General features: G+C 71.1%; 44 protein-coding genes, 3 tRNA genes, 1 pseudogene and 1 riboswitch. Of the genes and pseudogenes, 33 read left to right on the top strand and 15 right to left on the bottom strand.

Annotation, left to right across the window (positions count from 1 at the left end; translation table 11 throughout):
- Nucleotides 1-99: 99 nt before the first annotated feature.
- On the bottom strand, nt 100-882 hold the full coding sequence (locus tag VGB75_20165) for a phosphotransferase (protein HEY0169362.1): 783 nt from the start codon (nt 880-882) through the stop codon (nt 100-102).
- A 239-nt stretch (nt 883-1,121) separates the two neighbouring features.
- Between VGB75_20165 and VGB75_20160 the strand changes: the two are divergent.
- The 3 genes and pseudogenes from VGB75_20160 (at nt 1,122) to VGB75_20150 (ending at nt 3,282) form a co-directional block, all read left to right on the top strand.
- Nucleotides 1,122-1,211 (top strand): annotated as a pseudogene (locus VGB75_20160) (LysR family transcriptional regulator).
- Nucleotides 1,212-1,436: 225 nt separating this feature from the next.
- Nucleotides 1,437-1,940, top strand: coding sequence for a hemerythrin domain-containing protein (locus VGB75_20155; GenBank protein HEY0169361.1), 504 nt, complete (start codon nt 1,437-1,439; stop codon nt 1,938-1,940).
- 391 nt (nt 1,941-2,331) lie between these two features.
- Nucleotides 2,332-3,282 carry an alpha/beta hydrolase gene (locus VGB75_20150; protein ID HEY0169360.1) on the top strand — a complete coding sequence of 317 codons (951 nt, stop codon included), beginning with the start codon at nt 2,332-2,334 and terminating at the stop codon, nt 3,280-3,282.
- A gap of 121 nt (nt 3,283-3,403) precedes the next feature.
- Here the strand turns inward: VGB75_20150 and VGB75_20145 are convergent, their stop codons facing one another.
- Nucleotides 3,404-3,685: a hypothetical protein gene (locus VGB75_20145; GenBank protein HEY0169359.1), complete on the bottom strand. Its 282-nt coding sequence runs from the start codon at nt 3,683-3,685 to the stop codon at nt 3,404-3,406.
- Between the two features lie 409 nt (nt 3,686-4,094).
- Nucleotides 4,095-4,167, bottom strand: a tRNA-Lys gene (locus VGB75_20140).
- A 160-nt stretch (nt 4,168-4,327) separates the two neighbouring features.
- A riboswitch (cobalamin riboswitch) is annotated at nt 4,328-4,466 on the top strand.
- 101 nt (nt 4,467-4,567) lie between these two features.
- On the opposite strand from VGB75_20140, the gene VGB75_20135 reads away from it, so the two are divergent.
- The 7 genes from VGB75_20135 to bluB are packed head-to-tail and all read left to right on the top strand — an operon-like array spanning nt 4,568 to nt 14,434.
- Complete coding sequence (locus VGB75_20135) at nt 4,568-5,533, top strand: cobalamin biosynthesis protein (GenBank protein ID HEY0169358.1); 966 nt, start codon at nt 4,568-4,570, stop codon at nt 5,531-5,533.
- Nucleotides 5,530-7,083, top strand: a complete 1,554-nt coding sequence (locus VGB75_20130; protein HEY0169357.1) for a cobyric acid synthase — start codon at nt 5,530-5,532, stop codon at nt 7,081-7,083. The genes VGB75_20135 and VGB75_20130 overlap by 4 nt, the downstream gene beginning before the upstream one ends.
- Nucleotides 7,080-9,248 (top strand): VWA domain-containing protein, encoded by a 2,169-nt coding sequence (locus VGB75_20125; GenBank protein HEY0169356.1) that lies wholly within the window; start codon nt 7,080-7,082, stop codon nt 9,246-9,248. The genes VGB75_20130 and VGB75_20125 overlap by 4 nt, the downstream gene beginning before the upstream one ends.
- Nucleotides 9,248-9,862, top strand: coding sequence for a cob(I)yrinic acid a,c-diamide adenosyltransferase (gene cobO, locus VGB75_20120; protein ID HEY0169355.1), 615 nt, complete (start codon nt 9,248-9,250; stop codon nt 9,860-9,862). The genes VGB75_20125 and cobO overlap by 1 nt, the downstream gene beginning before the upstream one ends.
- Nucleotides 9,859-11,217, top strand: coding sequence for a cobyrinate a,c-diamide synthase (locus tag VGB75_20115; GenBank protein ID HEY0169354.1), 1,359 nt, complete (start codon nt 9,859-9,861; stop codon nt 11,215-11,217). Before cobO ends, VGB75_20115 begins: the two co-directional genes overlap by 4 nt.
- Entirely contained in the window at nt 11,214-12,695 is a 1,482-nt protein-coding gene (gene cobC / locus VGB75_20110) for an Rv2231c family pyridoxal phosphate-dependent protein CobC (protein HEY0169353.1), read from the top strand. Before VGB75_20115 ends, cobC begins: the two co-directional genes overlap by 4 nt.
- Nucleotides 12,692-14,434 (top strand): 5,6-dimethylbenzimidazole synthase, encoded by a 1,743-nt coding sequence (gene bluB / locus VGB75_20105; GenBank protein HEY0169352.1) that lies wholly within the window; start codon nt 12,692-12,694, stop codon nt 14,432-14,434. Before cobC ends, bluB begins: the two co-directional genes overlap by 4 nt.
- 32 nt (nt 14,435-14,466) lie before the next feature.
- On the opposite strand, the gene VGB75_20100 is transcribed toward bluB, so the two are convergent.
- The gene (locus VGB75_20100; protein ID HEY0169351.1) at nt 14,467-15,711 is read right to left on the bottom strand and encodes an ATP-grasp domain-containing protein; all 1,245 of its coding nucleotides are present in this window, start codon (nt 15,709-15,711) and stop codon (nt 14,467-14,469) included.
- Between the two features lie 73 nt (nt 15,712-15,784).
- Nucleotides 15,785-16,387: an XRE family transcriptional regulator gene (locus tag VGB75_20095; GenBank protein ID HEY0169350.1), complete on the bottom strand. Its 603-nt coding sequence runs from the start codon at nt 16,385-16,387 to the stop codon at nt 15,785-15,787.
- Nucleotides 16,388-16,466: 79 nt separating this feature from the next.
- Between VGB75_20095 and VGB75_20090 the strand changes: the two genes are divergently transcribed.
- Both VGB75_20090 and VGB75_20085 read left to right on the top strand, forming a co-directional pair.
- Entirely contained in the window at nt 16,467-17,402 is a 936-nt protein-coding gene (locus VGB75_20090; protein ID HEY0169349.1) for an NAD(P)/FAD-dependent oxidoreductase, read from the top strand.
- A 194-nt stretch (nt 17,403-17,596) separates the two neighbouring features.
- A complete protein-coding gene (locus tag VGB75_20085) occupies nt 17,597-17,794 on the top strand; it encodes a hypothetical protein (GenBank protein ID HEY0169348.1) in 198 nt (65 codons plus the stop codon).
- Between the two features lie 109 nt (nt 17,795-17,903).
- Here the strand turns inward: VGB75_20085 and VGB75_20080 are convergent.
- Together VGB75_20080 and orn are read right to left on the bottom strand one after the other, a co-directional pair.
- Nucleotides 17,904-17,979, bottom strand: a tRNA-His gene (locus VGB75_20080).
- Nucleotides 17,980-18,019: 40 nt separating this feature from the next.
- Nucleotides 18,020-18,901, bottom strand: a complete 882-nt coding sequence (gene orn / locus VGB75_20075) for an oligoribonuclease (GenBank protein ID HEY0169347.1) — start codon at nt 18,899-18,901, stop codon at nt 18,020-18,022.
- Between the two features lie 74 nt (nt 18,902-18,975).
- Between orn and VGB75_20070 the strand changes: the two genes are divergently transcribed.
- The 4 genes from VGB75_20070 to VGB75_20055 all read left to right on the top strand — a co-directional run bounded on the left by VGB75_20070 (nt 18,976) and on the right by VGB75_20055 (nt 34,941).
- Nucleotides 18,976-19,275: a 4a-hydroxytetrahydrobiopterin dehydratase gene (locus VGB75_20070; GenBank protein HEY0169346.1), complete on the top strand. Its 300-nt coding sequence runs from the start codon at nt 18,976-18,978 to the stop codon at nt 19,273-19,275.
- A 205-nt stretch (nt 19,276-19,480) separates the two neighbouring features.
- Complete coding sequence (locus tag VGB75_20065; protein ID HEY0169345.1) at nt 19,481-19,612, top strand: hypothetical protein; 132 nt, start codon at nt 19,481-19,483, stop codon at nt 19,610-19,612.
- Nucleotides 19,613-19,616: 4 nt separating this feature from the next.
- Nucleotides 19,617-20,882: an MFS transporter gene (locus VGB75_20060; GenBank protein ID HEY0169344.1), complete on the top strand. Its 1,266-nt coding sequence runs from the start codon at nt 19,617-19,619 to the stop codon at nt 20,880-20,882.
- Between the two features lie 13 nt (nt 20,883-20,895).
- On the top strand, nt 20,896-34,941 hold the full coding sequence (locus VGB75_20055) for a MupA/Atu3671 family FMN-dependent luciferase-like monooxygenase (protein HEY0169343.1): 14,046 nt from the start codon (nt 20,896-20,898) through the stop codon (nt 34,939-34,941).
- Between the two features lie 142 nt (nt 34,942-35,083).
- On the opposite strand, the gene VGB75_20050 is transcribed toward VGB75_20055, so the two are convergent.
- Nucleotides 35,084-35,156: transfer RNA gene (locus tag VGB75_20050), tRNA-Arg, on the bottom strand.
- Nucleotides 35,157-35,369: 213 nt separating this feature from the next.
- On the opposite strand from VGB75_20050, the gene ssb reads away from it, so the two are divergent.
- From ssb to VGB75_20025, 5 genes are all read left to right on the top strand, one after another.
- Complete coding sequence (gene ssb, locus VGB75_20045) at nt 35,370-35,867, top strand: single-stranded DNA-binding protein (GenBank protein HEY0169342.1); 498 nt, start codon at nt 35,370-35,372, stop codon at nt 35,865-35,867.
- Between the two features lie 97 nt (nt 35,868-35,964).
- A complete protein-coding gene (gene ettA / locus VGB75_20040) occupies nt 35,965-37,647 on the top strand; it encodes an energy-dependent translational throttle protein EttA (GenBank protein ID HEY0169341.1) in 1,683 nt (560 codons plus the stop codon).
- A 41-nt stretch (nt 37,648-37,688) separates the two neighbouring features.
- The gene (locus VGB75_20035) at nt 37,689-38,207 is read left to right on the top strand and encodes a thioesterase family protein (protein ID HEY0169340.1); all 519 of its coding nucleotides are present in this window, start codon (nt 37,689-37,691) and stop codon (nt 38,205-38,207) included.
- Nucleotides 38,208-38,211: 4 nt separating this feature from the next.
- A complete protein-coding gene (locus VGB75_20030; GenBank protein HEY0169339.1) occupies nt 38,212-38,826 on the top strand; it encodes a hypothetical protein in 615 nt (204 codons plus the stop codon).
- A gap of 68 nt (nt 38,827-38,894) precedes the next feature.
- Complete coding sequence (locus VGB75_20025) at nt 38,895-39,632, top strand: SDR family oxidoreductase (protein HEY0169338.1); 738 nt, start codon at nt 38,895-38,897, stop codon at nt 39,630-39,632.
- Between the two features lie 21 nt (nt 39,633-39,653).
- Here the strand turns inward: VGB75_20025 and VGB75_20020 are convergent, their stop codons facing one another.
- The 4 genes from VGB75_20020 to VGB75_20005 all read right to left on the bottom strand — a co-directional run bounded on the left by VGB75_20020 (nt 39,654) and on the right by VGB75_20005 (nt 44,054).
- Nucleotides 39,654-40,724, bottom strand: coding sequence for a DUF2332 domain-containing protein (locus VGB75_20020; protein ID HEY0169337.1), 1,071 nt, complete (start codon nt 40,722-40,724; stop codon nt 39,654-39,656).
- Between the two features lie 44 nt (nt 40,725-40,768).
- The gene (locus tag VGB75_20015) at nt 40,769-42,448 is read right to left on the bottom strand and encodes an alpha-amylase family glycosyl hydrolase (protein HEY0169336.1); all 1,680 of its coding nucleotides are present in this window, start codon (nt 42,446-42,448) and stop codon (nt 40,769-40,771) included.
- 136 nt (nt 42,449-42,584) lie between these two features.
- The gene (locus VGB75_20010) at nt 42,585-42,965 is read right to left on the bottom strand and encodes a globin (GenBank protein HEY0169335.1); all 381 of its coding nucleotides are present in this window, start codon (nt 42,963-42,965) and stop codon (nt 42,585-42,587) included.
- 144 nt (nt 42,966-43,109) lie between these two features.
- Nucleotides 43,110-44,054 carry a mechanosensitive ion channel family protein gene (locus VGB75_20005; protein ID HEY0169334.1) on the bottom strand — a complete coding sequence of 315 codons (945 nt, stop codon included), beginning with the start codon at nt 44,052-44,054 and terminating at the stop codon, nt 43,110-43,112.
- Nucleotides 44,055-44,295: 241 nt separating this feature from the next.
- On the opposite strand from VGB75_20005, the gene VGB75_20000 reads away from it, so the two are divergent.
- The 8 genes from VGB75_20000 (at nt 44,296) to VGB75_19965 (ending at nt 51,398) form a co-directional block, all read left to right on the top strand.
- Complete coding sequence (locus tag VGB75_20000; GenBank protein ID HEY0169333.1) at nt 44,296-44,811, top strand: HNH endonuclease; 516 nt, start codon at nt 44,296-44,298, stop codon at nt 44,809-44,811.
- Between the two features lie 9 nt (nt 44,812-44,820).
- Entirely contained in the window at nt 44,821-46,257 is a 1,437-nt protein-coding gene (locus VGB75_19995; protein ID HEY0169332.1) for an amidase, read from the top strand.
- 103 nt (nt 46,258-46,360) lie between these two features.
- Nucleotides 46,361-47,257 carry a serine protease gene (locus VGB75_19990; GenBank protein HEY0169331.1) on the top strand — a complete coding sequence of 299 codons (897 nt, stop codon included), beginning with the start codon at nt 46,361-46,363 and terminating at the stop codon, nt 47,255-47,257.
- A gap of 180 nt (nt 47,258-47,437) precedes the next feature.
- A complete protein-coding gene (locus tag VGB75_19985; GenBank protein ID HEY0169330.1) occupies nt 47,438-47,611 on the top strand; it encodes a hypothetical protein in 174 nt (57 codons plus the stop codon).
- A gap of 150 nt (nt 47,612-47,761) precedes the next feature.
- Entirely contained in the window at nt 47,762-48,046 is a 285-nt protein-coding gene (locus VGB75_19980; GenBank protein HEY0169329.1) for a hypothetical protein, read from the top strand.
- Nucleotides 48,027-48,599 carry a DUF5130 family protein gene (locus VGB75_19975; GenBank protein HEY0169328.1) on the top strand — a complete coding sequence of 191 codons (573 nt, stop codon included), beginning with the start codon at nt 48,027-48,029 and terminating at the stop codon, nt 48,597-48,599. Before VGB75_19980 ends, VGB75_19975 begins: the two co-directional genes overlap by 20 nt.
- 97 nt (nt 48,600-48,696) lie before the next feature.
- The gene (locus tag VGB75_19970) at nt 48,697-50,136 is read left to right on the top strand and encodes an FAD-binding oxidoreductase (protein HEY0169327.1); all 1,440 of its coding nucleotides are present in this window, start codon (nt 48,697-48,699) and stop codon (nt 50,134-50,136) included.
- A complete protein-coding gene (locus tag VGB75_19965; GenBank protein ID HEY0169326.1) occupies nt 50,133-51,398 on the top strand; it encodes a class I SAM-dependent methyltransferase in 1,266 nt (421 codons plus the stop codon). The genes VGB75_19970 and VGB75_19965 overlap by 4 nt, the downstream gene beginning before the upstream one ends.
- A gap of 3 nt (nt 51,399-51,401) precedes the next feature.
- Here VGB75_19965 and pepN read toward each other — a convergent pair whose 3' ends face one another.
- Nucleotides 51,402-54,071 carry an aminopeptidase N gene (gene pepN, locus VGB75_19960; protein HEY0169325.1) on the bottom strand — a complete coding sequence of 890 codons (2,670 nt, stop codon included), beginning with the start codon at nt 54,069-54,071 and terminating at the stop codon, nt 51,402-51,404.
- 106 nt (nt 54,072-54,177) lie between these two features.
- On the opposite strand from pepN, the gene VGB75_19955 reads away from it, so the two are divergent.
- From VGB75_19955 to VGB75_19945, 3 genes are read left to right on the top strand one after another with little or no spacing between them, the layout of a single operon-like run.
- Nucleotides 54,178-54,801, top strand: coding sequence for a DsbA family protein (locus VGB75_19955; GenBank protein HEY0169324.1), 624 nt, complete (start codon nt 54,178-54,180; stop codon nt 54,799-54,801).
- Between the two features lie 19 nt (nt 54,802-54,820).
- Nucleotides 54,821-55,159 carry a DUF952 domain-containing protein gene (locus tag VGB75_19950; GenBank protein ID HEY0169323.1) on the top strand — a complete coding sequence of 113 codons (339 nt, stop codon included), beginning with the start codon at nt 54,821-54,823 and terminating at the stop codon, nt 55,157-55,159.
- Nucleotides 55,160-55,194: 35 nt separating this feature from the next.
- The gene (locus VGB75_19945) at nt 55,195-55,692 is read left to right on the top strand and encodes a ribose-5-phosphate isomerase (protein ID HEY0169322.1); all 498 of its coding nucleotides are present in this window, start codon (nt 55,195-55,197) and stop codon (nt 55,690-55,692) included.
- A gap of 2 nt (nt 55,693-55,694) precedes the next feature.
- Here the strand turns inward: VGB75_19945 and VGB75_19940 are convergent, their stop codons facing one another.
- Nucleotides 55,695-56,051, bottom strand: a complete 357-nt coding sequence (locus VGB75_19940; GenBank protein ID HEY0169321.1) for a hypothetical protein — start codon at nt 56,049-56,051, stop codon at nt 55,695-55,697.
- Nucleotides 56,052-56,161: 110 nt separating this feature from the next.
- Between VGB75_19940 and VGB75_19935 the strand changes: the two genes are divergently transcribed.
- A complete protein-coding gene (locus tag VGB75_19935) occupies nt 56,162-57,430 on the top strand; it encodes a PP2C family protein-serine/threonine phosphatase (GenBank protein ID HEY0169320.1) in 1,269 nt (422 codons plus the stop codon).
- Between the two features lie 95 nt (nt 57,431-57,525).
- On the opposite strand, the gene VGB75_19930 is transcribed toward VGB75_19935, so the two are convergent.
- On the bottom strand, nt 57,526-57,671 hold a 146-nt coding region (locus VGB75_19930), incomplete at its 5' end, for an integrase core domain-containing protein (protein HEY0169319.1).

Here is a 57,671-nt window from a genome sequence, read left to right as displayed (position 1 = left end):
GAGGCTGAGATCACTGCCCGCGACGAGATCGACGGCGCAGTGAAGCCCGATGACCGTCCGCCCCGAGCGCGGAATCACCGACCGGGACCGGTTTCGTCCTCACGCCGCCAACTGTGCGCGGAAGTCGTCGAGCTCTGTGGCGGCGGTTCTGAGATCGGCGTCGATCCCTCGTTCGATCATCTTCACGTAGACCAGGTCGCCGGTCTGGGCGATGCGGCTGATGCCATCGGCGGCGGCGAGGACCCGAGCTTGAACGGTGGCCACGAAATCGTGCGATGCGCCCGTCCAACCGTAGGTGGCCAGGAACAACTCCAGACGCCGGCGCCGATCATCGAGTGCGGTGAAACCCTCTCGTTCCACCACGTGGCGCGCGTGCAGCGGCACCCAGGCGAAGACGGTGAACGCGAGGTCCCACTCTGCCGTCACGGGGCCGGCAAAGTCCCAATCGAAGAAGCCGACCAGCCGGCCATCGTCATCCCACGCGGCGTTGTACGGCGCCGCATCGTTGTGCCCGACGATCAGACCCGGACGCCAGCACCCGCCCTCCCGCCACACAGCGTCGAACGGAGGAACGAAACTGGCGACGGCTGCATGCAAGGACCGCAACCACGTTGCGACCTGGATGAGCGCGGAGTCGCTGTGCACCCACGGTGGCCACGGCATCTGGGCGCCCACGGTGTGCCCGGGCAGCAGGCTGAGGATTTCTCGTCCGGCCTCGTCGATGCCCAAGGCATGCGGCGCTCCGCTGAACCCGCACGCCGACAGATGGGCCAGCAGCGCGTGCACCGACGGTGTCCACGGTCCGACGGGGCGACGCACCGTATCGCCCACTCGCAGGGCGCCATCGGCATTGCCGCCCGGCAGCCGGCCCTCTTCGTCCACCTGGCGATCGTCTCACCGCAGAGCGTGGCTGCATCTGGCGGCGTCCCCAGCAAAGCCGTCCGGTGGTCGTCCCGGTGACGGGGGCGCTATGGGTTTCGCAGCTGCTACAAGCATGCGCCATGGATGGGCTCGCCGTGACGCGCACGCTCTGGTGGTCCCGGTTCGCGGTGTGGGGCACTGGCCTGTGAGCACGTAGTGTCCGGGACGTGGAACTTCGTTAACTTGAGGCGTTCGTTGCGGTGGCCTCTGAGTTGCACTTCGGGCGTGCGGCGGACCGTCTGCACGTGGCCCAGCCGACGCTGAGTGAGCTCGTGCGGCGATTGGAACGAGAGCTGGGTACTCCGTTGTTCGACCGCACGACGCGGCGGGTTGCCTTGACCGGCGCAGGGGTTGAACTCCTCGGGCCGCCCCGCGGCATGAGGACAGCCGAAAGGGGAGCGAGCCGTCGTTACCGCAGCGGTGCCGGTCAGCCGTCGGTTTCGCGGGGCCATAGAGTCCACAGGCATGGCCCCCAGCTGGCGGGGCGCGCACGAGCAACCGAACGGAGCGCAGGGATGGCGGACATCGTCGATTTGATCTATGCCGATCATGACTGGTTTCGGCGTCAGTTCTTCTACCTGGACTACGCCACCAGCGAGGTGGAGCTGGCGGCCGTGTGGGAGGTGCTGGCGACCAAGTTGGAAACCCACGCTGAGGCCGAGGAGACGGTGTTCTACCCAGCGCTGCTGAAGAAGGGCATAGCCGGCGATCCCGAGGATGAAACTGAGGACGCGATCGAGGATCACAACAAGATCCGCGACGCGGTTGCGGAGGCCCGCAGGCACCGAGTAGGCACCGAAGCCTGGTTCGAGGCGGTCGGCAAGGCCCGTGCCGAGAACGGCGAGCATCTGGACGAGGAGGAGCGTGAGGCGCTTCCGGACCTCATCAAAAGCACCACACCCGAGCTTCGTCACCAATTGGCGATGGCGTGGTTGCAGTTCTATGCCGAGCACCAAGCTGGCGTCGGGGTGAACACCGAGAACAAGGACGCCGAGGAGTACATCGACTCCAACAGCTGACTAGCACGCTTGGGCCGCAGAGAGCGAGAGAGCGATCACGGCAACGCCACCGTGACCGCCTACGTTTGTGCCCCTGAGCCTGAGGACTGACGCGTTCGATCTGCTCGCCATCAGATACTCGTAGCAAGCCCGCAGATCGAGGGATACCACCTTCTCGGTGATTGGCAGCGATATCTCAACCGATGTGCGAAGTCAGAATCACAACGTAGGTGCGCCTCGACCTTCGGGCGATGCTTGACGGAGTTGTGTCGGTTGATCCTTGATAGGCGTCGGTGCCCAGCTCGGCTACGACCAGGGCACCATCTGTAGAAACGTCCCAAAGCCGCTAATCGGTACGATTTATGTCATATCGTGCGGCACGTTATCCAGTAGCTCGGCCCCTGGAGGCACCATGTCGATTCTCGCCCGGCTCCTTCGACTCTCGATCGCCGTTGGCGCGATGTCCGCTGCAGTCACCGCACCGTCCATCGCGTCCGCGCAGACGTACGCCGGCGCGGAGGCTTCGGCGTGCGGGTCCGGAGTGACGTGCCAGTTCGATGTGCGGTACGGCAACGGCGCCGCCCAGACGCTGGACGTTTACCTACCCACCGGTGTGACCGGTGAGCCATCGATCGTCCTGATCCACGGCGGTGGCTGGAAAGCGAACGACAGCCGGACGCTGGCCGCGCAGGCCACCTATTTCGCCCAGAACGGCTTCGCCGTGTTCTCGATCAATTACACGCTCTCCACGCCCACCTTGCCGAGCTGGCCCCAGGTCTACACCGACGTCAAGACCGCGACCCGCTGGGTTGGCCAGCACGCCGCAGACTACGGCGCTGACGGGACCCGGCTCGGCGCGTTCGGCCCTTCCGCGGGCGGACACTTGTCCGCCCTGCTCGACACCTACGGACCCGAACACGGCATCCGCATCAAGACCGCAGTCGCGACGTCCGGACCCATGGACCTCGGGATCACTTACCGCGAAGGCGGCGGTGACGCCGCGACCAACGTCAGGCAATTGCTCGGCTGTATCCCGGGCAACTGCCCGAACCGTGAGGATGTGGTCGCCTCACCGATCTCGCACGTCAGCACCGGCGACGGGCCGCTGCTGTTCTTCAACAGCGACAACGAGGTCATCCCCGTCAACGGCGCGCATGCGATGAACGACGCCCTGCGAGCCGCACAGGTCCCACACTCGCTGGTCGTGATTCAGAACTCCACCCTGCACGCCAACGCCTACCTCTGCAATTTCGAAACCGTCCTCAACCAACAATCGCGAGTCATCGACGGGATCGTCCGCTGGTTCGGCAGATACCTGTCGGGCACCCAGATCACGCCCACCGGCACATACTGCAGCCCGTAACTGCTGAATCGTGACGGCGTGGTTTGCGAGCCTGAGGCGGCATCCTGCGGACGCTTGCCGAGTAGGTGCGAGGTGCTCTAGCCGACTGCAAGCAGCTAACAGCAGAACAACCGCTTCGTGTTCAGCTCGAGCGACGCGTTCCGGGGTGCTCCGGACCGGTGTCGCCTGAGACTGCTTCCTCAGCGGCGGCGTCGTCTAAAGTGACGCCGTCCAGAGGGTCGCCGGCAGCCGTTCCGCTCAGCTGCGGCGCCGAGCCTGCCTTCGGCGCGTCGGTGGGCGGCGGCCCACCGTCAGCTGCCCGGCTGAGGGCATTGGACTGGTTCTGCTCGGTCGCTTCAGTTTCGGCGTTGTGGTGCGGGTCGATGCCGTCGTGCGGCTCGATGTCTCCGGTTGATTGGGTCACGTACGCCACCGTAGCGACCCGGAGCTGATCATGCCCCTGTTGACCACCTGCTCTGATCAACACGGTTCGAGAAATGGCAGCTACAGCTCCCGAGCGAAAGGCGGGGCCCGAGAGTCTCGATGCCGCCGTTCTCGTGCAGGCCGGCTCAGCCGGGTCGAGTTCCCATCCGCGGATTGGCCGTCTCGCCCGGTGGCAGCGGGGTCGTCTCTTCGCTCGCCTGCGCAACTGCGTAGTTCCCGTCGCCTGCGCAACTGCATAGTCCCTGTCGCCTGCGCAACTGCGTAGTCCCTGTCGCCTGCGTAGCTCTCAGATACGGGTATTCGGAGCGATGGCTGGCCATGCGGCAGCGAGAGTCCTAGACGCCCTCTGCTACCAAGCGGGTGGAACTGTTCATGGAATACAACGTATGTGCGCCGCCAGGGACTCGAACCCCGAACCCGCTGATTAAGAGTCAGCTGCTCTGCCAGTTGAGCTAGCGGCGCGTACAACATCCATGCCCCTTGGCGTGGGCACGAGACAGAACCTTAGCAGAGCCCGTCGGAGGCCTTGAAATCCGGCAGGGCACCCAGCGCCCACCTGCCGATGACCCCGCGTTGACCGCCCCGGACCCCTGTGGTTGGGTGGTCGGCAACGACGGCAGTGAAGGAAGTCCGGTGCGAATCCGGCGCGGTCCCGCCACTGTCACCGATGAGCGGACCCCGCTACATCACGGCCTCGCGGCTGGAAGATGGGGCGAGCGTGCCAGGCCTGAGGCCCGGTGGATTCGGGAGCCAGGATACTTCGGCCGTCGGAGCAGCCCCAGGGCGTGGACACCCGACGGAGGTTTTGATGACAACGGCAACCCGGCACGCCCGGCAACGCCTCAGTAGACGCAGGCACTAGATGTCACGGCTCCCGGTCGCGGCTGGGCTGGTTCTCGGCGTGCTGGCCGACGAGCTGCTCGGCGACCCCCGCCGCGGCCACCCAGTCGCCGGCTTCGGCGCCGCCGCCGCAGCCCTGGAACGGCGCCTGTACCGCGACGACCACGGAGCCGGCGCGAGGTACGCGCTGGCCTGTGTGCTGCCGGTGGCCGCCGCGGCTGCCTTGGTCGAACGGCGCGTCGTCCGGCGTCCGGCCCGCAGAACGCTGGCAGTCGCCGCCGCGACGTGGGCCGTGGTCGGCGGCCGCAGCCTGCGCCGGATCGCCACCGACCTGGCCGCCGCGCTGAACCGCGACGACACCGAGGCAGCCCGGGCCCTGATCCCCAGCCTGTGCGGCCGCGACCCCGCCCAGCTGGACAGCGGCGGCATAGCCCGCGCCACCGTGGAGTCGGTCGCCGAGAACACCTCAGACTCGGTCATCGCGCCGCTGTTCTGGGGCGCCGTCGCGGGCCTGCCCGGCCTGCTCGGCTACCGCGCCGTCAACACCCTGGACGCGATGGTCGGGCACCGCTCGCCCCGCTACGCCCGGTTCGGCACCGCCGCCGCCCGGTTGGACGACCTCGCCAACCTCGTCCCGGCCAGGCTGACCGCCGCCCTGACCGTGGCCCTGGCCGGCCAGGTCGGCGGCTCACCTGCTGAGAGCTACCGCGCCTGGCGCTCCGACGCCGCGGCCCACCCGAGCCCGAACGCCGGCCAGTGCGAGGCCGCCGCCGCCGGCGCGCTAGGCCTCACCCTCGGCGGTCCGACCAGCTACCCCAGCCACACCGAGCACCGCCCGATCCTGGGCTCGGGCCGGGCGCCGCAGCCCGAGGACATCCGGCGTGCGACGAGGCTCAGCCACCTGACGCAGTACGCGAGCCTGGCCGTGCTGCTGGCCGCCATGCACCTGCGGGAGATGGCCAGAACCCGGAACGGCGCACCGGCGTGAAGGGCTCGCTGCTGGTCGCCGGCGCCAGCTCCGACGCCGGCAAAAGCCTGCTCACCGCCGGCCTGTGCCGGTTGCTGGCCCGGCGCGGCGTCTCGGTCGCTCCGTTCAAGGCCCAGAACATGTCCAACAACTCCGCGGTGACCGCTGACGGCGGCGAGATCGGCCGGGCCCAGGCGCTGCAGGCCCAGGCCTGCGGCATCCAGGCCAGCGTGCTGATGAACCCGGTGCTGCTCAAGCCCGGCAGCGACCGGCGCTCGCACGTGCTGCTGCACGGCCGCCCCTACGCCGAGGCCAGCGCGCTGGACTACCGGCAGCTCAAGTCCGCGCTGCGCAAAGAGGTGCTGGCCAGCTACGACGAGCTGCGCCAGCGCTATGACGTGGTGATCTGCGAGGGCGCCGGCAGCCCCGCCGAGATCAACCTGCGCGAGAGCGACCTGGCCAACATGTGGCTGGCCGACCAGCGCGACCTGGCCACCCTGGTGGTCGGCGACATCGACCGGGGCGGCGTCTTCGCCTCGCTCTACGGCACCCTGGCGCTGCTCAGCGAACGCGACCAGTCCCTGATCGCCGGCTTCGTGGTGAACAAGTTCCGCGGCGATGACCGGCTGCTGGCTCCGGGCCTGCAGATGCTGACCGAGCTGACCGGACGTCCGGTGTTCGGGGTGCTGCCCTGGCTGCCCGAGCTGCGACTGGACGCCGAGGACTCGCTGTCCACCCCGCTGGCCCTGGACGGCGGGCCGCCGGTCGGCGCCGAACGGCTCACGGTGGCCGCGATCAGGCTGCCACGCACGTCGAACTCCACCGACGTCGACGCGCTCGGCGCCGAGCCCGGCGTCTCGGTGCGCTGGACCGCCTCGCCGGCCGAGGTGCTCGCCGCGGACCTGGTCGTGGTGCCGGGCAGCCGGGCCACCGTCGCCGACCTGGCCTGGCTGCGCGAGCAGGGCCTGGCGACGGCGCTGACCGAGCGCGCCGAGCGCGGCCGCCCGGTGCTCGGCATCTGCGGCGGCTACCAGATGCTGGCCCACACCATCGTCGACGACGTCGAGTCCGGCGCCGGCACGGTGCCGGGGCTCGGGCTGCTGCCGGTGGCGGTGCGCTTCAAGCAGGACAAGATCCTCGGCCGGCCTGCCGGCGAGGCGTTCGGAGCGCCGGTGACCACCGGATACGAGATCCACCACGGCCTCACCTCGCTGCTGCCCGGAGCCGCTGCGGGCGCCGGGGGCGCCGGCAACGCCACCAGCGGCGCCGTGAGCGAGGTCGAGCCGTTTCTGGACGGCTACCGGGTGGGCTCGGTCTGGGGCACCATGTGGCACGGCGCCTTCGACAGCGACGAGTTCCGGCGTCGGTTCCTGAGCCGGGCGGCGGCGCTGGCCGGTCGCGACTTCACCCCCGCGCCCGGCGTCGACATCGCCGCCGGCCGGACCGGCCAGCTGGACCGGCTGGCCGACGCCCTCGAGGCCGGCCTCGACGTCGAGGCGTTGACCGATCTGATCACCACCGGCCCGCCGCGCGGCCTGCCGTCTCTGCCACCAGGAGCACCGACTAGATGACCGAAGATCTGACCATGAGCGTCAACGGCAAGGCTCCCGCCAGCGGTGAGGGACCCGCCGGCGACCAGGGCTATCCCTTCTCCGCGGTGCTCGGCGCGCAGGAGATGCGGCTGGCCCTGCTGCTCAACGCGGTGTCACCGGCCATCGGCGGGGTGCTGGTGCGCGGTGAGAAGGGCACCGCCAAGTCGACGGCGGTCCGCGGCCTGGCCGCGCTGCTGCCGGCCATCGAGGTGGTCGCCGGCTGCCGGTTCGGCTGCGACCCGGCTGCGCCGGAGCCGCACTGCCCGGACGGCCCGCACGCCGCCGGCCTGACTCCAGGCGGCCGGAACTCCGACGAGCTGAACCCCGCCGGCGCGCATCCCACCGTGGAGGCGGTGACCGTGCCGGCCCGGCTGGTGGAGCTGCCGGTCGGCGCCTCGGAGGACCGGGTGGTCGGCTCACTGGACCTGGAACGGGCGCTGGCGCACGGCGTCCGGGCCTTCGAGCCGGGGCTGCTGGCCAGCGCGCATCGGGGCATTCTCTACGTCGACGAGGTCAACCTGCTGGCCGACCACCTGGTGGACGTGCTGCTCGACGCCGCGGCGATGGGCCGCAACCACGTCGAGCGCGACGCCGTCTCGGTCAGCCACCCAGCCCGGTTCGTCCTTATCGGATCGATGAATCCCGAGGAGGGCGAGCTGCGGCCACAGCTGCTGGACCGGTTCGGCCTGACCGTGGACGTCTCGGCCAGCCGGGACCCCGCGGTCCGGGTCGAGGTGGTCCGCCGGCGCCTGGACGCCGACGCCGACCCGGCCGGCTTCGCTCAGCGGTGGTCTGAGGCCGAGGCCGAGCTCGCGGCGCAGATCGTCGCCGCCCGCACGCTGCTGCCTGAGGTCGTGCTCGGTGACGCGGCGCTGCGCCAGATCGCCGAGGTGTGCGCCGCCTTCGACGTCGACGGGATGCGCGCCGACATCGTCACCGCCCGCACCGCCGTCGCGCACGCCGCCTGGCACGGCCGCACCGCGGTCACCGAAGCCGACGTCCGGGCCGCGGCGCTGCTGGCGCTGCCGCACCGCCGCCGGCGCAATCCCTTCGACCAGCCCGGCATGGACGCCGACGCCCTGGACCAGGCGCTGGAACGAGCCCGTGACGCCGAGCCGGAGCCGCCCGAGCCCGGCGGTGGCGGCGCGCCGCCCGAGGACTCCGCCGACGCCGACAGCGCCCGCGACGCCGACAGGACCCCCGACGCCGACAGCGCTCCCGACAGCGCCCCGAGCCGCCAAGGCCAGCAGCCGCAGAACAACCAGCAAGAACCGCAGGGCGACGCCGGAGAGCAAGCCGACGCCCAGAGCAAGAGCCCCGAAGGCGGCGCCGCGACCCCGCCGGCCAGCACCGCCGCCACCGGCCAGGCCGGCCGCGCGAAGGTGCTGCGCGGCAGCGGCGGGTCACTGGCCACCCCCGGCCGCCGGGCCGCTGCCCGGACCGGACGCGGCCGGACCGTGCGCGCGCTGCCGGCCGGCAGCCAGGCCGGCCCGATCCACCTGCGGGCCACGGTGGCCGCCGCCGCCCTGCACCAGGTGGACCGGGGCCGCGACGCCGGTCCGCTCAAGCTGACGGGCCAGGACCTCCGGCGCGCCGACCAGCGCGGCAAAGAGGGCAACCTGGTGCTGTTCGTGGTCGACGCCAGCGCGTCGATGGCCGCCCGGGCCCGGATGGGCGAGGTGAAGGCGGCGATCCTGTCGTTGCTGCTGGACGCCTACCAGCGCCGGGACAAGGTCGGCCTGATCACCTTTCGCGACAAGGGCGCCGAGCTGGTGCTGCCGCCGACCGGTTCGGTCTCCCACGCGGCCCGGCGGCTGGAGGACCTGTCCACCGGCGGGCGCACCCCGCTGGCGGCCGGGGTGGCCAAGGCCGCGCAGGTGGTGCGCACCGAACTGCTGCGCGATCCGCTGCGCCGGCCGCTGATCGTGCTGATCACCGACGGGCGGGCCGACACCCGCGCCGCGGCTCGCGCCGGCGCCGGACTGCGCGATCACGACATGGTGGTCATCGATTGCGAGCGGGGGCTGGTCCGGCTCGGCCTGGCGCAACGGTTGGCCTATGACCTGCACGCGCAGTACCTGCCGCTGGCCGAGGTCACCAGCGAGCCGCTCACCTCCCTAGTCAACGATTGGCAGGCCGCCTGATGCCGCAAGGAAAACCCGAATCCGTCCCGGCGGACGGCCTGACCACCCGGCAGCGGCGCAACCGGCCGCTGACCATGGTGCACACCGGCCCGATGAAGGGTAAGTCGACCGCCGCTTTCGGCATGGCGCTGCGGGCCTGGAACGCTGGCATGAGCGTCGGGGTGTTCCAGTTCGTCAAGAGCGCCAAGTGGAAAGTCGGTGAGGAGTCGGCGTTCACCGCGCTGAACGCCGTCCATCAGAGCACCGGCCAGGGCGCGTCGGTGGCCTGGCACAAGATGGGGGAGGGCTGGTCCTGGATCCAGCGTCCCGGCAGCGAGGCCGACCACGCCGCCGACGCCCAGGAGGGCTGGTGCCAGATCCAGCGTGACCTGGCCGCCGAGACCTACCGCTTCTACGTCCTGGACGAGTTCACCTATCCGATGAAGTGGGGTTGGGTCGACCCGGACGAGGTCGTCGCCACCCTCGCGGCCCGGCCCGGTTCGCAGCACGTGGTGATCACCGGTCGCGACGCCGCGCCGGCGCTGGTGGACTACGCCGACCTGGTCACCGAGATGACGAAGGTGAAGCATCCGATGGACGCCGGCCAGAAGGGGCAGCGGGGGATCGAGTGGTGAGCCCGCCGCTGAGCCTGCCCCGGCTCGTGATCGCCGCTCCGGCCAGCGGCGCCGGCAAGACCATGGTGGCCACCGGGCTGCTGGCAGCCTTTCGCCGCCAGGGACTTCAGGTCAGCTGCCATAAGGTCGGCCCGGACTACATCGACCCCGGCTACCACGCGCTGGCCGCCGGCCGGGTGGGGCGCAACCTCGACGCCTGGCTGGTCGGCGAGGACCGGATAGCGCCGCTGCTGCGGCATGCCGCGATGACCCCGCGGCCGGCCGACATCGCCGTCATCGAGGGCGTGATGGGCCTGCACGACGGCATGGTCGGTCGGGGTGATTTCGCCTCCACCGCCCACATCGCCCAGCTCACCGGCTCGCCTGTCCTGCTGGTGCTCGACACCACCGCCCAAGGCCGGTCCGCGGCTGCGCTCGTGCTCGGAATGCAGTTGTTCGACAAGGGCATCCGGATCGCCGGGGTGATCCTCAACCGGGTCGGCAGCGACCGGCACGAGCTGTTGCTGCGCCAGGCGCTGGCCGAGGTCGGCGTGCCGGTGGTCGGCTCGATCGGCCGGTCCGCGGCGGTGGTCACCCCGTCCCGGCACCTGGGTCTCATCCCGGCCGCCGAACGGCACGCCGAAGCGCAGGCGACGGTGGCCGCGCTCGCCGACCTCATCGAGGCCAGCCTCGACCTGGCCGCGGTGCGGGCCATCGCGGAGTCGGCGCCGCCGCTGACCGCGCCCGCCTGGGACCCGGCCGACGAGGTCGAGCGGGTCGGCGACGGGGTGCCGGTCGCGGTGGCCGCCGGGCCCGCTTTCACCTTCAGCTACGCAGAGACCACCGAGCTGCTGACCGCGGCGGGGGCGCTGGTGCTGCCCTTCGACCCGACCCGCGACGCCGAGCTGCCCAGCGGCAGCCGGGGCGTGGTGATCGGCGGCGGTTTTCCCGAGGTGCACGCCGAGGCGCTGTCGGACAACGCCGGCCTGCGCGCGGACCTGGCCGCCTTCGACGGGCCGATCGTGGCCGAGTGCGCCGGCCTGCTGTACCTGGCTGCCGAGCTGGACGGAAAGCCGATGGTCGGCCGGATCCAGGCCCGGGCCCAGCTGACGGCCAAGCTGACGCTGGGCTACCGGGAGGCGGTCGCCGAAGCCGACTCCGCTGTCGCCCGGGCCGGCGAGCGGGTGCACGGCCATGAGTTCCACCGCACCGTCACCGATCCCGAGCACGGGCCAGTGGCCGCCTGGCGCTACGCCGGCGATCAGGGCGGCCGCCGGCAGGGCTTCAGCGCGGCCGGCGTCCACGCCTCCTACCTGCACACCCACTGGGCCGGCCAGCCCTCGGCCGCCCAGCGTTTCGTCGAGGCCTGCAGGTGAGAGGCTTCGGGCCCCGCCCGCGCCGGCCGGCGGACGCGGGTCCGGCCCTGACCGCCGAACCGATGCTGGTCGCCGGCATGGGCGCCAGCTTCGGGGTGTCGGTCGAGGAGGTGCGGGCGCTGCTCGGCATCGCCCTGGACCAGCTCGGCCTGGACTTCTCGGCGGTGACCGCGATCGCGACGGTGGACAGCAAGGCGCGCGAGCAGGGACTGGTGGAGCTCGCCGCCGAACTCGGCGTTCCGCTGGCGTCGCATTCGGCCCCGGCGCTGGCCAAGGTGCCCGTGCCGCATCCCAGCCCAGTGGTCGAGGCGGCGCTGGCAACCCCCAGCGTGGCCGAGGCGGCCGCCCTGCTGGGCCTGCCGGGCTGGCGGACCGGCAACCCCGCGGCCGCGGTCGAGTTGCTGGTCGGCAAGACCGCCAGCCCGCGAGCCACGGTGGCGATCGCCAGGCACTGGCTGGTCGACCTGCGCCATCACGGTGACGCCGAGCTAGGCCAAGAGCTGCTCGACTTCGCCGTCAACGTCAGCGCCGAGCCGATGCCGGCCTGGCTGAGCGAGCCGATCACGGCGGCCTGCGGGCAGCTGGGCCGCTATCCGGATTCGCGGGCCGCGACCGCCGCCGCCGCAGCCCGGCACCGTCGACCGGCGGATCAGGTGTTGCTGACCGCGGGCGCCGCGGAGGCGTTCACCCTGCTGGCGCAAGGCTTTCCTCCCGGGCTGGCGGTCATCGTCCACCCGCAGTTCACCGAGCCGGAGGTCGCCCTGCGGGCAGCCGGTTGGCGCATCGAGCGGGTGCTGCTGGACTCCTCGGACTGGTTTTGCCTTGATCCGGCTCGGATACCGGACGAGGCCCGCCTGGTGGTGATCGGAAACCCGACCAACCCGACCGGCACGCTGCATCCGAGGCAGGCGCTGCTGGCGTTGCGTCGGCCCGGCCGCCTGGTCGTGGTCGATGAGGCGTTTCTGGACTCGGTGCCCGGTGAGCCGGAAAGCCTTGCCGAGCAGGAGGACCTGAGCGGCATCGTGGTGGTGCGCTCGCTGACCAAGACCTGGGCGCTGGCCGGCCTGCGGATCGGTTACCTGCTCGGTGACGCCGACGCGATAGCCGCCGCCGCCGCGGTGCAACCGCACTGGTCGGTCTCCACCCCGGCGCTGGCCGCCGCCGAGGCCTGCCTGTCGCCCGCGGCGCAGCCCGAGGCGCGCCGCCGGGCAACCGAGGTCACCGCACGCCGTCACGCGCTGGCCGCGGAGCTGGCACGCCGGGGCTTCGACGTCCACCCACGCGGAGTGGGGCCGTTCGTGCTGACCCGGCACCCGGCCCTGACCGCCCTGCACCCCCCGCTGCGGGCACTGGGCATCGCGGTGCGCCGGGCCGACACCTTTCCCGGCCTGGGCCCGGGTTGGATCCGGATCGCGGTGCGCGACGAGGCAGCCACCGAGCCACTGCTGGCTGCCCTGGACCGACTCGGCGCCCGTTGACGAGCTGGCCCCGGCCGACACCGCTGATCGGCGACACCACCGCTGCCGCCGAGCGGGCCGCCGACCCGTCGGGTTGGGCGCTCGGCGCTGAGACCGTCACGGCGCTGCACCGGGTGATCGGCGCCCGCCGTGACATCCGCCGGTACCGCCCCGACCCGGTGCCGGCGGACCTGCTGCGCAGCGTGCTGGCTGCCGGGCACCAGGCCCCGTCGGTCGGTCACTCCCAGCCGTGGCGGTTTCTGGTCGTCACCGAGCAGGCCACCCGGGACCGCGCTGCGCTGCTGTCGGACCGGGAGCGGCTGCGCCAGGCCGAGCTGCTGGAACCGGACCGGCGGGCGCGGCTGCTGGATCTGCAACTGGAAGGCATCCGGGAGGCGCCGGTCGGCATCGTGGTCGCCTGCGACCGGCGGGCCGCCGCCGCCGGGGTGTTGGGCCGAGCCGGTTTCCCCGACGCGGACCTGTGGAGCTGCGCCTGCGCCATCCAGAACATCTGGCTCGCGGCCCGGGCCGCCGGCCTCGGCGTCGGCTGGGTGACGCTGTTCCAGCCGGCTGACCTGGCCCGGTTGACGCGGCTGCCCGACGGCGTCCAGACGCTGGGCTGGCTCTGCCTGGGCTGGCCGGACGAGCGCCCGCCCGAGCCGGGGCTGGAACGAGCCGGCTGGTCACAGCGGCTCACCCTGGACCAGGTGGTGCTCAGCGAGCGCTGGCCGGACGAGGGTCAGCCGCCGCCACCCCCGTCCTATCTGGCGCCGGCCGCCGCCCAGCCGCCGGCCAGGGCAGAGCTTCGCGCGCCCGAGCCCCGGGCGGTGGTGGCCGCCCGGGACACCGGCGACCGGCTGCTGAGCCCGCCGGGCTCGCTCGGAGTCCTGGACGCGGCGGTGAACCGGGTGCTGGCACTGGGGCGTCCAGACCTGGACGGCGGCTCGCTGGTGCTGGTCGCGGCCGAGCACCCGGTGACCGCGCATCAGATCTCGGCGTACCCGCCCAGCGTGAGCGAGGACGTGTTCGCCGCGACCGTGGCGGGTCAGTCACTGGGCGCCAGCGCCGCGCGGGCGGCCGGGCTGTCGGTGCGGGCGGTCCGCGCGAGGGCCCGGGACCGGCAGGGCGACCTGGTCGCCTCCGACGCGCTGTCGAGCGCCGACGTCATGCGGTTGCTGGACGAGGGCAAGAGCCTGGGCCGGGCGGCGGCAGCCACCGGTCTGGTGTGCCTGGGCGAGGTCGCGGTGGGCAACACCACGGTCGCGGCCGCCCTGGCCGCCAGCCTGCTCGGGTTGACCGCTGAGCAGGCGGTGGGCCTCGGGGTCGGCGCCGACGCGGCCATGCTGGAGCGCAAGCGGTCCGTGGTGACAGCGGCGGGCATCCGCGCGGCGGCCCGCCACGGTGACGGCCTGGCCGAGCCGCTGACCCTGCTCGCCGCGCTCGGTGGCCCGGAGTTCGCGATGCTGGCCGGTGTGGTGCTCGGCGCGGCGCAAGCCGGCTCGCCAGTGGTGCTGGACGGCTGCGCCACCAGTGTCGCGGCGCTGCTCGCGATTGGACTCGAACCCGCCGCGCAGGCTTACCTGATCGCCGGCCAGCGCAGCCGCGAGCTCGCGCACTCCGCCGTGCTGACCGGACTCGGCCTGGAGCCGCTGCTGGAACTGCGGCTGCGCGCCGGTGAGGGAGTGGGCGCCTGCCTGGCGGCGGGACTGCTGCTGACCGGACTGCGGGTTCGCCGGACGGCCGGCCAGGTCAGCGGCTGAGCCGACCGGACCGGCCGGGGGCCGCCCGGCGCTCACTCAAGCTGGTAGACCCGGTCCTTGAACTCGGTGATCCGCTGGTAGTCACGTCGCAGGGCCTCGGTCGAGTCCGATGCCAGGAAGACCTTGAGCGTGCTGGACAGCAGGTCGACGGTCGGCCTCATCCGCCAGCCCTCCCGGAGCTTGACGATCACCTCCGACACCGTCTGCAGGCCTTCGATCTCGGCCACCACGTCCCGGTCGACGTGCTTGACGACTCCCTCGCGGTCGGTGGGGGTGTTGTAGACCCAGGCCTGGCAGAGCGCTGTGTAGCACCGGCCGGCGTAGCGATCTCCGAACTCCTGCGGGCGGGCGTAGGCCAGCGCGGTCAGGCCGGCCTGATTGGCCCCGAGGCACAGGTCGTGAAAGGCGGGGCTGAGGTTGCCGGCGGTCCGGGCGCCGACCTCGACCAGCGCCGGGCCGTCCGGCGTGATGATGACCTCGGCGTGGGTCGGCCCGTACTCGATGCCCAGCGCCCGCAGCGCGCTGTCGACGTAGCCGACCAGCTCGCCGACCCTGTTGTCCTCGGCCGGCAGCAGGATCTCGTAGTCATAGATGTTGTGCACGCCGACCTGCCGCTTGCGGTACTCCCAGACGCCGCAGGTGTAACGCCGGCCCTGCCAGGACACCATGTCCACCACGTACTCGATCCCATCGAGGTAGGACTGGACGAGCACCTCGTGATTGACCTCGCCCCAGATCGTCTGGGCGCCCAGGATCGTCTCGGCCGCCTCGCGCACCTGAGCGGCGTCGGCGCAGATGGCGACCTTGTCGGTCGCGGCCGAGGCCAGCGGCTTCACCACCACCGGGTAGCGCCCGGCCGCCTCGGCCCAGGCCACCACGTCCTCGGCGCTGCCGCTCTTGAACTGATCGGCGCACCGGACCCCGGCCCGGCGCAGCGCCTCGGCCATGTCGAACTTGTCCCGGCGGGCCGAGGACAGCGCCGTTCCATTGCTGGGCAGCCCCAACCGCTCGGAGAGGGCGTCGGCCAGCAGCACATCGGTCTCCTGCCCGGCGACCACGGCGATCGGGGAGTACGGCACGAGCTGGTCGGCCAGCTCAGCCGGGTCGTCACCGGACACAGTCGCCAGGTAGGCCATCTCCGCTCCGAACGCGGGCAGCTCCGGATCGCTCTTGACCTGCACCACGTCGATGCCGAGCGCGGTGAAGGCGTCCAGCAGGAAGTGGCTACAGGTGTACAAGTCGACGACCACCGCGACCGGCCGGCGCTGTTCGGGCATGGCTGGGCTACCTCGTCACGGGTCGGCGCTGTGTCATCGGTGCCACGCTAGCCGGTGCTGGCCGGCCACGAGCTCAGCTCGTGTCACCTCGCTTGGAGACGGACCTGGCTCGGGTGTGCATCCGTTCGCCCTGCGGCCCGAACAGGCTCAGGATCTCCACCGGCTGCTCGCCGGCGCTGCCGAACCAGTGCGGCACTCGGGTGTCGAACTCAGCGACCTCGCCGGCGCCGAGGACCAGGTCATGCTCGCCCAGGATGAGGCGCATCCGCCCGGACAGGACGTACAGCCACTCGTGGCCCTCGTGCGTCTTGGGCTGCGGCTCGCCGCTGCTCACCGGGATGATGATCTTCCACGCTTGCATGCCGCCGGGCTGACGGGTCAGCGGCAGGACGGTGCGGCCGTTGACCCTGCTGGGCTTGAGCCGGATCCGGGGATCGCCCACCTCCGGGGCTCCCACCAGGTCCTCCAGCGGGACCCGGTACGCCTGCGCGAGCGGGAGCAGCAGTTCCAGGCTGGCCCGTCGCTGCCCGGACTCCAGCCGGGACAGGGTGCTCTTGGAGATGCCGGTCGCCTCGGCCAGAGCCGTCAGCGTCACACCGCGCTGGGTGCGCAGCTGCTTCAACCGGGGGCCGACCTGGTCGATCGCGGCCGCGATCGCTGTCGTGGTGTCGCGCATCGCCCCATTCTGCGCCGGGTTTCCCATAAACAGCAACGTTTGTTGTCGGATTGGGAATCGCGGGGCCACCCTTGGCGACATGAGCGAATACGACGTGGTGATCATCGGCGGCGGCGCCGCCGGACTGTCAGCGGCATTGGTGCTGGCCCGGGCCCGACGCGAGGTTCTGGTGGTGGACGCGGGCGCCCCGCGCAACGCCCCGGCCGCGCACATGCACGGGTTCCTCTCGCGGGACGGCATGCCGCCCGGGCAGTTCTTGGCCGCCGGCCGGAAGGAGGTGAGGGGCTACGGCGGCGTGATCCGGGACGGCTCGGTCACGCAGGTCCTTCGGCGCGACCGGTCCGGTTTCCAGGTCCTGCTCTCCGACGGCCAGCGCGTGTCGGCGCGGCGGTTGCTCGTGGCGACCGGCCTGCGCGACGGGCTGCCCGACCTCCCGGGCCTGCGTGAGCGGTGGGCGCGGGATGTGCTGCACTGCCCGTACTGCCACGGTCACGAGGTGCGAGAGCAGAGGCTGGGCGTTCTCGGCGGTGCGCTCGGCGCCGTCCACTACGCCCAGATAGTCCGGCAGTGGTCACACGACGTGGTGTTCTTCGCACCGTCGGGCACGCTGACCGACGACCAGCGCTCGCAGTTGACGGCCAGGGCCATCGGGATCGTCGAAGGGACCGTCACCCGGGTCCTGGCCGCTGAGGACCGCCTGCGCGGTGTCGAGATGGAGGACGGCCGGAGCATCCACCGGGACGCGCTGTTCGTGCCACCGCGCTTCGCCGCGAACGACGACGTCCTCGTCAGCCTCGGTTGCGCTCTGGACTCCGACGGCTGGGTGGTGGCCGGTCCCCAGGGACAGACCAGCGTCTGCGGCGTGTGGGTGGCCGGCAACGTCGCCAACCCGCGAGCCCAGGTCATCACCGCCGCCGGCGAAGGGTCCGCGGCCGCCATCGCCATCAACGCCGACCTGGTCGAAGAAGACGTCCGCGACGCCGTTCACGACGTCACTCAGGGCGTCCTGCTCTGAGGCGCCCTCATCGAGGAGGATCAATGTCCCACCGAACAACCCCGAACGGCCCCAACCCAAACCCAAACCCAAACCCGGGCCCGGGCCCAAGTCCGAGCCTGGGCCCGAGCCCGAGCCCGAGCCCGAGCCCGGGCCCGAGCCCGAGCCCGAGCCCGCAGAGGGTCTCCCCGCCCAGCAAGCATCAACTGGCGCTGATGATCTGGTTGTGCGTCTTCCCGACCCTGGCCATCCTCAACCTCGCGCTGGGTGACTGGCTCAAGGCGATGCCTGCCATCCCGCGGACCTTCGTGCTGAGCACGGTCGCGGTCCCGATCGTCATCTACGGCCTGATGCCGCACCTGCACCGGCTGCGTGTCCGGCTGCTGGCCCGCTCCGCTGGCAGCGCCGCCTAGCGGGAGCAGCCCGGCCGCCACCCGGTTGACACCCGATTGACACCCGGCGCCTGGGAGGCGGGACGACAGAGCCCCTGGCCGCATCCGCGGGCCAGGGGCTCGATCGCATTGGGGTGAGTGACGGGACTCGAACCCGCGACATCCGCGACCACAACGCGGCGCTCTACCAGCTGAGCTACACCCACCATCACCTTGCCGGCCGCGGCGGCGACCGGCAAAGCTCGATCAGTCTAGCGGCTGACCGGTCTCTGGCACGACCGGGTCGGCGGGCTCCTGCGGCGCCTGCGCAGGCGGCTGGGAGCCGGTGTCAGCGACGATCGCGGCGACGGCCCCGGCCGCCAGGCTCGGCCCGGCCGCCGAAGCCGCGCCCGCGGCGGCGCCCAGGGCGGCGGCGGCCGCGACCGGGTCGGTGGCAGCCGTCGAGTGCGGATCGACCGCCAGCCCGGGATGGGCTGCCGAGCCAGGGTCAGGCGCCTGCCTGGCGTCCGCGGCGGCGCCCAGCACGGCGGCGGCGGCGGCGGCGGCCTCCTCGGTGGTCGGCCCGGGCGGCGGGACGAAGATCGTCGCCCGGTAGTAGCGCAGTTCCTGCACGCTCTCGTAGATGTCGGCCAGCGCCCGGTGCGCCAGGCCCTTGGCCGGTTGGCCGAAGTAGACCCGGCGGTACCAGCGCCGGGCCAGCTCCTTGATGGAGGAGACGTCGATCATCCGGTAGTGCAGGTGCGCGTCGAGGTCTGGCATGTCCCGAACGATGAAGCCGCGGTCGGTGGCGATGGAGTTGCCGCACAACGGGGCGCTGCGGGCCTCGGGCACGAACCGCTTGATGTAGTCAAGCACCTGCTGCTCGGCCTGGCCCAGGGTCACCGTGGACTGCCGGACGAGCTGGGTGAGGCCCGAGCTCTCGTGCATCTGACGCACGAAGGGCACCATCGTCTCCAGCACGTCGTCGGCGCAGCCGATCACGATGTCCAGGCCCTCGTCCAGCACGTTCAGCTCGGAGTCGGTCACCAGCACGGCGATCTCGATCAACGCGTCCCGGCCGAGTTCCAGCCCGGTCATCTCGCAGTCGATCCAGACCAGCTTGTCGTCCTTCACTTCCTTTTCGGTCACGAGGGCGAAGCGTAGAGCAGAATCGCACGCCTGGAACCTGCGAACCGTGTTTGAGCGAGCCAGAGGAGGCCAAGATGAGCCGGACGCTGTTGAGCGCCGAGGAACTGGAGGACGGCCTGCGGGGGCGGGCGCCGGACTGGTCGGTGGCCGGCGACGCCCTGATCCGGACCGTCGAGTTCAGCTCGTTCCTGACCGCCGTGCGGTTCATCACCGAGCTGGCCCCGGTCGCCGAGCGGCTGGATCACCATCCGGACCTGAGGCTGTCCTGGCGGACGGTGGAGCTGAGCCTGAGCACCCACTCCGCGGGCGGGCTGACCCGGCTGGACCTGGAGCTGGCCCGCGAGTTGGACGCGATCATCGACCGGCTGCGCTGAGGCTTCTCCTGGGCCGCGTGCGGCTCTAGCTGGTCAGGCAAACGGCACAGCGCTCGGCCATTGGCAAATGCACCCCCTCCGGCTAGGTTTAATCGTTTTCAATCGGTTTGCGCCTGTCACACCAAGTGTGCTGTGCCAGGTCTGGGGTGTAGGAGAGTTTCGTGTCACGTGGGCGACGTCGATGACCACCACAACCCGTGATGCCATGACAGACACCGCACTCCAACCGACCCAGGACGTGCGGGGCGCCCGCACGCACCGCGACAGCTCCGCCCTGAGCCTGGGCTGGACGTGGATCTTCTCGCCCGCTTCGGCGCTCAGCGCGGCGGGGCGCTGACGCGATGACCGAACTCAGCCCGGCCATCACGGCCGAACCCGAGCTGGAGCGCGCCGACTGGCGTCGGTTCCGATTGCTGGTCGCCGGCAGCGGGGCGTCCTCGTTTGGCAGCTATCTGAACATGGTGGCGCTGCAGCTGTTCGTCTACCAGACGACCGGCAGCGCAGTGGCCACCGGTCTGTTCCTGGTGTTGCGGATGGCCTCCGGATTCTTCGCGGGCATGGCCGGCGGGGCCGTGGCCGCCCGGCTGCCGCGGCGGGTGGTGATGATCAGCTGCGACCTCGCGCAGGCGTCGATGCTGCTGGTGTTCGCCCTGTCCTCGAACGACGTCCGGGTGGCGCTGCTGCCGGTGCTGGCGGTCTCGATCGGAGTGCTGAACACCACCAACCAACTGCTGCTGCGTGCCACGGTGCCCGACTTCGTCGGCGCCGAGAACCGCATGCGCGCCAACGGGTTGCTCGTGACAGGCCGCGCGGTGGCGATGGCGCTGGGCTTCGCCACCGGCGGTCTGCTGGTGTCCTGGGTCGGCTACACGGCGGCGTTCCTGGTCGATGCCGGCACCTTCTGCGTCTCCGCGCTGGTGCTGTCCACTGTCAGGCTGCGCTTTCCGCGCCGCGTGCGGCAGGTCCGGCAGCAGGAGAGGCCGAGCCTCACGGCGCGGAGCAAGCTCGTGCTGGTCGCCTTGACCGCCGCCCCCTCCGTGCTGGCGATCGTGGTCATCCGATGCGTGGACGCCTTCGGGTCGGCCTCCCACCAGGTCGGCATCCCGATCTACGCCACCCAGCTGCAACCGGACAACCCGTCTGGGTTCGTCGGCAACTTCTGGGCTGCGTGGGCGATCGGACTGTTTGCCGCCCACCAGCTGGTGAGCCGGATCTACAAGAGCGGACACCGGCACGACGAGCGCGCGTTCGTGATCGGCACCGCCGTGATGTCCGCAGCCTTCATCGCCGCGTTCTCCGGCCTCGGCCAACCCTGGGTGCTGCTGGTGGCCCTGGTCGCCGGCCTCGCCGACGGGTTCATCGAGATCACCTACACCACCAGGGTGCAGGCCGAGCCGGACCCTGCGCGGGGCTTGTTCTTCGGCCTGACCGCGATGGCCGAGAACGCGGGCCTGGGCATCGGCCTACTGGTCGCCTCGGGCCTGCTGGAGGTGTGGACGCCGCTGGCGGTGGCCGCGCTGCTGCACGGCGTGGTCATCGTGCTGGCCCTCGGGTACGTGATCCAGACCATCCGCAAGCCGGGCGACCGGGCGACGACTTCAAGCTGATAGGGAAACCGCCGTGCCGCAGACCCTGCTCACCACCCTGCTCGGCCACCCGCTGGTGGCCGATGCCGCCCTGCTCGCCGCGACCACCGCCGACGGCCTCGACGTTCGAGTCGCGCACGTGGTGCCCACCCCGGGCACGGCGCCCGCGCGGGTGCGCCGGGTGGTGGCCGCGCTCGGCGCGGTCGAGGGCGACCCACTGCTGGTCTCGGTGGTCTCGGCCATCCCGCGCGACTCCGAGGGCGAGCCCGACGAGCGCGCGCTGAGGCGACTTGCGGTCCCGGCGTCGGTGACCACCCCGGTTGTCCTGCCCGTCCCCCAGACAGGCAGGCGACACCTCGGCGAGTTCGTCGACCTGCCAACCCCCTGGGTCGCTGGACCGCCGGCCGCCCTGGTCGAGCCGGGCGCCGACCTGACCGGGCCGTCCTCGCTCACCAGCACGGGCGGCTTGCACATCGCAGCGGAGGACCCGACGACCCTGGTCGAGGCGCTGCTGAGCGCCGCCGAGCGACACCGCGACCGTGGCGTGCACGTCGTCGAGCAGGGCCTCACCCGAGTCCTGACCTACCCCGAGCTGCTTGAGCGGGCCACCCGCACCCTCGCGGGCCTGCGCGCTGCCGGTCTCGGCGTGGGCGACGCCGCGGTGCTGCACACGCCGTCACTGGCCGAGCACGTCATCGGCCTGTGGGCCTGCCTGCTCGGCGGCATCACCCCGGTGGCGGTGGCCCAGTCGGCCACCTACGCCACGCGCACGCCCGTGCTGGACAAGCTGGAGCACGCCTGGCGCGATCTCGGCGAGCCGGCTGTGCTCTCCGGCGGCGCGACCGTCGCCGGGCTGCGCGCACACGCCCAGCGATCGGGGCTGACGTCCATGCGGGTGATCGACCTGGCCGAGTGCGCCGCCGGAGAGACCGCCGATGGCATCCACCGACCCGAACCCGGCGCGGTGGCGATGCTGCAGCTGTCCTCCGGCAGCACCGGCAAGTCCAAGGTCATCCAGATCACCCACCGCGGCTTGATCCGCTACGCCCAGGCCGCCCGCCAGGTCAGCAGGATGGGCGCCGGGGACGTGTTCGTGAACTGGTTGCCGCTCGACCACGTCGCCGGGCTGGTCATGTACCACATCGGCCCGGTCATCCTGGGCTGCGACAACGTCCAAGTCCCCACCGCCGACGTGCTCGCCGACCCGCTGCGCTGGCTGGACCTGCTGCACTCCTACCGGGCCCAGCACAGCTGGTCGCCCAACTTCGGGTTCGGTCTGGTCGCCGACGCGCTCACCACCGCCGACCCGGCCCGCACCTGGGACCTCACGCCGCTGCGCGCTCTGGTCAACGCGGGAGAGCAGTGCACCGAGCCGATCATGCGCCGGTTCGTCGAGGCCACCGCCCGGTTCGGCGTCCGGCCGGACACCGTGCTGCTGGCCTGGGGGATGGCCGAGACGTGCACGGCCATCACGTACCAGGCTTACGGGCCCGAAGCCGTGCAGCACGTCCGGCAGGCCTCCGACGGCGGGGTGGAGCTGCTGGCCGCGCCTGCCGAGGGAAGCTCCACCTTCCTCAGCATGGGCGCGCCGAGTCCCGGCTCGGAGTTCCGGATCGCCGCGCCCGATGGCGTGACGGTGCTGCCGGAGCTGCGGATCGGCCGGTTGCAGGGCCGGTCGGACCGGGTGACGCCGGGTTATCTGAACAACCCGGACGCCAACACCGAGGCGTTCGGAGACGGCGACTGGTTCGACACCGGTGACCTGGCGTTCATGGCCGACGGGCGGGTGACCATCACCGGCCGGGCCAAAGAGATCATCATCATCAACGGCGTCCACCACTTCTGCCACGAGATCGAGGACGTGGTCGGCGCGCTGCCCGGGGTGGCGGTCAGCTTCACAGCCGCGTTCGGCGTGCCCACCCCGGAGGGCGACGAGCGGCTGGCCGTGGTGTTCGTGCCCGCCGACGGGCTGACCGGCGAGGTCGTCGGCGCGGTCCGGCGGCGGCTGGCCGAACGGTTCGGGCTGGCCTCGGTGCTGCTTGCGGCCGTGGATCGGGCCGGCTTCGACAAGACCACCAGCGGCAAGATCCAGCGCACCGCCATGCGGGGCAGGCTCCTGCGCGGCGAGCTGAACGACGGCCTGCGGGCGGTCGAGCTGGCCGAGTCCGCCCCCACCACTTTTCCCGACGCCCTGCACCGTCCGGTGTGGACACCACTGTCCTTTTCCGCGACCCGCGATCCCGGTCGGGTCCGGGTCTTCGGCGATCCCGCTCTTGCCGCCGCTCTTGCCGCCGCGCTGCCCGGCGCGCAGGCTCTGCAGCCCGGCGACCTCTCCGCCGACCTGATCGTCGTGGCGCCGGCGACCGACGAGGAGCAGGCCTCGATCCCAGTCCTCAAGCTGGTGCAGGAGCTGGCCGCGGCAGGCTGGACCGGCGAGCTGGTCGCCGTCGGCCACGGCGACCCTAGGACCGCTCTCACCGCAGCCATCGCCGCCACCGCAAGCGTGGAGCTACCCGAGCTGCGCAGCTGGCGTCTGGAATTGCCCACCACCGACCCGGCTCGGATCGCCGAGGCGCTGAGTTTCATCCACAGCGAGTCGGTGATCGCCTGGCACGACCGCTGGGTGGGCCGCACCCTGGAGCCCGCCGAACCCGTTCCTGGCGCCAGGTCGGCCATCGAGCCGGGAAGCTGCTGGCTGGTGACCGGCGGCCTGGGCGGAGTCGGCCGGGCGATACTGCCCGGGCTCGGCATCCGGATGCTGGTTGTCGGCCGTGGTCCGGCCCGGGACCTGGGCGAGCTGGGGCCCGACGCGCGATACGTCCGGGTCGACGTGGCTGATGCGGACGCGCTCGAAGCCGCCGTCGCGGAGGCGGAGGTGGCCTGGGGTGAGCCGCTGGCGGGGGTGCTGCACCTGGCCGGGCTCTACGAATCGATCCAGCTCGCCGAGACCACCGCCGACAAGTGGCGGGCGCAGACCCGCGCCAAGGTGGCCGGGTCCAACGCCGTGGCGGAGGTAGTGCGGCGGCGTCCAGGGAGCAGGCTGGTCGCCTTCTCCTCCCTGCTGACCTGGTTCCCCAGCGTCGGCGCCGGCGCGTACGCCGCCGGTAACCACTACCTTGAAGCCCTGACGGAGCGGCTCGGCGCCGATAACCCGGTGCACACCCTGATCTGGGGTCTGTGGGGGTCGACCGGCATGAACGCCGGCCACGACTACCGCGATGCGGCCGTCCGGGGCAAGCTGCTCAGCTTCTCCTCCGTCGAGGGTGTCAACCTGTTCACCGCAGCCATGCGCCTGCCACCGGGGCAGGTGCTCCTCGGCGTCGACCGCGCCAACCCGGTCGCCCGCCGGATGCTGCCCCCGGAGCCGCTCGAAGGCGCCGCCGTGGCCTGCCGGGACGCGTTCGGCGCCGACATCCCGAGTGCGCCGACCCAGACGGCTGCAGCTGTGAAGGCCGAGCCCAAGCCGGCTGCCGGATCGGTGCGCAGGTTGGTCCGCGAGGAGCTGCGCCGGATCGTGCCCGGCGGCGTCGATCCGCACACGCCCTTCTACCAGGCAGGCCTTGGATCACTGGGCATGATGCGTCTGCATACCGCGCTCCAGTCCGCCCTCGGCCGCGAGTTCCCGCTTACGGAGCTGTTCTCTCACCCGACCGAGGTCGAGCTGAGCGCCCACCTCGGCGAACTGGCTGGCGGGCGCCCGACCGATACCCGCCGCGGTGACGTGCGCGACCGTCGGATCGCCATCATCGGAATGGCCGGCCGCTTCCCCGGTGCGCCCAACCTGGAGCAGTACTGGGACAACCTGCTCGCGGGCGTGGTCAGCACCACCCGGTTCAGCCGCGACGAGTTGCTCGCCGCGGGCCTGCCGGCGTCCCTGGTGGACGATCCGGCGTACGTCCCGGTCAGCGGTGCGCTCTCCGACATCGCGGCCTTCGACGCCGACCTGTTCAACATGAGCCCCGCCGAAGCCGCCGTCACTGACCCGCAGCAGCGGCTGTTCCTCCAGGTCTGCCAGCAGGCCCTGGAACACGCTGGCTATGCCGGGGCGGGTAGCCGAACGGGCGTCTACGCCGGCTCCGGCATGGCGCTGTACTCCCTGCGCAGCTACCTCCGCGAGAACCTGGGCGGCGCGGACGCGGGCGACCAACTGTCCGCACTCCAAGTCGCGATCGGCAACGACCCGGACTTTCTCGCCACCCGCGTCGCCTACCGGCTCGGCCTCACCGGGCCCGCGGTCACCGTGCGCACCGCCTGCTCGACCTCGCTGGTCGCCGTGCACACCGCGATCACCGCGCTCCTGGCAGGTGACGCCGACATGGCCCTGGCAGGGGCTGCCGCACTGCACGTGCCTGGGGTCGTGGGCTACCGGTATGAGCAGGGCTCGATCCTGTCCAGCACGGGCGCCTGCCGCGCGTTCGACGCGGCTGCCGACGGCACGGTCGGCGGTAACGGCGTTGCGGCCGTGCTGCTCAAGCCGCTGGAGGCCGCCCTCGCCGACGGCGACACCGTGCACGCGGTCATCCTGGGGTCCGCGATCAACAACGACGGCTCGGCCAAGCAGGGCTTCACCTGGCCCGGTGTCGCAGGCCAGGTCGCCGTGGTGCGCGACGCACTCGCCACAGCCGGGGTCGAGCCGGGGTCCATCGGCTACATCGAAGCCCACGGCACCGGCACCTCCCTCGGCGACCCGATCGAGATCGCGGCTCTGCGGCAGACCTTCGGTGACCGTTGCGACCCGTTGCTGGTGGGGTCGGTGAAACCCAACATCGGCCACCTCGACACGGCCGCAGGCATGGCCGGGCTGCTCAAGGCTGTCCTGGCCCTGCGCGCCGGAACCGTGCCCCCGCAGGCCAATTTCGAGTCGCCCAACCCCGCGCTGCGCCTGGGTGAAGGTGGCATCACCGTGCCGACCGTGCCGATGCCGTGGCCAGTGCCCGGGGTTCGTCGGGCAGGTGTGACCGCGCTGGGCGTAGGCGGCACGAACGCGCATGTGGTCCTGGAACAGGCGCCCGCGCAGGAGCCGTCCACCGTGTCGGCGCCGTGGATCGTGCCGCTGTCCGCGCGCGGACCGCAGGCGCTGGCCCAACTCGCCGGGTCCACCGCCGATGCGCTGGCCGAAGTCAGCCCAGCGGACGCCCTGATCACCCTCGGCGCCGGTCGCAGGCGGCTGCCACACCGGCTGGTGGCCTGGGGCGAGGACGCCGAGGCGACCGCACGCGAACTACGCGCGGGCGGCTCGGCCAGCGGGGTGGCCGGACGCAAAGGCCCACTCGTGTTCGCCTTCACAGGACAGGGCGTGGACTGCGCGGGCGCCGGAACCGCGCTGCTGGCACACCCCGTTTCGGCCACCGTGCTGCACCGGCTGCTCGACCAGCATCGCCACGACTGGGGCGTGGACCTGCTGCCCCCGCTGCTCGGCGAACCGCGCAAGTGGACCACCGAGACGCTGCAACCGGCCCTGCTCGCGGTGCAGCTGGCGCAGGTGGCGCTGCTCGCCGAACTGGGCGTGCGACCTGATGCCGTGGTCGGGCACAGCGCGGGGGAGTATGCGGCACTCGCCTGCGCCGGGGCGCTGTCCGAAGAGGACGCGATGCACCTGGCCGCGGTGCGAGGGGCGCTGATGCAGACCGCGCCCGAGGGCGCGCTGCTGGCCGTGTTCGCCGATATCTGCGAGCTTCCTGGGCTCTCGGTCGCTGTGCGCAACGGGCCCGGGCACATCGTGTTCGGCGGCCCGCCCCAGGCGGTGGCTGACGCAGAGCGCCAGCTCCTGGCACAAGGCGTGGAATGCAGGCGGCTCGCCGCCGACCGCGCTTTCCACACCCCGATGGTCGAGCCCGTCCTCGCTGCCCTGGCCGGCCAGGCGGCGGCGCTGGACTGGAAGCCGCTGGCACTGCCCGTCTACTCCGGGACCGGCGCCGTGCTGACCGAAGGCGCCGTGCTGGGCGCCGACCACGTCCGCACGCACACCCGGTCCACCGCCGACTTCCGCCACTCGGTGGACCAGTTGGTCGCCGAAGGTCACACCACATTCGTCGAGCTAGGCCCGTCCGGTGTGCTGACTGCGCTGGGCAGGCAGTGGTCCGGCACAACCTGGCTCCCACTGCGCCGCCGTGGCGCCGACACCGTCATCCCCGGGCTTGCCGCCCTGTTCTGCCACGGCGTCGAGCTTGACTGGGCCATGCTCGCCCCCGGCGGCCGGCGGGTCCCGCTGCCCACCTACCCGTTCCAGCCGACGCGGCACTGGATCGACCCGGCGCCTGCCGTGACCCCGGCGCCTGCCGTGGCCCCGGCGCCTGCCGTGGCCCCCGTCCCCGTCGTGGTCCCCGTCCCCGTCGTGGTCCCCGTCCCCGCGACCCAGGAGAGTGCACCGGACATGCCGGCCGAGCAGACCGATGACCTGACCGAGCTGGTGCTCACCCAGATACGTGAGCTGACCGCACACCATCTGGGATCCAAGGTGGACCGCGTCCCCCCCGACGCGCCGTTCTTCGACCTCGGCGCGGACTCGTTGCTCATGATCAACATGGTTCGCGAGCTGGAGGTCGCCTTCGGCGTGCGGGTGGCCATGCGGGAGCTGTTCGAAGTGGTGGATACCCCGGCCCGGCTCAGCGCCGTGGTCGCCGAGCGGATGTCACCTGCCAAGCGCGCCGAACTGGCCCCTGCGCCCGCGGCCGCCGCGCCCATGCCTACCCCGCAGCCCGCACCGCAGCCGCTGCCTGCCACCCCGCAGCCCACCCCCGCACCGCAGCCGCCGCCTGCCACCCCGCAGCCCACCCTCGCACCGCAGCCGCTGCCTGCCACCCCGCAGCCCACCCCCGCATCGCAGCCGCTGCCTGCCGCCCCGGCCGTCCAACCGGTTGCGGCGCCGCTCCCCGTCGTGGCCTCCGAACAGCAGCCGGCGACGGCGCCGAGCAGCGGGTACGAGGCAGTGGTCCGCGAGCAGCTGACCCTGATGGGCCGGTTCTCCGAGCTCATGTCCGAGCAGCTCGCCGTGTTCACCGGCAGGCTCGCCGCACCCCTACCCGTCACGCCGCAGCCCCAGGCAGCACCGCAGCCCACGGAAGCACCGCAGCCCACGGAAGCACCGCAGCCCCAGGCAGCACCGCAGCCCACGGCAGCACCGCAGCCCACGGAAGCACCGCAGCTCCAGACAGCACCGCAGCCCACGGACGGCACTCAGCTCGGGCCCCGGCCCACCGTCACCCAGAGCTCGGGCATGACCGGCGGCAGGCTGACCGCGACCCAGCGCGCCCACCTCGATGACCTCATCGCTCGCTACACCGCGCGCACCAAGACCTCCAAGCAGCTCACCCAGCGCTACCGACGGCCGCTGGCTGACAGCCGCGCGGTGGTCGGCTTCCGCAGCGTCACCAAGGAGCTGCTCTACCCGCTGGCCGCGCGCCGGGCCCGCGGCGCGTACCTGGAGGACGTCGACGGCAACACCTACGTCGACATCACCATGGGCTTCGGCGCGCTGATGTTCGGACACGAGCCCGACTTCGTCACCGAGGCGGTGACCGCTTACCAGGCTGATGGCATGCGCTTGGGCCCGCGCGGCCCGGAGGCAGGCGAGGCCGCTGAGCTAATGGCCGGACTGACCGGTCTGGACCGCGTCGCTTTCGCCACTACCGGCACCGAGGCCAATTCAGCGGCCTTCCGACTGGCCCGCGCGCACACCGGCCGCACCAAGATCGTCACCTTCGACGGCTCGTACCACGGGCACTTCGACTCGGTGCTCGGCAGGCCGGTGCCCGGCGGCGACAGGCCGCGGACCGTACCGGTGTCGGCGGGCGTGCCGCACTCGGCGGTGGCAGAGTCGATGGTGCTCGGCTACGGCGACGAGGCCAGCCTGGATGTGATCCGCAGACATGCCGGGGAGATCGCGGCCGTCGTATTGGAAGCCGTGCCCAGCCGCTACCCGAACCGGCAGCCGGTCGAGTTCGTGCGCGAGCTGCGCCGGCTATGCGACGAGACCGGCATCGTCCTGATGTTCGATGAGATGCTCACCGGGTTCCGCCCACACCCGCAGGGCGCCCAAGGGATCTTCGGGGTCCAAGCCGACCTGGCCACCTACGGCAAGCTGATCGGCGGCGGTTACCCGATCGGCGCCATCGCCGGCCGCGCCGAGATCATGGACTGGATCGACGGCGGTCACTGGCAGTACGGCGACGACAGCGTCCCCCAAGGTGAGACGACCTTCTTCGGCGGCACCTACATCCAGCACCCGCTGGCCATGGTCGCGGCCAAGGCTGTGCTGACCCACCTGCGCGAGCAGGGACCCGGTCTGCAGCGCGCCGTGAGCGAGCGCACCGAGCGGCTCGGGAGAACGCTCAACGAGTTCTTCGCAGCCGAGGACCTGCCGCTGTCGGTGGAATGGTTCGGGTCGCTGTTCCGGTTCGCCCACCGCGGCAACCTGGAGCTGCTCTTCCACCACCTGGTGATGGAAGGCGTGCACGTCTGGGAGTGGCGCAACTTCTTCCTGTCCACCGCCCACACCGACGCCGACGTCGACTTCATCCTCGACGCCGTCCGCAACTGCGTGGATGACCTGCGCCGCGGAGGCTTCCTGCAGGGCAAGCCCAGCGACGCGCCCGCGCGTCGGCGATCGCTGCCGAGCATCCCCGCCGTCGTGGCCAAGACAGCGGTGGCGGAGGTGGCCTCGACCGACGTCGGCCCGACGACCCCGGACTTCAGCCTGTACTTCTTCGGCGATTACCCACACGAGAGCACCGGTGACAAGTACGCGGCCATCCTGTCCGCCGCTCGATTCGCCGACCGCAGTGGACTGCACGCGGTGTGGCTGCCGGAACGGCATTTCGACTCATTCGGCGGCGTGTTCCCCAACCCGTCGGTGCTCGCCGCCGCGATCGCTGCCCAGACCAGCCGGGTCAGGCTGCACTCAGGCAGCGTGGTGCTGCCGCTGCACGACCCGATCCGGGTCGCCGAGGAGTGGTCGGTGGTGGACAACCTCTCCGGTGGGCGGGTGTCGATCGGGGTGGCCAGCGGCTGGCACGCGCGGGACTTCGTGCTGGCGCCGCAGGCGTACGGCAAGCACCGGGAAGTCATGTTCGAGGGCGTGGAGACTATCCGCGCGCTATGGCGCGGCGAGTCGGTGCTCAGGAAGGCAGGCACCGGCGAACAGATCGAGGTCAGGCTGTACCCGAAGCCGATCCAGTCCGAGCCGGACTTCTACACCGCGATCGTGGGCAACCCTGACAGTTACCGGCAGGCAGCGCGCGCCGGGTTCGGCGTCATCACCAACCTGATGGTGCAGAGCGTGGAGCAGCTGGGGGAGAACATCGCCCTCTACCGGCGTACGCGAGCCGAAGCAGGCCTGGACCCCGACGGTGGGCGGGTCGTGTTGCTGCTGCACACCTATCTCGGCGACGACACCGAGCGAGCGCGCGCGGAGGCGTTCGGCCCGTTCTGCGACTACCTGCGCTCATCGCTGTTGCTGTTCGGGCAGGTGACCAACAGCCTCGGCTTCTCCATCGACATGCAGAACACAAACCCCGAGGACATGGAGTACCTCCTCTCCAACGCCTACAAGCGCTACTGCCTCGACCGAGCCCTGATCGGCACCCTGGACGACGCCGAGCCGATCGTGCGCAGTCTCACGGCCCTCGGCGTGAACGAGGTGGCCTGCTTCATCGACTTCGGGGTCCCGCCCGCGCAGATCACCGCCGGGCTGCCCCACATCCAGAGGCTGCGCTCCCGGTTCGCCGACGGCCAGTCGACCGACGACCAGCGTGACGTCCGTGACGCCAGCCCGAGCGAGCAGCAGATCTGGTACGCCGAGCAGGCGTTGCCCGGGCGCCCCACCTACACCGAGTCCCTGGTCGTGGCGCTGGAAGGCGAACTCGACGTCGCGGCATTGCGAGCGGCGCTGAGCGCGGTCGCTGCTCGCCATGACAGCCTTCGCTCGACCTTCCACGACATCGACGGCGTGCTGAAGCGGGTCGTCGCCGCCCCGTCCGAGCTGGCGCTGCCCGTGCGCGAAGAGCCGGGAGCCGATGTCGAGGAGGCCGCCCGCCGGGCGATGGCGCGCGAGACCGCCACCCCGTTCGACCTGGCCACCGGCCCGCTGTTCGCGCCCTACCTGGTCCGGCTGAACGAGCAGCGGCACCTGCTGGTGCTGCGGATGCACCACCTGGTGATCGACAGCGTGTCCGCGATGGTCCTGACCGAGGAGATCTCCGCGGGCTACCGGGCCGCCGCCACCGGCGCCGACGTCGCCCTGCCGGTCGCCGACCCGTTACCGGCGCCGCAGCCGGCTTCGGCGGAGTCGCTGGCGTACTGGACCGCGCTGCTGGCGGGTGCGCCCCGCGAGCTGGATCTGCCTTATGACCACCCGCGCCCTTCGGAGCCGTCCGGTCGGGGCGCATCCGTCGGAGCGGAACTGGACGCCGAGTTGACGGCCGCGTTGCGGTCGGTGGCCCGTGAGCACCGGGTCACGCCGTTCACCGCGCTGCTGGCGGGGTGGGCTCTGACGCTGCGGGTGTTGAGCGGCGAGTCGGACCTGGTGGTCGGCAGCCCGTTCGCGCACCGGCTTGCGGGGGCCGAGCGGGCCGTCGGGTTCTTCGTGCACACGCTGCCGTTGCGGATCAAGATCGAGGACGGGGCAACGTTCACCGACGTGCTGAAGCTCGTTCGCGAGCAACTGCTCAGCGCCCAGGAACACCGGGACGCCCCGCTGCCGGAGATCGTGCGCGCCCTGGGCGGCCACCCGGACCCGCAACGCAACCCGCTGTTCGACACCATGGTCGTCTACGACAACGATGCCTACTTCGAGCTCGACCTCCCCGGCGTCCGCGCCACGCTTCTCGACGTCCTGCCCGACCGCGCCCCGGCAGACCTGGTGCTGTTCCTGACCAATCTCGGCGACACCGTGCGCTGCCGCCTGAACCACGCCCTGGACCTGTTCGAGCCAGACACCGCCGGCCTCCTGCTCACGACCTACAGCCAGGTCCTCTCCGCTGTCCTGGCCAACCCGCACTGCCCCGTCAGCGACCTGGACCAGCTCGATCGGGACACCCAGCTCCCGCCGGCCGCCTGGACCAGGGGCGGACCGGCGCCTCACGGCCCCCCGCTCCTGCACCACGGCGTCCTCGATCGCCAGTCCGAGCTTCCCGCAGTCATCGACGACGGCCAGGTGACCACCAGCGCCCAGCTGAGCGCCCGCGCCGCCGCCGTGGCCGGCGCCATAGCCGAGCTCGGGGTGCCCGTCGGAACCCCGGTCGCAGTCCTGCTGCCCCGCGGCGCGGACGCCGTGGCAGCCATGCTCGGCGCCCTTGCCGCCGGGGTGCCGTACCTGCCGATGGACCCGGAGCAGCCCCTTGCCCGCCTCGGGCTCATGGCCGGCAAGGCCAGGGCCGCCGCTGTGATCACCACTGCCGGCGTCGAGGTCCCCGGCGGCCTCCCGACCATCCATATCGACCGGCTCGCCGAGAAGACTGGGATCAGCGGCCACCCCCTCACCTCGGACGACCTGGCCTACGTCCTGTTCACCTCCGGCTCCACCGGCGAGCCCAAAGGCGCGCTGATCGAGCACCGCGCCATCTCCAACACCCTCGGCTGGTACACCCGCGCCCTGGACCTGACCGCCGCCGACCGGCTCTCGTGGTTCTGCAGCCCCGGGTTTGACGTCTCCGTGATCGAGGTCTGGTCCGCCCTCCACGTCGGCGCGCCCCTGTGCATCACCCCGCCCAGCCTGCGCTATGACCCGGCCGGGCTGCGCGACTGGCTGATCGACACCGGCATCACCGTCGCCTTCGTCCCCACCCCGATGGGCGAGTTGCTGCTCGACCAGCCCTGGCCCACCGACGGCTCGGTCGCCCTGCGGCACCTGGTCGTCGGCGGTGACGCCCTGCACCGCAGGCCACCGGCCGGGGCGCCGTTCCGGCTCTGGAACGCCTACGGCCCCACCGAGGCCGCTGTGGTCTCCACCTGGGCGGAGGTCACGGCGGACGGGGACGGCCCGCCCACGATCGGCCGGCCGGCGCCGGGCACCTGGGTCCGGGTCGTGAACGACGAGGGCCGCCGGGTGAAGGTGGGCGAGCCCGGTGAGCTGCTGGTCGGTGGCGCTCAGCTGGCCCGCGGCTATGTCGAGCCGACCCCCGACCAGGCCGCCCGGTTCGTGGGCGCCGGCGAGGATCGCAGCTATCGCACCGGCGATGTGGTCCGCTGGCGCGCCGACGGTGAGCTGGAGTTCCTGCGCCGCAGTGACCAGCAGGTGCAGATCCGCGGCTTCCGCGTCGAACCCCGCGAGGTCGAGCACCAGCTCGCCACGCTCCCCGGCGTGCGCGAAGGAGCGGTCCGCGCCTGGACCGACTCCGAGGGCACGGTGCGGCTGGCCGCCTACGTGGTCACCGCGCCCGGGGTGGCTGTCGCCGACCTGCGCGCGAGGTTGGCGACCCGGTTGCCTGAGTACATGATCCCCGCGACTTGGCAGGCACTTGAGGCGTTGCCGCTGACCACCAACGGCAAGCTCGACCGGGCCGCCCTACCCGAACCGACGCTCGGCACGTCCCGGCAGCCAGCGGCGCGACAGCGCGGCGGAGTGGAGCAGCGGCTGGCCGCGGTGTGGGCGGCTGAGCTCGGCGTGGACACGGTGTCGCCGGGCGCCACCTTCCTCGAGCTGGGCGGGCACTCACTGAGCGCGATCCGGCTGGTGAACCGCATCCGGGCCGAGCTGGACGTGCGGCTGGACGTGGTGGACTTCCTGCGCAGGCCGACCGTGCGCAGTCTGGCGGCCTTTCTGGCCCCGCAGCTGGAGCCCTCCGACGTCGAGACCAGCGCCCCGGCCAGTCGCGGCCAACAGCGCTCTCACCGCGTGACCACGACCCGCGACAACCCAAGGGTGCTGACGATCGCCAGCCGCTTCAGCCTCCACGGCGAGCTGAACGTGCCTGCTCTGCATCGCGCGCTGACCGCGTTGATGCTCAGGCACCCGGCCCTTCGCACCCGGGTCCGTGAGGTGGACGGTGTGCTGTGCCAGCAGGTGATGTTCGCAAGCGAGGCCTCGCTGAAGGTCGTCGACGCCTCCGAGGATGACCTTGAGGCGTTGGTCCTGGCGGCTGCCGAGGACCCTGCGGACCTCACCGCAGCGGCTACCTTCCGGGCGACGCTGTTCACCATCGCCGACTGCCGCGCTGACCTACTGCTCACCGTCCACCACGCCGTCAGCGACGGCTGGTCCATGGGCGTCCTCATCGGCGACCTGGGTGAGCTGTACCGGGCAGAGGTCACCGCCGAGGCCCCCGACCTCCCGGACCTGAGAGCCACCTACATCGACTTCACCGAGTGGGAGTCGGCCTATCTCGCCGACCCCGCCACCCGTGCCGCCGTCCAGGAATGGGCCGACCACGTTCACGCTGTGGGCGCCCACCCCCTTCTTTTCCCCACCGACCAGCCTCGGGCCGCATCCCTCACCGGCAACGGGGCCGTCCACATCGCCGCCCTTGCGCCAGAGTTGATCCCTGCGATCGACGCCGAGGCGGCCCGCGTGGGAGCCACGGCCTTCGCCGTCCACCTGGCCGCCTTCGCTGCCTTGGCCCACGAGGTCACCGGATCCTCGGTCAACGCCTTCATGTGCGCAGCGGCCAACCGCCCTGAAGCCCGCTTCGAGAACGTCGTCGGATGCTTCACCCTCTCCTCGTGGGTCGTGGCTCCGGTTGCCGGAGCGGCCACCTTCACCAGCCTGGTCGCCGTCGCGCGCGACGCGATCTGGCGGCGCCTGGCGCTGCAGTCCGTCCCGGCGCCCATCCTCAACGAGGTCGCCGGCGGCTCCTTCGCAGGCAACCCACCTAGAGTCCTGCTCTCGTCCTCCAACACCCCGAGCCCCAGCCTCACCCTCCTCGGCCTGGACCCTTCCCCGTGCGTCGACGTCAACCTTCCCGTGGCCCGGGCCGAACAAACCTGGGTGATCACCGTGACCCCAGACGGCGGCCTGAGGCTCGTGATCGAATACGCCACCGAGCTCTTCTACCCGGAGACCATCGCCGCCTGGGCGAGACGTTTCACCGAGATCCTCACCGCTGGCGTCGCCGACCCCGACGGCAAACCCTGGCGCACCCCGTGACCTGAGGGAACCCTCGCCGTGTCGCTGGACTAGCTCCGGCGGCCGGTGAGCAGCGCGGGAGGCCGAGAGGGGAGCAGGGCCCCATCGATGACGATCCTGTTCTGAGGCCCGCCAGAGGCGTGGCCGGGGCTCGATTCGTCAGCGCCCCCGGCAGGGTTCGAACCTGCGACATCCCGCTTAGAAGGCGGGAGCTCTATCCGCTGAGCTACGAGGGCTTGCGCCCATGCTAGCGACACCGCGGTGGTTCCAACCGTCGCAGGACGGGCAGATCGGCCCCCTCGAATCACGTTGTCCACAGGGCGCGTCGGTGTCCACATTCGGTCCCGGCGCCGGCCGGCCGGCCGGCCCGCGCGGTTGAGTTGCCTCAACCCGAACGGGCCCCGGGCTGACCCGGTATCTCTCGACAATCTCTCCCAGAGGAGCTCACCGTGTACGGAACCAGCATCACCCTCGTCGGCAATGTGGTGGACGAGGTCGCCAACCGCCCCACCGCCTCGGGCCTGTCCCGGGTGTCCTTCCGCGTCGCCAGCACCCAGCGCCGCAAGGACCGCGACACCGGCCAGTGGGTGGACGGCCACAAGTTCTTCGTGAATGTGACGTTCTGGCGGGAGTTCGCAGAGAATGTCGCCGCCTCGTTGAAGAAGGGCGATCCAGTCGTGCTCCACGGCCGGATCTTCTCCAGGCAGTACGTCAAGGACGAGGCCAACCACATCGCCTACGAGATCGAGCCGGAGTCGATCGGCCATGACCTGGCCAGGGGCACCGCGGAGTTCAAGAAGCGCAAGAACGGCTTCTCCGGCTCGGTGGAGCTCGACGCCGACGGCATGCCGATCCGCGCTGAGGATCAGGGTTACGAGCTCGTCGACGAGCCGGACCCCGTCGGCGGCCTCCACGAGCCAGCCAGGCAGCTGGCGCCCGCAGGCTGAACCCGGCCGCGGGACGGGGGTGGGCGACCTCGGGTCGGGCGGATGGGACACTGGAGTCAACCGGAACGGCTCGACTCGATAGCGGCAGGGACTACCAGTGGCTCAGTACATCTACTCCATGCACAAGGTGCGCAAGGCGCATGGCGACAAGGTCATCCTCGACGATGTCACCCTCGCCTTTCTGCCCGGGGCCAAGATCGGCGTGGTCGGTCCGAACGGCGCGGGCAAGTCCACCGTGCTCAAGATCATGGCCGGGCTGGACCAGGCGTCCAACGGCGATGCCCTGATCGCCCCAGGCGCCTCGGTGGGCCTGCTGCAGCAGGAACCGCCGCTGGACGAGTCCAAGACGGTCCGCGAGAACGTCGAGGATGCGGTCGCCGAGATGCGCGGCTACCTGGCGCGCTTCGAGGAGGTGTCGGCCGCGATGGGCGACCCGGACGCGGACTTCGACACGTTGCTGGCCGAGCAGGGCGACCTGATGGAGAAGATCGAGCACGGCGAGGGCTGGGAACTGGACTCCCGCATCGAGCAGGCTATGGACGCGCTGCGCTGCCCGCCCGGCGACGAGGAGGTCACCCACCTGTCCGGTGGCGAGCGTCGCCGGGTCGCGCTGTGCAAGCTGCTGTTGGAGCAGCCGGACCTGCTGCTGCTCGACGAGCCGACCAACCACCTCGACGCCGAGAGCGTCCAGTGGCTTGAGCAGCACCTGTCCAAGTACCCGGGCACCATCCTGGCCGTCACCCACGACCGGTACTTCCTCGACAACGTCGCCGAGTGGATCCTCGAGCTTGACCGCGGCCGGGCGCACCCCTATGAGGGCAACTACTCCACCTACCTGGAGAAGAAGGCCGAGCGGCTCAAGATCGAGGGCAAGAAGGACCAGAAGCTGCAGCGACGGCTCCTGGAGGAGCTCGACTGGGTGCGCCAGAACGCCAAGGGCCGGCAGGCCAAGTCCAAGGCCCGCCTGCAGCGCTATGAGGAGATGGCCGCCGAGGCGGAGAAGACCCGCAAGCTCGACTTTGAAGAGATCCAGATTCCGCCGGGTCCGCGGCTGGGCAACGTGGTGGTCGAGGTCAGTCACCTGGACAAGGGCTTCGACGGCCGGGTGCTGGTCAAGGACCTGTCCTTCTCGCTGCCGCGCGGCGGCATCGTGGGGGTGATCGGCCCGAACGGGGTCGGTAAGACCACCCTGTTCAAGACGATCGTCGGGCTCGAGCGGCCCGACTCCGGCGAGGTCCGGGTCGGTGAGACGGTCAAGGTCAGCTACGTGGACCAGAACCGCGGCGGGATCGAATCGACCAAGAACGTCTGGCAGGTGGTCTCCGACGGCCTGGACTACATCAAGGTCGGCCAGGTCGAGATGCCCAGCCGCGCCTACGTCTCCGCCTTCGGCTTCAAGGGCCCAGACCAGCAGAAGGCAGCCGGGGTGCTGTCCGGCGGCGAACGGAACCGGCTGAACTTGGCCCTGACCCTCAAGGAGGGCGGGAACCTGCTGCTGCTCGACGAGCCCACCAACGACCTCGACGTCGAAACCCTCGGCTCCCTGGAGAACGCGCTGCTGGAGTTCCCGGGCTGCGCCGTGGTGATCAGTCACGATCGCTGGTTCCTGGACCGGATCGCCACCCACATCCTGGCCTGGGAGGGCAACGACTCCAACCCGGCCCAGTGGTACTGGTACGAGGGCAACTTCGAGTCCTATGAGAAGAACAAGGTCGAGCGGTTGGGCGCCGATGCCGCGCGCCCGCATGCCGTCACCTACCGCAAGCTGACCCGCGACTGAGCCGGCCGCTGACCGGACAGAGATAGGAGACGCCGACTCCGGTGGCACGCTTCGTCGCTCGCTGCGCGATGCGGTGGTCAGACATGGACGCCTACGGGCATGTCAACAACACCGCCTACCTCGCCTACCTCGAACAGGCACGAGTGTCGATGTTCTTCGACCGCCACGACCTGGCGTTCTCCAGCGGCACCGTGGTCTCACACCACGAGATCACCTACCTGCGTCCGGTGATCTACCACCCCGAGCCCTTACGGCTGGAGTTGTGGGTGGAGCGGATTCGGGCCGCGTCCTTCAACGTCCGCTACCACGTCTACGACGGACCGACGCTGGCCGCCAAGGCCGTCACGACGCTGGTGGCATTCGACTTCACCGTCGACCGGCCCCGACGCCTGACCGAAGACGAGGTGGCGATCTTGATCAGTTACGCCGACGAGCCGACCGGTTCGGGCCAGCCCGCCGACCTGGGCCAGCCGGCAGCCGGCGCGCCGGTCCGGCCGACCGGTCGCGGCCAGGCCGCAGTCGACGAGTCGATCACCGGCTCGCCGGCCGCGCAGGACTGATCCGGTGCTGGACACACTCATCACGGCCGAGCAGTTGGCCGACTTCATACCGCTGGCCCAACGTGCGGTCTCTGTCGAGCCTGCCTCGACGATCCGGTTCCGAGCCGCGGAGCGGAAGCTGGCGGCCTTCGTCCAACTGCCCTACGAGGTGCTGGCCGGCAGGACGCTGGCCATCGAGCCGGCGGCCTCTTTTGACCAGACGGTGGCAGCGGCCGACTTTCTGCTCTGGGCCGAGCAGTCCGGGCCCCCGCCGGCCGGCAAGGACGCGCACTGGCTCAGCGCCCTGCCGCCCCGGCACGGGTGGCGCCGCGTGGAGTTGGTGCCCGACAGCGTGATCCGCTCACTGGTGCGTGCGGGAGCCGAACTCGCCGCCGGGGCGACCAGCCGGCAGAGCCAGGAGTCGTTGCTGGCCTCGGTGGTGCTCACGGTCGCGGGCGACGGCTCGACGCCGCCCGTCGAGGTCCGGCTGGGGGCGCTGACCGCCCTCACCCGGATGGGATTCCTGCCGCAGGGTTCCGAGGCCGCCGTCGACGTCAGCCGGGGTTGGATCAGGATCGCTGCCGCCTTCGGCTCGACCTATGTCAGCAGCGGCGACTCCCTCGGCCTGCTGTCGCTGTAGCGGGCAGGGGTATCCGCGCCGGTGTCGCGGCCCCTTTGCGCGGGCGAGACGAAGCCGCACAATGAGCCATGGCCGTTCTGGATCTCACCGGTAAGACCGTGATCGTCACCGGCGCCTCCTCCGGCATCGGCGAGGCGACCGCCCGCGCGCTGCACGCCGCCGGCGCGCTGCCGGTGTTGGCGGCACGCCGGGCCGACCGGCTGCGGGAGCTGAGCGAGCAACTCGGCGGCGCGCTGGCGGCGCCGACCGACGTCACCGACCCGGCCGCCCGGCACGCGCTGATTCAGGCCACCCTCGACCGGCACGGCCGGATCGACGGGCTGGTCAACAACGCCGGCGCCGGCATCCTCAAGCTGCTGGTCGACACCGAGCCGGAGGAGTTCAGCCAGCTGCTGGAGCTCAACCTGGTCAGCGCGCTGGCGATGACGCAGGCCGTGCTGCCCGCCATGCGCGAGCAGGGCGGCGGCCGGATCGTCAACGTCTCCTCCGGCGTGATCCAGACGCCCGCGCCGACGGTGTCGGCCTACGCCGCCAGCAAGGCCGGCCTGGCGATGATGAGCGCGGTGGCCCGGGTGGAGCTGGCCGCCGACGGCGTCGAGGTGTCCACCGTGTTCCCGTCGCTGACCGCCACCGAGTTCGCCGGCGGCATCTACCAGCTCGGGACCGAGCCGTTTCCCGGCTTCGTCGTGCACAGCACCGGCTACGTCGCCCAGGTGATCCTGCGGGCGTTGCGCACCGGCGAGGCCAGCATCGACATCCCGCACGGCGCCGAGCAGCCCGAGCTGATCGAGACTCCGGTCGGCTGAGTCGGCCTGCCACCCTCGCGGTCACGAGGAGGAAGCCAGCCGCACCGGAACACCGTGTTCGGCCGCTGTGCCCAGCAGCACCGGCGCGCGGTCGGCGAGACCGCCAGGGGCAGAAAGCCGCAGGGTCAGCTCGGGCGGCCGGTACTCCGGCTCGCCGTCCGGGCCGGCGGCCTCGGCCACGGGAAACTCCATGGCGATATGGGCGATCGGCATCCGGTCCCGGGCGGCGTCGAGCACCCGCGACGTGGCCGCCACCTCCTCCGGCGGCCAGTACTGCCGGGTGATCGAGTGCCAGACCACGGTGAGCACGCCGTCCGCGGGCGGGGACTGGAGCATCGATGCCAGCCAGGCCGAAGCGGGCGCGGAGTCCACCGTGACGGGGTGCGACGCGGCGATCGCCAGCGCCGCTCGCAACCGCTCGTGCCGGTGCAGGTCATGTGGCCAGACGAACGAGGTCAGCCGCAGCCGACCCTCCACCGTCGTGGCGTCGACCGGCGCCAGGTCACAACCGCGCCGGTCCACCACCGTGAACGGCACGGGCGCGACCGGCCCGAGCACTGCCTCTGTCAACCGCAACGGCGAGGACGCCGGACCGTGGGACCAGCCCTCGCCGGCGATGAAGAACCGGTCCGTCAGCAGGTTGAGCCCGGCGGAGGCGCCGAGCTCGAGCAGCCGCACCGAGGACAGCCCGGACCTGCCGACCGCGTCGAACAGCCCGACCAGCAGCGGCACGGAGCGTCCTGGCTCGTTGGTCTGCGGCGCGATCGTCAGCGCCTGGCGCAGCTCGTCGACGTGGCGTCGCAGCACCGGCTCGAAGTCGCGCCAGGCCTCGGCCGGCGAGGCGGCGCCGCCCAGGTTCGGGTAGTACATCGCCAGCTGCGGCTCGGCCCGGCTCAGCGCCAAGCGCTGGACGCCGGCCAGCAGCCGCAGTTGCACCACCGCGTTGGCCGGCGCGTCTGCCCAGTCCCGGCAGATCTCGGCGACCACGCCGCCGGCCTGCAGGTCCTCGGCCATCGACAGCATCAGCGTCCGGTACAGCCCGTCCGGCAGGTGCCGCGCGTGCCGGCGGAACTGGTCGGCCAGGCTCGTCATACCCAGACGGTAGGCCAGCCTCGCGGGGCGTCGGCGAGGAGGACTCAGACCCGCAGCCACACCGCGGTGTTGGCCGGCAGCTTGTCATCGACGATCGGGGAGGAGGACAGCAGGATCTCGCCCGGCGGCAGCTCGACCGGCTCTTCGCCGGCGTTGAGCGCGACCGCCAGGTCCGGCCCGCGCCGGTAGGCCAGGCAGCCCTCGGGCGCCTCCAACCAGGCGAAGGACGAGCCGTGCAGCTCCTTGAGCTCCCGGCGCAGAAGCAGCGCCCGGCGGTACAGCCACAAGGTGGAGTCGGGGTCGCGCAGCTGGGCCTGGACCGTGAAGGGGCGCCACTCCGGCGGCATCGGCAGCCACGTGTCGGAGGAGGCGCTGAACCCGAACGGCGGCTCGTCGCCCTCCCACGGCAGCGGCACCCGCTCGCCGTCGCGGCCGCGTTCGGTGTAACCGCTGCGCTTCCAGGTCGGGTCCTGCAGCACCTCGTCGGGCAGTTCGACGTTCTCCAGCCCGAGCTCGTCGCCGTTGTACAGGTAGGCCGCCCCGGGCAGCGACAGCAGGACCAGCGCGGCGGCCCGGCCTCGGACCTGGCCCAGTGCCCCACCGCCGTAGCGGGTGGTGTGGCGCACTATGTCGTGGTTGGACAGCACCCAGGTGCACGGCGCGCCGACCTCCGCCATCGCCTTGAGCGAGCCGTCGATGGCCTCGGTGAAGTCCTTGGCCGACCAGGCCGCCTCGATCAACCGGAAGTTGAAGGTCAGGTGCAGCTCGTCGGAACGGACGTAACGGGCCAGCCGGACGTCGTCGGGCACCCACGCCTCGCCCACCGCCATCCGGTGCGGGTAGTCGTCCATCACCCGGCGGAACAACCGCAGGCATTCGTGCACGCCGTCCTGGTCAAAACGCAGGTCGGGGTCCAGCTGGGTGTTCGGGCCGAGGTAGTCGGTCAGGTCCATGTCGGGCAAGCCCTTCGGCTTGGCCATCGAGTGCGCGACGTCGACCCGGAAACCGTCCACGCCGCGATCCATCCAGAACCGCAGGATCCGCTCGAACTCAGCGCCCACCTCGGGGTTGTCCCAGTTCAGGTCGGGCTGCTCGGGGGCGAACAGGTGCAGGTACCACTGCCCGTCGGGCACCCGGTTCCAGGCGGGGCCGCCGAAGATGGCCGGCCAGTTGTTCGGCGGCTCCGAGCCGTCCGGGCCCTTGCCGTCGCGAAAGATGAACCGGGCCCGCTCGGGTGAGCCTGGACCGGCGGCCAGCGCCTGCTGGAACCACGGATGCTGGTCTGAGAAGTGATTGGGGACGATGTCGACGGTGACCTTGATGTCGCGCTCGTGCGCGGCGGCCAGCAGGGCGTCGAAGTCGGAGAGGTCGCCGAACATCGGGTCCACGTCCGTGGGATCGGCCACGTCATAGCCGCCGTCGGCCATCGGGGAGGTGTAGAACGGGCTGAGCCAGATCGCGTCGACTCCGAGCTCTCGCAGGTGGTCGAGCCGGTCTCGGACGCCGATCAGGTCCCCGACGCCGTCGCCGTTGCCGTCGGCGAAGCTCTTGGGATAGACCTGGTAGAACACCGCGCTGCGCCACCAGTCCGCGCCGCTGAGGTAGGGCGCGTCAGGGCCGCTGACGAACACGTGCTCGGGGGGAGCGGTCACCTCGCTGAGGACGAGCCTCGGGGCAGAGGAGCCGCGGGAGCGGTCGGGGTTCTCGATGGGCGTGTCGGGCACGCGTTCCTCCGGTGGGCGCGGACGGACTGCTCGGACGCTCCAGGCGTCGGAGAATCCAGGCGTGGCAAGTGACTGTAAGCCTTTCCAGGCCATTGTGGATCTGCCTGGAGGTCGAGTCAAGCCACCCGCGCCGTGCTCAGGTGTGCGAGTTGCGCATCGATTCGGCCGCCATCCTCAGGTACTCCCAGATCGGGGTGGCCACGTCCTCGGGCAGCTGCAGTGAGTCCAGCGCCTCGCGCATGTGCCGCAGCCAGGCGTCGCGTTCGGCCGCTCCGATCACGAACGGAGCGTGCCGCATCCGCAACCGGGGATGGCCTCGGCTCTGGGAGTAGGTGGTCGGGCCGCCCCAGTACTGGATCAGGAACAGGGCCAGCCGGTCAGCGGCTGCTTCCAGCTCCTCCTCGGGATAGAGCGGTCGCAGCACCGGGTCCAGCGCCACCCCGTCGTAGAACCGCTGCACCAGCGACCGGAAGGTCTGCTCGCCACCGGCCCGCTCGAAGAAGTCCGCGCTCACCATCGCACGATCCCGACTCCCGCCCGCCTGTCACTGTGTGTCACCTGCTCATTGTCCCTCACCCCCGGCGCCCTTCGGACAGCCTCCCTTGGCAGCGCTCCTGGACAGCGCTCCCGGCAGCGGCGGCGCTGAGCGGACGCGCCCGGCTCACCCGGCTAGGTCTGGACCGGGCAGGGCGTGACCCACACCGGCGCTGTCGAGCCGGGACCTGATCCGGGCCCGCAACTCCCGAGCGACCCGCCACTGCTCCAGCGGCTTGACCCGCGCCACCACCCGCAACACCGTCTCCTCGCGCCCGAGCTGCTCGATGCCCAGCACCTCCGGCTCGGCCAGCAGGCTGGGCAGCCACTGCTGGTCGGCGTACAACTCCGCGCCGGCCTGGGCGATCGCCGCCAGAGCGCTCGGCACGTCCTGGCCGATGCCGACCGGAACGTCGAGCACCACCTGGGCGTACTGCTGGGACATGTTGCCGACCCGGACGATCTCTCCGTTACGCACGTACCAGGCCACCCCCTCGACGTCACGCAGCCGGGTGGTGCGCAGCCCCACCGCCTCGACGGTGCCGGTGGCCTCCTTGACGTCGATGACGTCGCCGACGCCGTACTGGTCCTCGAGCATCATGAACATGCCGGCCAGGAAGTCCTTGACGATGTTCTGGGCGCCGAAGCCGACCGCTACCCCGACCAGCGAGGTGCCGGCCACGAACGGCGCCAGGTTGATGGCGAACACCTGCAGCACCAGCAGGAACGCGGTGATGAAGATCAGGAAGCTCACCGCGCTGCGCAGCACCGAGGCGATGGTGTCGGCCCGCTGCTTGCGCCGCTCGCTGACCAGGCCCGCCGACTCCCAGAACGGCAGGCCGCCGGCGCGGTCGGCGAGCGGGCTCAGGATGGCCGGCACCCGGCCGGCCGCGCTGGCGGCGCTGAGCCGATTGATCCAGCGATGAGCCAGCATCCTCAGCACCAGCGCCGCGAGCAGAATGGCCAGCAACTGCAACGGTTTGGTGATCAGCAGGCTGGCGTGCTCGTGCCAGTAAGCGGGCAGCGCGGCGGGCTCCAGCCGCTCGGCCAACGGATTCGCAGAAGTCTCCACGCCCGCTAAGACTGCCACCTGGGCAGCTGCTCGGGCCGCAAGCCGGGCGGCTGTGGCGCGGTCAGAGGCGGCGAATCTTGTCGATCTTTATGGATGCGCGAAGCGCGTTAGTCGGGTTCACTGGACAGCGACACCCGGAGGTGATGCCGGTGAGGGGATCGCTGGTGCTCTCCGCGTCGTGCCCGGCATGGTGCGACGCGCCGCTGGGCTGTGCCGTGGTGTCGCCGGTGAGGCTTGGCGAATGAGCGGAGCCCTGGTGCTCAACGCCACCTACGAGCCGTTGTGCGTGGTGCCGTTGCGCCGGGCGATCCTGCTGGTGCTGGCTGAGAAGGCAGTGATCGTCGAGTCCGACGGGGCCATGCTGCACTCGGCGCGGCTGGCGATCCAAGCCCCGACGGTGGTCCGGCTGAGCCGCTTCGTCCGGGTGCCCTATCGCAGCCGGGTGCCGCTCACCCGCCGGGCCGTCATGCATCGAGACAGCGTGCGCTGCGCCTACTGCCAGCGCCGCGCCGACACCATCGACCACGTCGTGCCGCGCAGCCGGGGTGGAAAGCACGAGTGGGTCAACGTGGTGGCGGCCTGCGCCCCGTGCAACCACCGCAAGGCCGACCGGTTGCTGGCCGAGCTGGGCTGGAGCCTGCCGTTCACCCCCAAGGAGCCCTCAGGTCACGTCGGTTTCGCCGTCGGCTACGTCCGCGAGCCTGCCTGGGAGCCCTACCTCGACGCCTGGGGCAACGGTGATCGGGTGGCCAGTTAGCCTGGCTCGATGGCACAGCTGCACGATCTGAGCGCCCTGGAGGCCGCCGCCGCGATCCGCCGGCGCGAGGTCAGCCCGTCGGAGTTGACGGCGCATTACCTGGACCGCATCCAGCGGCTCGACCCTCAGGTCGGCGCGTTCGTCACGGTCACCGCCGAGGCCGCTCGCGAGCAGGCCAGGCAAGCCGACGCCCAGGTGCTGGCCGGCGCCGAGCTGCCACCGCTGCACGGCGTGCCCACCGCTGTCAAAGACCTGAACCTGACCGCCGGAGTGCGCACCACGCTGGGCTCGCGGGCGCACCGCGACTTCGTCCCCGCCGTCGATGACCACGTGGTGATACTGCTGCGCCAGGCAGGCGCCATCTCCTTGGGCAAGACCGCGACGCCGGAGTTCGGGCTGCCCTGCTACACCGAGACCGACATCGGGCCGCCGGCTCGCACCCCGTGGGACACCAGCCTGCTGGCCGGTGGCTCCTCCGGCGGCGCCGCGGCCGCGGTCGCGGCCGGCTTCGCGCCGATCGCGCAGGGCTCCGACGGCGGCGGCTCGATCCGGATCCCGGCCAGCGTGACCGGCCTGTACGGCATCAAGCCGTCCCGTGGCCGGATCTCGCGCGGCCCGCTGGACGCCGACTCCACCGGGCTGTCGGTGCTCGGACCGCTGGCCCGCACGGTCCGCGACGCCGCCGCGTTCCTCGACGCCACCTCCGTTCCGCAGCCTGGTGACCCGCATTGGGCGCCGCCGTTGCCGGCCGGCGAGAGCTTTCTGGACTGGTGTGACCGGACGCCGGCCCGGCTGCGGATCGGGCGCTATGTGCGACCGCCGATCACCGGCGCCGAGGTCGATCCTGAGTGCCGGACGGCCTGGGAGCGCGCCAGCGTCCTGCTGGAAAGCCTTGGCCACGACGTGATCGACATCGCGATGCCGATGCCGGAGGCGGTGATTCCCGCCTTCGAGACGGTGTGGGCGGTGTCGGCGGCCAGCGCTCCGTTGACACCGGATCAGGAGGCGGTGGTGCGGCCGCTGACCCGTTACCTGCGCGAGCGCGGGTCCCGGATCGGCGCGACCGAGTACTCCAACGCGCTCGGCCTGCTGAACCTCGTCAGCAGGCAGGCGATCATGGCGACCGCGCAGTACGACGCGGTGCTGACCCCGACGCTGGCGCTGCCGCCACGGCCGATCGGCTGGTTCTGCGGAACGGCGGAGGAGCCGGTGGACCCGGCTGAGGACTTCGAGCGCCAGAAGCGGTTCACCCCGTTCACCGCGGTCTACAACGCAAGCGGTCAGCCGGCGGCCAGCCTGCCGCTGCACTGGAGCGCCGACGGGCTGCCGATCGGGGTGATGCTGGTCGGCCGACCGGCCGGAGAGGCCAGCTTGCTAGCGCTGTCGGCGCAACTGGAGGCCGCCGCGCCGTGGGCCGACCGGCACCCGCCGATGTGGCAAGCCTGAGGCCCTCGGCAACCGGGCGCGGCAGGTGACCGGCTCTTGACCGGAGTGGGTTTGCCCGGTTAGCTGACCGAAACCCAACTTCCATTTCACTCGGAGCGCATTCATGACCTTTTCCCTTCGCGTGAGCCGGCGCTCCTTCGGGCTGCTGATAGCCGCTGCCACCGCGATCGCGGGCACCCTTGTCACCGTCTCCGCCGCTCCGGCCTCGGCCGGCGCTCCTGCGGCCACCAGCCCTGACCGGGTCGTCGAGCAGCTGCAGGCTGCCGGCCTCGCGTCGACGATCGCGCTGAACAACTGCTCGGCGAGCCTGGTCCGCTACCCGTCGTCCCAGGACACCGACCGGGCGATGATGCTCACCAACGGGCATTGCTACGAAGGCGGATTCCTCAGCGCCGGCCAGGTGCTGGTCAACCGGGCCAGCACCCGCAGCGGCAAGCTGCTCGACGCCGGCGGCCGCGCCGTGGCCACGCTGCGCGCCGACCTGCTGCTCTACGCCACCATGACGGGCACCGACGTCGCCCTGTACCGGCTGACCAGGACCCACGCCCAGCTCAGGAGCACGACCGGTCTGTCCGCGCTGACCATCGCCTCGACCCACCCGGTCGACGGGCGCGCGGTCTCGATCCCGTCCGGGTACTGGAAGACGACCTACTCCTGCGCCGTCGACGGTTTCGTCAGCACGCTGCGCGAGGGCCAGTGGACCTGGCACGACTCGATCCGCTACCAGTACCCGAACTCCGGTTGCCAGACCATCGGCGGGACCTCCGGCTCGCCGATCGTGGACAACACCAGCCTGCAGATCGCCGGCGTCAACAACACCCTCAACGAGGACGGCGCGGCCTGCACGCTGAACAACCCGTGCGAGGTCGCCTCCGACGGCAGCGTCAGCTACACGCAGGGGCAGAACTACGGTCAGCAGACCTACTGGTTCACCACGTGCCTGACCGCGGCCAATGCGATCGACCTGAACAAGACCGGCTGCCTGCTCACCAAGCCCTAGCAGGCCAGATCACCGGCGGACCGGCTCGATTCCTTGAAGCAGCTCCTGCGGGGCCTGCAAGCCAGGGCCCGCAGGATCGCCGCCGCCAGCGGCGGCCCTTCCCTCGCCGCCCGGTGACTGCCATTGGCCCGACGGCGCGCTCGCGCCCCATACTGAAGGCCTTGGAAGAGGAGGCCGCCCGTGTTCTGGTTGCTGATGCTGCTCGGGCTGGTGGTCGTGGTGTACCTGATGCACCGGGCGGCCAAGCGGGTCGATGACATCGAAGCGGACTCCGCCTATCAGTACGAGAACGCGCAGGGCCCCGGATACGGCTGGAAGTTCTTCAACATCCTGCGCGGCCGCGACCGCGACTGACCCACGCCGTGAGCTGACCGGCACCCGCCGATGTGGAAAGCCTGAGCCCTTCGATACCGTGTGTCGACACGGGTGTGGCCAGAGCGCTACCGAAGGCGCGCCCATGAGCGCGAGCAGCCAAGCCGGGCTCGCCAGGACGGAGGAATGCGTATGAGCGTCGTTCAGACGGCCCTGATCTTCCTCGGCATCCCGGTCGTGGGAATCCTCGCCATCGCTGCGCTGGTGTACGCCCGGGCGGCCGACCGCACGCCGCGTTACCGGCCGGGTGGGCCCTGGCAGTTCGAACCGGTCTGGTACCTGCCGCATCCCGAGCACTCCGGGCCGGTGTCGAGCATGCACTCGACCCAGCCATCCCACGCCGGCGCGCGAGCGGCGATCACAGGCCGGGTCGCCGAGCCCGCCACGGCGAGCGGCGGTGCCAGCGGTGAGTGGTGAGCTGCGCCCCGGCGCCGGCGCGACCAGCATGCAGCCCGGTGACGCGGACTCCCGGCACGGCGACCCCGACGCCCGACCCGGCGCCCCGGGCTCCCGGCCCCCCGAAGGTTCCGACTCGCGAGCTCTGGACCCCTATGACTCCGACGGCCGGGTCAAGGAGACGACCACCCCGCGGGCGAGCCTGCTGAGCCCGGATCGCCCGTTCAAACCCGATCAGCTGATGAGGATCGACGAGGCGCTGACCCTTGCCTCGCGTGAGACCGGCCTGCTGTTCAGCCTCTACATCGGCGACCTGGGGGAGTCCAGTCGGGCCACCGCCGAGGCGATGTTCGCCAAACTCGCCGCCAGCCACCACGCGCCGGTGCTGCTGGCGATCTCACCGGGCCAGCGCAAGCTCGAGATCGTGACCGGTGGCGAGTCGGCCCGCCGGCTGCCGAACCGGATCGCGGGTCTGGCAGCATTGGCGATGCGCGGGTCCTTCTCCAACGGAGATCTGACCGGCGGGATCGTCACCGGCCTGCGCCAACTAGCCGACGGCGCGGGCCCGGGCTGAGCGATGCCCGGTTCGGCGCAAGGAGATTCTCGCGGCCAGACCTGCGTGCGGGAGTCGCTCATTTAGGTCGAAAACCATCTCGATAGGGTGAGAGGCGATGACTGCCACACTGAGCGACCAGGCCCACGCCGACGCGGTCGCCGCGCTCACCGCCTCCTACGCCGCTATAGCCGAGGGCACGCCGGTCCGCCTGGCCAAGCGAACCTCCAACCTGTTCCGGCCACGCGCTGGGCAAGCGGCCGGTCTGGACGTGACCGGCCTGGACGGGGTGCTCTCGGTCGACCCGGTGGCCCGCACCGCTGACGTGCAGGGTATGTGCACCTACGAGCGACTGGTGGCCGAGTGCCTGCGTCACGGTCTGATGCCCAAGGTGGTGCCGCAGCTCAAGACCATCACCCTGGGCGGCGCGGTGACCGGGCTGGGCATCGAGTCCACCTCGTTTCGCAACGGCCTGCCGCACGAGTCGGTCCTGGAGATGGACGTGCTGACCGGCGACGGGCGGCTGCTGACGGTCAGCCCCAGCCAGCACCCGGACCTGTTTCACGGCTTTCCCAACTCCTACGGCAGTCTCGGCTACGCGGTCCGGCTGCTCATCGAACTCGACCCGGTGCGCCCCTTCGTCGGACTGCGGCATGTCCGGTTCACAGACCTCGAGGCGCTGTGCGCGGCGATCGGGCAGATCACCGCCGAGCGCAGCTGGGCCGGTGAGCCGGTGGACTTCCTGGACGGGGTCGTCTTCAGCGTCGACGAGGCCTACCTGTGCCTGGGCCGGTGGGTCGAGGACCCGATGGCGGCGGGGGCGCCGGCAGCCAGTGACTACACCGGTCAGCAGATCTTCTACCGCTCGATCCGGTCCCGCGAGCGGGACTGCCTGACGGTCTCTGACTACCTGTGGCGCTGGGACACCGACTGGTTCTGGTGCTCGGGCGCCTTCGGCGTGCAGAATCCGGTGGTCCGTCGGCTGTGGCCGGCCAAGTACCGCCGTAGCGACTTCTATCACCGGCTGATCTCCTTGGACCACCGGTTCAAGGTCGCTGAGAAGATCGACCGGGTCCGCCGTCAGCCGCCGCGCGAGCGGGTGGTGCAGGACGTGGAGATCCCGCTGGAGCGGACCGCCGACTTCGTGCGCTGGTTCGCCGAGCAGGTGGGGATGTCACCGGTGTGGTTGTGCCCCCTGATGCTTCGCGAGCCGGGCGCTGCCGACCGACGGGACTCAGATCGGCAGGCTGGGGACCAGCCCGGCTTGGCCAAGCCGTGGCCGCTGTACCCCCTCACACCGGGCCAGGTCTATGTCAACGTCGGGTTCTGGGGCACCGTGGCGATCACCGACGGCCGGGCCGACGGTGACGTCAACCGGCTCATCGAGGCGGCGGTCGCCGAGCACGCCGGGCACAAGTCGCTGTACTCAGACGCCTTCTATGACAGGCAGGCCTTCGAGGCGGTGTACGGCGGGGACGTCTACGCCGTGCTCAAGGACACATACGATCCCGGCCACCGGTTGACCGGGCTGTACGAGAAAGCGGTGGGACGCAGATGAAGATCGCCGACCTGGTGTCGATGCTCACGGCCGAGGGCGCGCCGATGCGCTTCACCGCTTATGACGGCAGCTCGTTCGGCTCGGCGGACTCGGAGATCACCCTGGAGCTGGTCAACGAGCGCGGCCTGCGTTACCTGGCCACCGCGCCGGGTGACCTGGGGTTGGCCAGGGCCTACGTGCAGGGCGACCTGCTGCTGCACGGCGCGCATCCCGGCGATCCCTACGACGCGCTGCAGTGCCTGGGCAGCTGGCGGTTCCGGCGGCCCACCCCCAAGGAGGCCGGCGTGCTGATGCGCGAGCTGGGCTGGCGCAACCTGGTGCCGCCGGAGCCGCCGGCGCAGGAGGCGTTGCCTCGCTGGCGCCGCGTGGTAGAGGGGCTGCGGCACTCCCGCGACCGGGACGCCCAGGCGATCGGCAAGCACTACGACGTGTCGAACGAGTTCTATGAGAAGGTGCTCGGCCCCTCGATGGCCTACACCTGCGCGGTGTTCCCCAAGCCCGACGCCAGCCTGGAGGAGGCGCAGGAGGAGAAGTTCGACCTGGTCGCTCGCAAGCTCGGCCTGGAGCCGGGCATGCGGCTGCTCGACGTCGGATGCGGCTGGGGAGGCATGGCCCGGCATGCGGCCAGCCACTACGGCGTGCAGGTGGTGGGTGTGACGCTGTCGGCCGCCCAGGCCCGCTGGGGCGCCGCGGCGGTCGAGCGTGACGGGCTGAGCGGGCAGGTGCAGATCCTGCACAGTGACTACCGCGACGCTCCTGGCTCGGACTACGACGCCATCAGCTCGATCGGCCTGATGGAACACGTCGGGGTGGGCAACTACCCGGCCTACTTCGCCTTTCTCAAGGGCAAGCTGCGCGACGGCGGCCGGCTGCTCAACCACTGCATCACCCGGCCCGACAACAAGCAGGACCCGATGCCGGGCCACTTCATCGATCGCTACGTCTTTCCCGACGGCGAGCTGACCGGCTCGGGGCGGATCATCACCGAGGCGCAGAACGCCGGCCTGGAAGTGCGCCACGAGGAGAACCTGCGCGAGCACTACGCGCTGACCCTCAAGCACTGGTGCGAGAACCTGGTGCGCAATTGGGACGCCTGCGTCGCCGACGTCGGCGAGCCCACCGCCCGGATCTGGGGCCTCTACATGGCAGGTTCGCGGTTGGGCTTTGAGACCAACGGCGTCCAGCTGCACCAGGTGCTGGCGGTCAAGACCTCCTCGTCGGGTGACGCGCGGTTCCCGCTGCGTCCGACCTGGGGTTCCTAGGCTTCAGCGGTCGGCGGCGGCGTCCACCGTGCGGGCGCGAAGGGCCCGCGCGACCTCGCCGCGCCCCTCGCTGATCAGCCGCCGCAGGGCAGCCGGCTGGCTGGTGTCGGCCACAAGGGCGTCGGCCAGCCGCAGCGTCTGCTCGTCGATGGCGCTGGACCAGGACGGGAAGAGCATGACGATGATGCCCTTGGCGTTCTCGGCGGTGAAGCGGTCCCAGATCTCGGCCGCCTCTGCGAAGTACCTGGCTGTGTAGGGCGCCAACAGCTCGGATTGCCACGGATCGCGGAACCCGATCCGCACCGCCTTCCTCACCGCGGCGCTGAGGTCCGAGTCCTGGGTCGCCATCGACCAGGCCGTGGCCTTGGCCTCGGCACTGGGTATCCGGGCGCGGGCGGTGGCCGCTTCGCGCGCGCCGGCGGCTGACGGGTCATCGGCTTCGACGGCCGCGATCTCGGCCTCGCCGGCGCGACCCCGCGCCACCAGGGCCCGCACGATCAGCCAGCGCAGGCCGATGTCCACCGTCAGGCCCTCCAGCTGCTGCTCACCCGAGAGCAGCCCGGCCGCGAAGTCCAGCTGCTCGCCGGCGCTCGCGGTGTCCAGCAGCGCGTGCACCCAGGCCAGCTGGTGGTCTGACCCGGGGGCCGCGGCGCGGGCGTTGGCCAGCGCCAGGTCGCCGAAGCGGGCCCGGCCGGCCGGCGCCCAGTCCGGGTCGGCGTACATCTCCAGGGCCTGCAGCAGCTGCTTGTTGACCGCCTGCACCACGCCGACCACGGACTCGCTGCCCGCGGCCGAGATCACCAGGTCCAGGTAGTGCCGGGTGGCCAGCTTGCCGTCGCGCACCATCTCCCAGGCCGCCGACCAGCACAGGGTGCGGGCCAGCGAGTCCTGCAGCGCGGCCAACCCGCCGTGGCGCAGCGTGTGCAGGCTGTGCTCGTCCAGCCGGAGCTTGCAGTAGGTGAGGTCGTCGTCGTTGAGCAGCACCAGGTCCGGCCGGCGTTGCCCGATCAGCTCGGCGATCTCGGTCCGCGCACCGTCGACGTCGACCTCGACCCGATGGGTGCGCACCAGCTTGGGGGCCTGGTCACCGGCATCAGGGTCGGTCTCGTAGGAGTACAGGCCGATGCCCAGCCGGTGGGGACGCAGGACGTTGTCCGGCGAGGTCTCACGCGGCGCGTCCTGGATCACCGCGAACGAGCTGAACCTGCCGTCGGAGTCGAGCTCGAACTCGGCCGACAGCGTGTTGACGCCGCTGGTCTTCAACCACAGCCTCGCCCAGCCCGACAGCTCGCGGCCGGACGTGGCGTTCAGCGCGTCGAGCAGGTCGGCGAGGGTGGTGTTGCCGAAGGCGTGGTCGGTGAAGTACTGGCGCACACCGGCCAGGAATTGCGGCAGGCCGACGTAGGCGACCAGCTGCTTGAGGGCGCTGGCGCCCTTGGCGTAGGTGATGCCGTCGAAGTTCACGTCGACCGCCTCGACGTCGACGATGTCGCAGGCGACCGGGTGGGTCGAGGGGAGCTGATCCTGCTTGTAGGCCCAGGTCTTCTCAGCGTTGGCGAAGGTCGTCCAGGCGTCGGTCCAGGTCGTGGCCTGGGCCTGGGCGATGAAGGCCGCCCACTCGGCGAAGGACTCGTTGAGCCAGAGGTCGTCGAACCACCGCATCGTGACCAGGTTGCCGAACCACATGTGGGCCATCTCGTGCAGGATCGTGGTGGCCCGGCGTTCGTAGCGCACGCTGGTGACCCTGCTGGTGAAGATGTAGTCCTCCACCATCGTCACGCACGCGGCGTTCTCCATCGCCCCGGAGTTGAACTCCGGAACGCAGACCTGGTCGTACTTGCCGAAGGCGTAGCGGTAGCCGAAGTTCTGGTGGTACCAGTCGAAACCCTGCTTGGTGATGGTGAACATCTCGTCGGTGTCGAGGTGCTCGGCCAGCGAGTCGCGGCAGTACAGGCCGAGGTCGATGCCGTCGTGGTGATCGGTGGCCTCGTAGAACGGGCCGGCGACCAGCGCGGTGATGTAGGTGCTCATCCGCGGCGTGGTGGCGAAGTGGACCGTCTTGGTCTGGCTGTGCTCATGCCCTGCGTCCTCGACCTCGGTCACGGCCCCGTTGGACAGCAGCTTCCAGTGCGCCGGGGCGGTGACGTGCAGCGTGAAGCTCGCCTTGAGATCCGGTTGGTCGAAGCAGGCGAACATCCGCTTGGCGTCCGTGGTCTCGAACTGGGTGTACAGGTAGACCTCGTCGTCGATCGGGTCGACGAACCGGTGCAGGCCCTGGCCATTGGTGGTGTAGAGCAGGTCGGCGTCGATCACCGCCACGTTGTGCTCGGCCAGCTCGGCGAGCACGATCCCGTCCGCCGGCTCGTAACCGCTGACGTCGACCGGGCGGCCGTTCAGGCTGACCTCGTGAAAGCGGTCGGCGATCACGTCGAGAAAGGTCGAGGCCCCCGGCCGGTTGGCGGTGAAGGCAATGGTGGTGCGGCAGCGAAACGTCCGCTCGCTCGGCCCGCCGTCGGCGTCGGTCAGGTCCAGCACCACGTCGTAGCTGTCCACTCGCAGCAAGCCGGCGCGCTGCTGAGCGTCCTGCCGCGTCAGGTTGGGCACTCGAACCGTGTTGGCGTCGATCCGGTAGGCGTCAAGCCCGCTGGTGGGCAGGCCGGGCGCCGGGCGCATACTGGGCACGGAATGCCGCTCCTTTAGAGGTTGTTACTCGAAGAGCGTGTCACGCGCTCAATGAAGGCATTCTTTCACATTGTGACTATTGATTAGGGGCTGCATGATGGCGGACGGCACGGCGCAGAGCCGGGCGAAAGTCGATTTCTGGTTCGATCCCTCGTGTCCTTACGCATGGGTCACCTCGCGCTGGATCCTGGAGGTCGAGAAGCACCGGGACATCGATCTGAGCTTTCATGTGATGTCGCTGGCGGTGCTCAACGAGGGCCGCGACCTGCCTGAGAACTACCGCAAGATGCTGGACGGGGCCTGGGGCCCGGTCCGGGTCGCGATCGCCGCCGAGCAGCACCACGGCAACGCCAGCCTGCGCGAGCTCTACACCGCGTTGGGCGTCAAGAACCACAACGAGGGCCGACCTTTCGACCGCCAGACTCTGGTCGAGTCGCTGACCGAGGCCGGGCTGCCCGAATCGCTGGCCGACGCCGCGGACTCCACCGAGTACGACGAGGCCCTGGTCAAGTCCCACCACGAGGGTATGGACGCGGTCGGCTTAGAGGTCGGCACGCCGGTCATCCACATCGACGGGGTGGCTTTCTTCGGCCCGGTGCTGACCCGGATTCCGCGGGGCGAGGACGCCGCCAAGGTCTGGGACGGCGCCCGGTTGCTGGCTGAGTATCCCTACTTCTTCGAGATCAAGCGGACTCGCACCGAATCGCCCAGGTTCGACTGAGCGACGGCGGTCAGCGGTCATGCCTGCGATCTTTCACATCGTGGCCGAGCCGGACTGGCGGGCTGCCTGCGCGCAGGGCAGCTACCGCCCGCCGTCGCTGGAGCAGGAGGGCTTCGTGCACTTCTCCTACCGCGACCAGGTCGCCAGGACGGCCAACGCCAGGTTCGGCGACCGGGTCGACCTGCTGGTGGTGGAATTCGACCCTGCCCAGCTGGCCCATCCGGTCGTCGATGAGGACCTTTACGGCTCCGATGAGGATTTTCCCCATGTCTATGGACCCATCGCGACCACGGCGGCGGTCGCCGAGCACCGGTTGAGCCGAACCCCCAGCGGGGAGTTCAGCTTTCCGCTGGACTGATCGCGGCGGGCCCTTGCGCGAGCGGGAGCCCGGCCATGCTTGTCCACGACGGTGCTGGCACGATTGCCCGCATGCGCGTTTACCTGGGCAGCGACCACGCGGGATTCGAACTCAAGGGCGTGCTGGCTGCGCACCTGACGGCCGCCGGGCATGACGTCACCGATTGCGGGCCGCACAGCTACGAGCCCGAGGACGACTACCCGCCGTACTGCATCGGCACCGCTCAACAGGTCGTCGCCGATCCCGGCAGCCTCGGCATCGTGCTGGGCGGCTCCGGCAACGGCGAGCAGATTGCGGCCAACAAGGTCACCGGGGCTCGGGCCGCGCTGGGTTACGACCTGCCTACCGCCATTCTGGCGCGGCAGCACAACGACGCCAACGTGCTGGGCCTCGGCGCCCGGATGCACAGCCAGGACGCAGCGCTCTCCATCGCCGACGCGTTCGTGAACACGCCGTTCTCCAACGATCCGCGCCACGTCCGGCGGATCGGCATGCTTGCCGCTTTCGAGCAGAGCGGCACGCTGCCGGACTGAGCTCAGGCCTCCGGCGGCTGCCAATTCCGGCGCACCACGACCACATCGCGCTCGGCGGCGGCCAGCTCGGCCGCGGTCGGCCTGGCCACGTCCCTGGCCCGTAGCGCGCCCCCCAGGCCGACCTGGGACGGTGAGCTGCCGGCGAGCTCGCGCCAGCCGCGTTCGGAGTCACGGCCGTGGCCGCGACCTGCGTCCTCCCGGCGGCTGGACTTGGCGGAGCGGCCTGTGGCCGGGTCTGGTTCGACGCCGTCCCCATGACCCCGCCCGGACCCGGCGGCCTCGGAGGACCGCCCCGCCGGCTCGGCGGCAGGCGGGCGTGGCCGACGCCGCCGACGTGGCCGGTCCTGCGCTTGAGTCATGCGCTCATCCTGCCCGAACGGGCACTGGTGGCGAAAGCGGACACGGTCCGTAACGGATCAGTACCGCTTCGCTATCGGAAGCGCCGCTGCTCGGTTACGGTGAGGTCACCATGACGGCGGCTACCCCCACCAGCCTCAACCGCTTCGCGCGCAGCCTTCGCGCCCGAGCCAAGCGGCCTTCCGAGCGCGTCGCCGCCGTGATGGCGGTGCTGCTCCTGCTGCTGGGCACCGGTTGCTCACTGCTGGACGACAGCCAGGTCGAGGTCGCCGCCGTGGTCATGATCGTCATGGTGCTGTCCTCGCTGGTGCTGGGCGTGCGGGCGATGCTGGCCTTGTTGGCCGCCGCGGCGCTCTGCCTGGAGATGGTCGCTCTGACACACGGGCCGAACCCGGGTCACCTGTCGGAGTCCGCGCTGGCGATGGTGGCGGTCACCGCGCTGGTCGCGCTGCTGCAGGCACGGCGGCGGGATCGGCTGGGACTCAAGCAGGTCAGCGCCGAAACGGTGTTGGGCCTGATCCGGGACCGGCAGTTGGTGCAGGCGCGACCACCGGCGGTGCCTGCCGGTTGGAATGTCGAGATCCAACAACGGCCCGCGCACGGGGCGGCGATCTCGGGTGACTTCGTCGCCAACCGGTTGGTGTGCGAGGGAAGCAGCCAGGTGCTGCACCTGGCCGTCATCGACGTCGCCGGCTACGGCATCACCGCCGGCCCCCGCGCCCTGTTGCTGTCCGGCGCGGTCGGCGGCCTGCTCGGCTCGGTGCCCGCCGAGCAGTTCCTGGCCGCCACCAACGACTACCTGGCTCGCCAGCAGTGGTCGGTGGGGCTGGCCTCGGCGATCTACGTCGAGCTGGACCTGGGCAGCGGCGAGTACAGCATCCGGGTCGCCGGACACCCGCCCGCACTGCACTTCCGGCCGAGCCAGGCGCCGCCGTGGCGCACCTCGCCGGCTGCCGGGACGATGCTGGGGGTGCTGCCGACGCTGGCCGGGGTGCTCGACCAGGACGTCCTGCAGCCGGGCGAGTCGCTGTTCCTCTACACCGACGGGGTCGTGGAGGACCGCGGCCGCGACATCGACGTCGGCACCTTGCGGCTGATGGACAACGTCGAGGCGTTGGCCGGCGAGCGGCCCGACGGCGGCGGGCTGGCCCGGCTGCTGATCGAGCGGGTGCCCGGCAAGCTCGACGACGACCGGACCCTGGTGATGATCCAGCGCCTGCCATCGCGCCAGCCCAGAGTCACCGGTCGGTCCAGCGACGGTCATCCGGCTCAGCGGCAGGCCAGCCACCAGCCCAGCCAATGGCATGCCGGCCAGCAGCCCAGCCAGCTAAATGCAGGCCAGCAGCCCCGTCGGACGGCGATCTCCACCCGCACCCCGTGACGGCCTCACCCGAGCGCCTCAGCCGGGCGCGCGGGGGGTCAGCCGGGCGCGAGGGTGATGCTCGCTTCGGCGGGGACGCCTCGGCGCGCGGTGCCCTAGTTGTGATGTCCAGGCAGGTTGGTCAGGCGGCTGATCGGCGGTAGGGCTCCGATTGCGCTGTGGGCTCGGTGGTGATTGTAGAAGTGCAGCCATGCTGGGAGTGCTTGGCGGCGGGCTGTCTCGGAGTCGTAGTAGCGGGCGT

The sequence above is a fragment of the Jatrophihabitans sp. genome (genome assembly GCA_036399055.1).
Taxonomy (GTDB): domain Bacteria; phylum Actinomycetota; class Actinomycetes; order Mycobacteriales; family Jatrophihabitantaceae; genus Jatrophihabitans_A.
This window is presented reverse-complemented; position numbering and strand designations above follow the sequence as displayed.

Coding starts and splice junctions, on each gene's coding strand:
- pepN (HEY0169325.1), bottom strand. CDS start 54,071: ATGCGCCCGGCGCCCGGCCTGCCCACCAGCGGGCTTGACGCCTACCGG.
- VGB75_20125 (HEY0169356.1), top strand. CDS start 7,080: ATGACCGAAGATCTGACCATGAGCGTCAACGGCAAGGCTCCCGCCAGC.
- VGB75_19955 (HEY0169324.1), top strand. CDS start 54,178: ATGGCGGACGGCACGGCGCAGAGCCGGGCGAAAGTCGATTTCTGGTTC.
- VGB75_19945 (HEY0169322.1), top strand. CDS start 55,195: ATGCTTGTCCACGACGGTGCTGGCACGATTGCCCGCATGCGCGTTTAC.
- VGB75_19970 (HEY0169327.1), top strand. CDS start 48,697: ATGACTGCCACACTGAGCGACCAGGCCCACGCCGACGCGGTCGCCGCG.
- VGB75_20150 (HEY0169360.1), top strand. CDS start 2,332: ATGTCGATTCTCGCCCGGCTCCTTCGACTCTCGATCGCCGTTGGCGCG.
- VGB75_19965 (HEY0169326.1), top strand. CDS start 50,133: ATGAAGATCGCCGACCTGGTGTCGATGCTCACGGCCGAGGGCGCGCCG.
- VGB75_20060 (HEY0169344.1), top strand. CDS start 19,617: ATGACCGAACTCAGCCCGGCCATCACGGCCGAACCCGAGCTGGAGCGC.
- VGB75_20010 (HEY0169335.1), bottom strand. CDS start 42,965: ATGGTGAGCGCGGACTTCTTCGAGCGGGCCGGTGGCGAGCAGACCTTC.
- VGB75_20100 (HEY0169351.1), bottom strand. CDS start 15,711: ATGCCCGAACAGCGCCGGCCGGTCGCGGTGGTCGTCGACTTGTACACC.
- VGB75_20085 (HEY0169348.1), top strand. CDS start 17,597: ATGATCTGGTTGTGCGTCTTCCCGACCCTGGCCATCCTCAACCTCGCG.
- VGB75_20020 (HEY0169337.1), bottom strand. CDS start 40,724: ATGACGAGCCTGGCCGACCAGTTCCGCCGGCACGCGCGGCACCTGCCG.
- VGB75_20135 (HEY0169358.1), top strand. CDS start 4,568: ATGTCACGGCTCCCGGTCGCGGCTGGGCTGGTTCTCGGCGTGCTGGCC.
- VGB75_19980 (HEY0169329.1), top strand. CDS start 47,762: ATGAGCGTCGTTCAGACGGCCCTGATCTTCCTCGGCATCCCGGTCGTG.
- VGB75_20095 (HEY0169350.1), bottom strand. CDS start 16,387: ATGCGCGACACCACGACAGCGATCGCGGCCGCGATCGACCAGGTCGGC.
- VGB75_20070 (HEY0169346.1), top strand. CDS start 18,976: ATGAGCCGGACGCTGTTGAGCGCCGAGGAACTGGAGGACGGCCTGCGG.
- VGB75_20025 (HEY0169338.1), top strand. CDS start 38,895: ATGGCCGTTCTGGATCTCACCGGTAAGACCGTGATCGTCACCGGCGCC.
- cobO (HEY0169355.1), top strand. CDS start 9,248: ATGCCGCAAGGAAAACCCGAATCCGTCCCGGCGGACGGCCTGACCACC.
- VGB75_20155 (HEY0169361.1), top strand. CDS start 1,437: ATGGCGGACATCGTCGATTTGATCTATGCCGATCATGACTGGTTTCGG.
- VGB75_19995 (HEY0169332.1), top strand. CDS start 44,821: ATGGCACAGCTGCACGATCTGAGCGCCCTGGAGGCCGCCGCCGCGATC.
- VGB75_19935 (HEY0169320.1), top strand. CDS start 56,162: ATGACGGCGGCTACCCCCACCAGCCTCAACCGCTTCGCGCGCAGCCTT.
- VGB75_20000 (HEY0169333.1), top strand. CDS start 44,296: ATGAGCGGAGCCCTGGTGCTCAACGCCACCTACGAGCCGTTGTGCGTG.
- VGB75_19940 (HEY0169321.1), bottom strand. CDS start 56,051: ATGACTCAAGCGCAGGACCGGCCACGTCGGCGGCGTCGGCCACGCCCG.
- VGB75_19990 (HEY0169331.1), top strand. CDS start 46,361: ATGACCTTTTCCCTTCGCGTGAGCCGGCGCTCCTTCGGGCTGCTGATA.
- VGB75_19950 (HEY0169323.1), top strand. CDS start 54,821: ATGCCTGCGATCTTTCACATCGTGGCCGAGCCGGACTGGCGGGCTGCC.
- VGB75_20090 (HEY0169349.1), top strand. CDS start 16,467: ATGAGCGAATACGACGTGGTGATCATCGGCGGCGGCGCCGCCGGACTG.
- VGB75_20065 (HEY0169345.1), top strand. CDS start 19,481: ATGACAGACACCGCACTCCAACCGACCCAGGACGTGCGGGGCGCCCGC.